Source organism: Pseudarthrobacter sp. S3, assembly GCF_050156905.1.
Lineage (GTDB): Bacteria > Actinomycetota > Actinomycetes > Actinomycetales > Micrococcaceae > Arthrobacter.
Genome location: NZ_CP189583.1, coordinates 1,302,446 through 1,359,982 on the forward strand (window position 1 = coordinate 1,302,446; position 57,537 = coordinate 1,359,982).

Consider the following 57,537-nt stretch of genomic DNA (forward strand, 5'->3'; position numbering starts at 1 on the left):
GGTCAACCTGCACAACACGATAAACTGGGCCTATCCCCACCAACCGCGGTACTGTTCCGCGAGATCAGACGGAGACTTTTTGTGAGCGTCACGCAGCCTGACCGTGTATCCATCGACCGTATTCCCATCCGCCGGGCACTGATCTCGGTGTACGACAAGACCGGTCTGGAGGAGCTCGCCAAGGGCCTGCACGCAGCCGGCGTGAAGATCGTCTCCACCGGTTCCACGGCCAAGAAGATCGCCGCGGCCGGAATTCCGGTCCAGGAAGTCGAAGAAGTCACCGGGTCCCCGGAAATGCTGGATGGCCGCGTCAAGACCCTGCATCCGCGCGTCCACGGCGGCATCCTGGCCGACCGCCGCGTCCCGGCCCACATGGACACGTTGACCAAAATGGAGATCGAAACCTTCGACCTGGTGGTGGTGAACCTCTACCCGTTCGTTGAGACCGTGAAGTCCGGCGCCGCGCAGGACGATGTCGTTGAGCAGATCGACATCGGCGGCCCCGCGATGGTGCGATCGGCAGCCAAGAACCACGCCGCCGTCGCCATTGTTGTTGACCCCACGTTCTACAGCTCCGTGGTCACCGCCGCCGCTGAGGGCGGCTTTGACCTGAAGACCCGACGCCGGCTGGCCGCCAAGGCGTTCGCCCACACCGCCTCCTACGACAACGCCGTGGCCACCTGGACTGCCAGCCAGTTCCTGGATGAAGACGGCGACGGCATTATCGACTGGCCTGCCTACGCCGGCTTGTCGCTGGAGCGCTCCGAGGTCCTCCGCTACGGCGAAAACCCGCACCAGCAGGCTGCGCTGTACGTGGACAAGGCAGCCCCGGCCGGCATCGCGCAGGCCGACCAACTGCATGGCAAGGCCATGAGCTACAACAACTTCGTGGACGCCGATGCCGCACTCCGGTCCGCGTTCGACTTCGCCGTGCCCGCCGTGGCGATCATCAAGCACGCCAACCCGTGCGGTGTCGCCGTTGGTTCCGCGGGTGCTGCAGACCCGATCGCCGATGCCCATGCCAAGGCCCACGCCTGCGACCCCGTTTCGGCCTTCGGCGGTGTCATCGCTGCCAACCGGACGGTCACCGCCGCCATGGCACAGACCGTTGCCGGCATTTTCACCGAGGTTGTCATCGCCCCGGACTTCGAGCCGGAGGCCGTTGAGATCCTTGCCAAGAAGAAGAACATCCGCCTGCTGGCCCTACCCGACGGCTACGGCCGCTACCCGGCAGAAATGCGCCAGGTTTCCGGCGGCGTCCTGGTACAGATGAGCGACAGGGTGGACGCCGACGGCGACAACCCCGCCAACTGGACCCTCGCCGCCGGCGAAGCCGCTGACGAAAAGACCCTCGCGGACCTCGCCTTCGCCTGGACCGCCTGCCGCGCCGCAAAGTCCAACGCTATTCTGCTCGCGAACCACGGTGCCGCAGTTGGCATCGGCATGGGCCAGGTCAACCGCCTGGATTCCTGCAAGTTGGCCGTAGAGCGGGCCAACACGCTGGGCGTTTCGGTGGAGTCCGACGTCGAAGGTGCTGGCGGTGCGTCAAACGCCAACGCCAGCGGCGCACCGCAGCGCGCCCTCGGTGCCGTCGCTGCTTCCGACGCATTCTTCCCGTTCGCTGACGGCCTGCAGATCCTGATCGACGCGGGAGTCCGCGCCGTGGTGCAGCCGGGCGGTTCCGTGCGGGATGAGGAAGTCGTGGCCGCAGCCAACGCGGCCGGCATCACCATGTACTTCACGGGTGCACGCCACTTCTTCCACTAGTCCCCACCGGCTCCCTAACCTCGCAAGCTCGGTCAAGGAACCCTGCCGGCGTGGGCCCAACGTCGACGGCGGCTGTCCCCTGGGTGGGCACAGCCGCCGTCGGGCTTTAAGGGCCTCTTAGGACTCGCTTGTTGAGGATCCGCGCCCCGCTGCTTGAGGCGCGGACCCCTCCTCCGGAAGCCGAAGATCCCGGGGCTTGGCATCCGCCAGCCGCGCCGGCGTCCAGTACTCGAGGATGTCCTCGTGCGACTGGGGGGGGGCTCGCTGTGGCTGACGGATTCGCCGCCGGGCGAGGATTCCTTAGGAAGCGGCCGCACGGGCGTAGGTCTGCTGGATGACAGTGCCCCAATACGGGCCATACATCACCGGTGATCCGCTGTAGCCGTAGCTGTTGATCGAGTTCTGCAGGCCGGCCGCACCGCTGCCGATGAACCACGGGCCGCCGGATGAACCGCCGGTCATGTCGCAGGGGATGCCCTGGGTATAGAACTGGGGGTTGTTGGTGTCATTGGTGGCCGTACCCGTGCAACTCCAGAGGGAGGCGCCGTTGAAGGGCGATGCCTGGGGGTATCCGTAGGACTTGTAGGTCAGGCCCCGCGGCTGGTTGAAGGTAACACCGGAACCCCCTATGACGTTCGTTAGGAGCTGCCGGCCGAGCGGATTCATGACGGCGAAGCCAGTGTCGTAGGTCATGTCACCGTTGGCGGTCCACTGGGTGGGGGCGTACAGGGCCTTGGCCGTCCACCTGCCGTATGGAGCGTTGCCGTTGTCGTAGGCCGGGACGAACGCGAAGTTGGAGACGAACGCGCCGGGCCCTTCGTTGACGCAGTGTCCAGCGGTGGCCACCGTGCTCTGGTTGGCAGAGGAGACGGCGTTGCCGGAGCAGACGTAGTTAGTGGTCCCGATGCTGAAGAAGACCTTGCCGATGTGGTTCACCGGCGCCTCAAGCTTGGCGATGGTCGGTTTGCCCTTGGTAGCTTTGACCTTGGTGGAGGCTCCCTTTTCCACCGAAATGGCGCTGGAGGTGTTGCCTCGTTCCACTGCTTTGTCGGCCAGGACGTCGCCGGGAATGGCGGCGCGCATCCTGTCTGCAGTCCAGTAATCGGCAACCCCGGTACTGTCCACCGCAGTGCTGGTAACGGATGGTGCAGACTTGTCGCCCGACGCCGAAGGGGCGGCTGTTGCACCCGCGGCGCCAACCAGCGCTAGGACGGCAGCCGCCGAAAGGCTCAGGAGGGTGGCAGCCAAGGACCTGGTACGCGTCATTATTGTCCTGTCTAAAACGTGTGAAGGCGTGCCCTGGAGAGACCGCCGCGTGACCTACCGAATTTATCCGGCTATGACAACTTTGTAAATAGTAGTGACGTCTCATGTATGTTCAGGCCCTGACCTGCACGAAAGCCGCAGCTTGACCACAAAAATCCCGCAGACCGCCTTAAGAGCGGGCGCCGGTTCTGGCGGGGACTGACGTTCAGGACTAATTTTGAAGCACAGCAATGATTGTCCGACTGGGCTCCGGACACGTTAGAGATTTGGGGTCCTCGCCATGTTTTCCTTCCGTAGACCAGTCAAGAAGTCCGCCGCCCGTGGCCGTCACTTCTCCGCCGCCGACCCGCAGGAGGCTGCCAACGACCTGGCAGCCCAGGCTGAAGCCTTACGTCTGCGCGACGTTGACCCGGTTCACACCTTCACCGCAACCTCGGAGCTTCGCCGCCGCGATCCCAAGTATGCGCAGATCTGGCCCAGTGATGTTCCCCACAGGCGGCGTTGACTGAACTGGCGCCCTGGAGGGCTACGTCCGAAACTCCTGGACACCGCGCGACGGCGGATTGCCGCCCGGTGTGCGCCGCGCCATCGCGTGATTTCCAACGCTGTATTCCGGCAGTGACGGACCGGCGCCTACGGCTGCGGGTAGGGTTCAAAACCCTGTCCTCGGGTAAGTTAAGGGAGGTGAAATAGAACAAATTTCCAAAAATCAGCCGACCTCCAGGGAGACGCCCGCGCATGTCCAAGATTATCTATACCCACACCGACGAAGCGCCGATGCTGGCTACTTATTCGTTCTTGCCGATCATCGAGGCATTTGCTTCGACCGCAGGTGTGGAGGTGGAGACCCGTGACATTTCGCTCGCAGGCCGCATCATCTCCGTGTTCGGTGACTACCTCACCCCGGACCAGCAGATCGGCGACGCCCTTGCTGAACTCGGTGAACTGGCAAAGTCACCGGATGCCAACATCATCAAACTGCCCAACATCAGCGCTTCCATCCCGCAGCTGAAGGCCGCCATCGCCGAGCTCCAGGGCCAGGGCTACAGCCTGCCCGACTACCCGGACAACCCCTCCTCCGACGAAGAAACGGCCGTCCGCTCCCGCTACGACAAGATCAAGGGCTCCGCTGTGAACCCGGTCCTGCGCGAGGGAAACTCGGACCGCCGTGCGCCGCTGTCCGTGAAAAACTACGCCCGCCAGAACCCGCACTCCATGGGTGCCTGGTCCGCGGATTCCAAGACCAACGTCGCCACCATGACCGCTGACGACTTCCGCGCGAACGAGAAATCTGTGGTCATCGGGTCCGACGGAACCATCGCCATCCAGCTGGTCCGCGAAGATGGCTCGGTCAAGGTCCTGAAGAAGGACTTCCCCGTGCTGGCCGGCGAAGTCATCGACGGCACAGTCATGCGCGCCGCGGCGCTGGACGAGTTCCTGGCAGCCCAGGTAGCCCGTGCCAAGGAAGAGGGCGTCCTGTTCTCCGCGCACCTGAAGGCCACCATGATGAAGGTCTCGGACCCCATCATCTTCGGCCACGTCGTGAAGGCCTATTTCTCCGAACTGTTCGAGACCTACGGCAAGCAGCTCACCGCTGCCGGCCTGAGCGCCAACAACGGCCTGGCCGCCATCCTGAGCGGCCTCGAGGAGCTGCCGGAGGACGTCCGTGCAGGTGTGAATGCGCTCATTAAGAAGGGCCTCGACGACGGTCCCGCCCTGGCCATGGTGGACTCGGACAAGGGCATCACCAGCCTGAACGTTCCCTCCGACATCATCGTGGATGCTTCCATGCCCGCCATGATCCGCTCCTCCGGCCACATGTGGGGCCCGGAAGGCCAGGAAGCCGACACCCTGGCGGTCCTTCCGGACAGCTCCTACGCCGGCATCTACCAGGTTGTTCTGGACGACTGCCGCGCCCACGGCGCCTTTGACCCCACCACCATGGGCACCGTCCCGAACGTGGGCCTGATGGCCCAGGCCGCCGAAGAATACGGCAGCCATGACAAGACGTTCGAGATCCAGGAAGCCGGGACGGTGCAGATCGTGGACGGCTCCGGTGCTGTGCTGATCGAACACGAGGTTGCCCCTAGTGACATCTGGCGCGCCTGCCAGACCAAGGATGCCCCCATCCGCGACTGGGTCAAGCTTGCCGTCACCCGCGCCCGCGCCTCCAAGACGCCCGCAGTGTTCTGGCTGGACGAGACCCGCGCGCACGACAGCAACCTCATCGCCAAGGTTAACGAATACCTCAAGGACCATGGCACCGAGGGTTTGCAGATCGAAATCATGTCTCCGGTGAAGGCAACGGCCTCCACCCTGGAACGCATTCGCAAGGGCGAGGACACCATCTCCGTCTCCGGCAACGTACTGCGCGACTACCTCACGGACCTGTTCCCCATCCTGGAACTGGGCACCAGTGCCAAGATGCTCTCGGTTGTTCCGCTGATGAACGGTGGCGGACTCTTCGAGACCGGGGCCGGCGGATCGGCCCCCAAGCACGTCCAGCAGCTACTCAAGGAAAACCACCTGCGCTGGGACAGCCTGGGTGAATTCCTGGCTCTGGCCGTAAGCTTCGAACACCTGGCCACTACCACGGACAACGCCCGCGCGCAGGTCCTGGCAGACACCTTGGACAAGGCGACAGGAACCTTCCTGCTGGAAAACAAGTCCCCGAGCCGCCGCGCCGGCGAACTGGACAACCGTGGCAGCCACTACTTCCTCGCACGCTACTGGGCCGAGGAACTGGCCAAGCAGACCGAGGACACGGAACTGGCGGCATCGTTCGCGGCTGTGGCCAAGGAGCTTGCGTCCAGCGAGGAGACTATCGTCGGCGAACTGGCCGCGGTGCAGGGCTCCACGGTGGACGTAGGCGGTTACTACCGTCCGGATGAGGCCAAGGCCTCAGCCGTGATGCGTCCGTCTGCGACTCTGAACAAGGTTATTGCGACTCTGGGCTAATCGGAACCGAACCCAAAGAGGCGGCGCCCCAGGGAACCTGGGCGCCGCTTTTTTGTCTTTTTGTTCGTACGGGATGAAGCATGGATGGGTTAATAACCGTCCACGCAGTCTGACCTTAGTTGTCCTTGCCCTTGCCTTTATTTCCCTTGCCTTCATCGGATGACGGAGATGCCGGTGCCGTGGCCACCTTAGCGGCCTCAGCCGCAGCGGCATCCGCTTCTGCCTTCTTTTGTGCCGCGGCCGCGTCCGCGTCCGCTGCAGCCTTCGCTGCTGCTGCGGCGTCGGCTTCGGCCTTGGCCGCTGTCAGGTCTGCGCGGACAGCGGCAGCGGCCGTGGTGATGCTGCGCCGGCGTTCCTCCGTAACCCCTCCGCTCCCTACAGCGGACGCGAGATCGGCCTCGAGGCTCTCCAGGGCCGCCAGCCCACCGGAAAGGTCGTTGGCGGCGGCAGCCTGGCTGACGCGGAGGACCCGTTCCTGGAGTTGGCGGGCGGAATCACGTTCCAGGCCGGTCTCAGCCGGGCCGCACGCTGCCAACGAAACGGCCAGCAGAACGGCTGTGGCAACAGTGAGGCCCTGGGCTGCCGCAGAAGGCCAGCAGTGATTCTGGGCACTGCTCATGGTTTCACGCTCTCCTGAAGTTCCTTGAGGTGGTCGCCCAAAGTGCCGGTGACGGCGGGGTAAGGAACGACGTCGGGCGTTGGCTCAGGTGCCAGACTGAAGGTCAGCGCCGTTACGGCTGCTCCAGCGGAGAGAACGCCCAACGCGATGACTGTCCAGAACCGCCTTCCGTTGTGGCGAAGACGGGACAAATCCGGGACCCGGCTGTGCGGGTTGGAACGGCGGGTGACGTCCCTTTGTGTGCTGCTTGCCAGGACCACCGGCAGGTCGGATTCAGCGGTGATGGCGATGGACGGTGGCCTGAACGGCATTGCCGGGAGTACCCGGGTTGTCTCCGGTTCAAGCTCGCCCGGTGCTGACACGGGTGACACCAGGGCCTGACGCAGAACGGATTCAACGTCGGCCGCGACGGGACGTTCCATCGGTTCGATGGCGGTCATGGAACGGATCAGATCAGCCCACTCCGCCGGAAGGTCAGCAGGGATCTCCGGCGTCCGGTGCAACCTGGCCACTGCGGATTCAACGGCACTGCCCGGGAACTCAACGGTCTGCTTGACGCATTCCAGGAGAACCAGACCCAGCGAGTAGATGTCAGTGGCGGGCGACAACGGGGACCCCATGGCCTGCTCCGGACTGAGGTAGGCGGCCGTGCCCACCATAGTTCCCGTGGCGGTCAGCCGGGCTGAATCCGCCATCCTGGCGATGCCAAAATCCGTGAGTTTGGGCCGCAAAGGTTCGCCCGGGCGGATCTGCACCAGCAGGATGTTCCCGGGCTTGATGTCACGGTGGATGATCCCCATGCTGTGCACGTAGGTCAGTGCGTCAGCAACGCCTGCCCCGATGACTGCAAGCTCGTCCAAGGGAACTGCACTATGCCTGATCCGGCTGCGGAGGTCCTGCCCCTCCACAAGTTCCATGGTCAGGAACGGGCGAGGTTCGTCCAGGACGCGCGTATCGATCCCTGCGTCGAACAGCGTGACCAGGCTGGGATGGTTGAGCGTTGCCAGCAGTTGGATTTCGGCTTCCTGGCGCTTGAGCTCATTGTCATCAGGCGCCTGTGGGGCAAAGAGCTTCAGGGCGACATCCCGGCCCAGGTTCTCGTCCCGGGCGCGGTAGACGGTGGACATGCCGCCGCGGCCGACAATGTCCGCCAGCCGATAGCGTCCGCCGAGCACTTCATTCTTAATGGAGCTAGGCGAATCCGCCACCATGACCAGTTCCTCCCGGTGCGCTGCGGCACTATTCTTCCCCAATAATACCGGCCGGTAGGGCATCCGTTAAGCCGTCTGTCGGCACGCCGACGGCCCGGCTGAGGAGTGATTGGGACTTTCAGCCGGGCCTTCGGGCCACAAGGACTACTGCTGGTAGTTGAGTTCTCCGGTGGCCACCTCCTATTGGAAAGCTGGCTATGCCGCGAACGGCGGAGCCGGTGTGTATACGGTCTTAGGCGTCACAGTCCGCTGAGTGCGGAGCCCGCTTAGGCCTTCCGGCGCCGCTTGCGCATCAGCAGTCCGGCAAGCAGCAGGATAAGGGCGAGCGGGATCAGGGAAGCATCCATGCCCGTCTTGGCCAGCATGGTGGCGCCGCCCTGGCCCGGGGTGCTGCCCGTGGTGTTCACCGCGGCAGATACCGAACCCGTGGTGTTGCCGGCGGGAAGAACGGTGATGCCAGTCGTGTCAGATCCCGTAGTGCCGGAGGTTCCGGTGCCCGGGTCCCTAGCGTCCGTGCCACCCGTTGTGCCGGTTCCCGGGTCCGTAATGTCCGTGCCACCTGTTATGCCGGTTCCCTGGTCTGTGGTGTCATTGCCGGGCGTTTCCGTACCGGGGGTTTCAGTACCCGGGGTTCCACAGCCGTCGGTTCCACCGCCGATGATGACGCATGCATCAAGACCAACATTCACATCATCAAGGACACCGGACGTGTCCAGGCCCAGACCTACGTCAACGGCGGTGGTTTCGCTGCCGTTGGTGCCGCCGAGGTTGGCGTCGACCACTGCAGCTACGTCGGCGGTGGTTTCGCTGCCGTTGGTGCCGCCGAGGAGGGTGTCTCCGAGATTTACGTCGGCTGCCGCGGCTACGTCAGCGGTAGTCGTGTCGGTTCCGCTGCCGTCAGTGCTGCCAAGAAGGCCGTCGCTGAGTCCAAAATTGGCGTCGACTGCAGCAGCGACATCCGCTGTACCCGATTGCGTTGGGCCGCCCAGCAGACCCAACGACGTCGTGTCAACGGAGGCCGCCGCTGAGACCAGGGCGGATGCGGAAAGGTCCGGTCCGTTCGTTGTGTCCGCGGCGCTGGCTGCGGTGGCGCCGAAGGCCAGTAGCCCGCCGGCAAAGAGGGTGCTGAGCAGCCCCCTGCGAAGGTTGCAATTCATGATGTTCTCTCCTGAGAAGTTGATTTGGGGCGCTGGTTAGCGCCTTGAGGCCGTGTTCTGCCCATGAAGAAGGGCAGGAGGGCTCAACTAGTCAGGAGAGGAACCGGGGTCGAATGACACCGCTGACGGGGCATGGTCTGGTGATCCGCTGATGGGGAAGACCCCTAAGAGCGGCACGTTGAAACTGGACTCGTCCAGGGAGGCAGCAGAGCCTGAGGCGCCGGAGGGCGAGGCGCCGCTCCCTGCGCCCGAAACAGGTCCTGCCGGGGCCGGAGTCGCAGGCGTGGAAGGATCCGTGGTCCAAGGGCTTTCCGCTGGGACTGAGTGCATGTCTGCGCGGGCGGGAACCGGCAGCGACGACGTTCCCGTGACGGCGAGCAAGTTGTCGGCAGAGCCGGGGGAGTTCGTGACGGCATCAGGTGTGACGTGCCCTGCTGCAGCGGCGTCCGTAACCGCCAAGATCTCGCCGGCAACGGCAATCTCTTCAAGGGGCACCAGCCCGGGCAGTGTGACCGGTGCGGACAGAACGGTCACCTTTACCAGGTCCACTACGGGTTTCAGAACCGGCTCAAGAACCGGTGCCGCGTCGGTGAGGGGGAGGGCGACTGTGTCAATCAGGTCATCTGCAGCGGTATCCACCACTGCAGCAACCGGGACGGCCACGGCCGTGACGGTGCCCGCCGGAACCACGATATTGATCACAGGGACCGCGGCAATAAGCTGATCCGCTGTGCCCGCCACAATGCCCACTCCGGGTTGCAGGAGTCCGGTGGGTGAAGGAGCAGGCGGAGCGGCTTCAAGAATGGTAGGGACGGCACCGGTCAACGGCGCGGTCAGGGACGAAACCGATGAATTCACGCTGCCCTGAAGGGACCCGGAATCCCTCGAAGTGTCTGCCGTTGCGGCGGACGCGGAAAGTGTCAGCCAGGTAGCGGTTACCGCACCTGCGAGGAGCAGCGGCCGGAGCGCACGCCACGGCGATCGAACTTTAGCCATGCGTACCACCCCCAGTACCGTTGAGACCTACGATTTCATGAGCGTAAGACTCCGGCGTGGAGCAAGTCTAGGGGAACGGAAAATAAATCCAGCATACTTACTAATTGTCACTCATCCATCGATAACCGAATGGCGAGTGTCAATCCTGTTTACAAAAAAGTCACGGCCCCGAAACGGGACGATTCCGGTAATTCAGTGGGCATCATTCGGGTAGCTGACGCCCAGCTGCCTGCGCACGCTGTCAAAGAGCCGCATGGTCTTGATGGAATCCTCCAGCAGCATGACCGGGCTCTCGGCCAGACCCTGTTGGATGCAGCGGGTCACTTCGCGCAGTTCGTAGGTATAGCCGATGCCAACCACGTCGAACGTTTCCGTGCGCAGCCCTTCCCGGCCGATGCCGATCACGAGTTCCCGCGGATTGTTGATTGAACTGACGCTCTGGAGGTAGCCCAGGCTGCCCGCCACGGTGGCCGTCCGCGGACCGTAGGCCAGGAGCGAGGACGTCAGCTGGGCCTGGGCCCCATGGTTGTAGCCGAGCGTCAGAGCATTCTGGGCGTCCACGCCGTCGTCATTAATGCAGCCGGTGGCACTGACCGTCTGCGGGAAACCCAGCGTACCCAGCGCCCACAGCAGCGGGTAGACCGAGATGTCCAGGAGGGCGCCGCCACCATCCTGCCTGGCCCACAGCCTGGACGTCGAGGAATAGGGCGCGGGAAAGCCCAGGTCAGCGGTCACCCAGTGCACGTCCCCGAGCTCCCCGGACGCGGCAATCTCGAACGCCCGCTGCATGCCCGGGAGGAAGCGGGACCACACAGCCTCCATCAGGAAGAGTTTCCGCTCCCGGGCAAGCGCGACGAGCTCACTCGCTTCCCTGCCGTTGATGGTGAATGCCTTTTCGCACAGGACGTGCTTGCCCGCATTGAGCGCAGCGAGCACAATCTGGTGGTGCTGGGCGTGCGGCGTGGCGACGTAGACAACGTCCACCGAGCCATCGGCGAGCAGCCGCTGGTAACCGGGCACGCCGTCGTCGTCCCCGTAGGCCTTGGCGAAACCGTAATCGGCCGCGAAACTCTCCGCAGTTCCCTGTGAGCGGGAACTGACGGCATAGAGCTCGGCGTCTGGGAGCAGTGCCAGGTCCTGCGATACTGACCGCGCGATCCCGCCGGTGGCTACGACGCCCCACCGCAGGCGTTTTCCGGTGGCAGACCGGGGATCCGGATCGGACTGGCTGGACAGCCACGGTGTGGCAATGGGCGCACTCATGGTGCCCATCCTCTCATTCAGACCAGTCCGGGCGTCAGACCAAGGCGCGCGCCGGTTCTTCCGTCAGCCTGCCCTTCTTGAGCCTGAAGCGGCGGTCCGTCTTGTATGCCAACGCCTTGTCGTGCGTGACCCCGAGGATGGTGGTGTTGTGGTCACGGCTGAGCGAGCTGAGAAGTTCGACGATGTGGTCACCCGTCTGCTCATCGAGGTTGCCGGTGGGTTCGTCAGCCAGGATCAGCTTGGGTTCGTTCGCCAGCGCCCGCGCAATGGCCACGCGCTGCTGCTCGCCGCCGGACAGCCGATTGATGCGCCGCACCTGCTTCTCCGTATCCAGCTGCACCTGCTCCAGGAGGTCCCTGGCCCGCTGCCGCCGTTCCGCTTTGCGCACACCCGCGAACTCCATGGGCAGCATGACGTTGTCCATAGCGGAAAGATTCGGGATCAGGTTGAACTGCTGGAAGAGGAACCCGATATCCCGGCGCCGGTACTCCGTCAGCTTGCCGTCCGGCATGCCCGCCAGGCTCACGCCGTTGACCACGACGTCTCCGCTGGTGGGTTTGTCCAGCGCACCCAGGAGGGACAACAGTGTGCTCTTGCCGCTGCCGCTTTTGCCGACGATGGAGGCCGTAGTGCCCTGCTCCAGAAAAAACTGACATCCTTGACCGGCTTGATGGTGATGACGGCCACGCCGAACACCGCCGCAATGCCGGCCGCGATGACACCGGGGGAGGCGCTGGCGGTGACGGACGTCACTAGCGGGGAAGCGCAGGCGAAGGGGCCCCCGGAGGGAAGACCAGCGCCGCCCGGGAAACCCGCGCCGCCGGAAGCCAGCCGCGCCAGTACGTGCGGCGCGCCTGGTGGTGGCTGCCGCCGTCGTCGTGTTGGAGCTGATCAGCGCGGACGCGATGCCGCCGCTGGCAAGGAGGCGACGCCGGCGCCTACTGCGCTGCCCATGGCCACGAGCACCAGGGCCTCCAAGACGAACTGCAGGCCGATGGTGCGGTTGGGGGCGCCGATGGCTTTGAGGACACCAATTTCGCGCCGGCGCTCGCGGACCAGCATGACCATGATCAGGCCGGCGGTTGCCAGGGCAGCTACGAAGGCGATAAAGGAGATGTTCTTGACGCTGTCCAGCGAGCTGACAGCTGTGGTCAGGCTTTGGCCCTGGGTTACGTCGGCCTTGTCCGTACCGAGCGCATTCTGCAGGGCGGTCTTGGCGGAGTCCACGTTGTCCATGCTGTTGACCGTGACGATCATGGAGGACAGCTCATCCGGAAGCGCCGCCAGGGTCTGCGCCGTAGGGAGGGTCAGGTACAGTGCGTTATTTCCGATCGCTGTGCCCGAGTCAAAAAGTCCGGCCACCGTGAAGGTCTGGTCCTTGACAGTGAGGTTGAGCCCACGGTGAAATTGTTCTTTTCCGCCAGGCTGGTTCCCAGCAGGGCGTTGGTGGACGCGGCGGTCAGGCTGGTGGTCACGGCCGTTGTGTTCTGCCCGCCGGGTCCGCCCTGGCCTCCGCCTGGTCCGCCCTGGGTGCCAGCGGCAGCCTGCGCCGTAGCATCTGTCGCGTGAGTGAGCCGGAGCGCTTTGGTTCCGACGACGGCCGCTACGTTCGGTACCGCCGCCGCGGTTGCGGCCTGCGCTGATGTCAGTGGTTCGCCGCCGCCGTCGAACCCCTGTCCGCCAGCGGGGTTGACGGTCAGGACCGTGCCCACGGAAGCATTCAGCTCCTGGACTTTTGCGCCGACGGCCTGGTTGGCCACCAGCATGGCCAGGGCAAGCCCGATGGCGACCGCCAGAACTGCTACCACCGCAGCTGTTCGGACTTTGTTTCTGAAGGCATTGCCAACACTCCGGGCAGGGACGCTCACTGTACTCCCTAGGATCGGGGCCGGAGAGGGGCCGGCAACTGGTCCTGCTCTGCCGCCGGGGCCTGTGCGGACATCCGGCCGAAGCTGTGGTTGGGCTGTGAGGCTGGAAATGCGAAAGGCGGCCACCCCCTCGTGGGGATGGCCGCCTTTCGGTGGTGCGGCAGTGCCTACTTGGTCAGCGGGCCAAGTACCGGATCGTCCACGTAGGCCGTCTTCACGTTGGCGGCGGTCACGATGACCGGCGGCAGCAGGAAGGCAGGGACGGTCTTCACCGTGTTGTTGTAGGACTTGGTGTCGTTGACCTCAGGCGTCTTGCCTGCCTGCAGGTCCTTAACCATGGTGATCGCGTGCTCAACGAGCTTGCGGGTGTCCTTGTTGATAGTGGAGTACTGCTCGCCGGCAAGGATGGACTTGACGGATTCAACTTCCGAGTCCTGGCCGGTGATGATCGGCAACGGCTTGCCGGCGGCCTTGACTGAGGTCAGGACTGCGCGGGCCAGGGTGTCGTTCGGGGACAGGACGCCGTCAAGGCTTGCGGTGGTGTAGCTGCCCGTCAGCAGGGTGTCAGCGCGGCGCTGGGCGTTCTCTGCCTTCCAGCCCTGGGTGACGGCCTGTTCGAAGGTTGTCTGGCCCGAAACCACTTTGAGGGTGCCGTCGTCGATCTTGGGCTTGAGGATGCTCATGGCGCCGTCGAAGAAGACCTTCGCGTTGGCATCATCCGGGGATCCGGCGAAGAGCTCGATGTTGTACGGGCCCGTGGGCTTTTTAGCCTTCATTCCGTCCAGCAGCGCCTGGCCCTGCAGTACACCCACCTTGAAGTTGTCGTAGGCCACGTAGTAGTCCACGTTCGCGGTGTTGAGCAAGAGCCGGTCATAGGCAATGATCGTGGCGCCGGAGTCCTTGGCCTGCTGCAGCTGGGTACCCAGCTGGGCGCCGTCGATGGCACCGACAATGATGACCTTGGCGCCCTTGGTGATCATGGCACTGATCTGGTTCTGCTGTTCAGAGACGCCACCGTTGGCGAACTGCACGTCCGCCTTGAAGCCGGCACTGGAGAGTCCGTCATTGAACAGTTTTTCCGCCAGGACCCAGTTTTCGCTGGTCTTCTGGGGAAGTGCGACGCCGATGGAGGAGCTCTGGTCGAAGCCGCCGCTGCCGCTGCTGCTGCTGCTGGTGCCGGTGTCGGCGCGGCCGCAGGCTGTCAGTGCCAGTGCCGCTATTGCAGCGACAGCTGCAGCCTTTCCTGCTTTACCAATCATTCGCATTGCTGATTCTCTTTCTTTTGGTGGTGTGAATCGAAAGGCTAACGCTCAGACTTCCCTGGCGATCGCTTCCTTGGTGGAGGTGGTTTCGTCGGGCTGGAGGGGGTTGGAAGGACCAGCGTTGCGAGTGAAGTTCTTGGTCATCATGCCTATAAGGGACCTCTTTCCCTGGGTCTTGTTGTAGACGTCGAACGCGACGGCGATGAGCAGGACCAGGCCCTTGATGATCTGGGTGAGGTCAGCGCCGACGCCGAGGAGCTGCAGGCCGTTGTTCAGCACAGCCATCACCAGGCCACCGATGATGGAGCCGATCACCGTGCCCACGCCGCCAGTCACGGCGGCGCCGCCGATGAAGACTGCAGCGATGGCGTCCAGTTCCCAGCCGACGCCGTCGAACGGGCCCGAAGCGGTGGACCGGCCTACGAAGATCATGCCGGCCAGGCCGGCCAGGATGGACATGTTCATCATGACCAGGAAGTTAACCTTCTTGGACTGGACGCCGGACAGCTCGGCTGCGTGGCGGTTACCGCCTACGGCGTAGACATGCCGACCCACCACCGTTTTGGCGGAGACGAACCCGTAGATCACCACCAGCACGGCGAGGATCAGTCCGGGGATGGGGAACGAGGTGCCGGGACGGCCCGTTGCGAAGAGGTATGTGGCGTACAGGATGGCGGCGCAGACCAGGACCAGCTTCAGGACAACCACCCAGGTTTCGGGCACTTCCGCGCCGAGGGCCTTGGCGGTACGGCGGCGGCGGATTTCGCTGACGATCACGAAGGCGGCGCCCGCGAGGCCGATCAGGAGCGTCAGGTTGTTGTAGCCGGTTTTTGGTCCGACTTCCGGAAGATAGCCGGAGCCGAGGAACTGGAAGTCTGTTGGTACCGGGATGGTGTTGGACTTGCCTACGAACTGGTTGAAGCCGCGGAACAGCAGCATGCCTGCCAGCGTGACGATGAACGCCGGGATGCCAACATACGCCGTCCATATCCCTTGCCAGGCACCGATGAGTGCTCCCAGCAGCAGGCCCAGCAGCACGCCGGCGTACCAGGGGATGCCCCAGTCGCGCATGGCCAAGGCCACTGAAACGCCGACGAACGCGGCGACGGATCCGACTGAGAGGTCAATGTGCCCGGCAATGATGACCAGGACCATGCCGATCGCGAGGATCAGGATGTAGGAGTTTCCATTGAAGAGGTTGATGACATTGCCCGACGTGAGCGTGCGGCCCTCTGTGGTGATCTGGAAAAAGATGATCAGTGCGACCAGGGCGAAGATCATCCCGAATTGGCGGGTGTTTCCGCCGAAGAGCTTCTTGAGCGCGTTCATTGTTTCAGTCCTTGTTTCTGGAAGGATCTGGAGGATTCCAGAGGGTCAGGCGGATTTACGGGCAGACGTCATGAGTTTCATCAGGCTTTCCTGGCTTGCGTCGTCTTTGTTCAGGACTCCGGTGATGGCACCTTCGAAGATGGTGTAGATACGGTCGGAAAGTCCCAGCAGCTCGGGCAGTTCGGAAGAGATGACGATGACGCCCTTGCCCTGGTTGGCGAGCTGCTGGATGATGCCGTAGATCTCGTATTTGGCACCCACATCGATCCCGCGTGTCGGTTCATCCAGGATCAGCAGGTCCGGGTCCGTGAACATCCATTTGGCGAGGACCACCTTCTGCTGATTGCCGCCGGAGAGCTTGGCCACCCCTTCCTCCACGGACGGAGTCTTGGTCCGCAGCGACTTGCGGTACTGCTCCGCCACCGTGAACTCCGCATTCGTGTCCACCACGGTGTGGTGGCTGATTTTCTTCAGGTTGGCCGAGACGGTAGTGGTCTTGATGTCATCGAGAAGGTTCAGCCCCAGGGACTTACGGTCCTCAGTCACGTAGCCGAGTCCGGCGTCGATGGCCTGGCGAACGCTCTTGAGGCTGACTTCCTTGCCGTCTTTGTAGGTGTGCCCGTCGATGAACCGCCCGTAGGACCGGCCGAAAACGGAACGGGCGAGCTCGGTGCGGCCGGCACCCATCAGCCCGGCAAAGCCAACGATCTCGCCGCGGCGGACGAAGAAGTTGGAACCCTTGCAGACGAGCCTGTCCTGGATGGCGGGGTGGCCCACGGTCCAGTCCTTGACCTCGAAGAACACCTCGCCGATCTGAGGTGTGTGGTCGGGAAAGCGGGACTCCAAGGCGCGGCCCACCATGCCCTTGATGATGCGGTCCTCGTCGACGCCGTCGGCCTTGACATCGAGGGTTTCGATCGCCTTGCCATCCCGGATGATGGTGATGGAATCGGCGATCTGTTCGATCTCGTTGAGCTTGTGGGAAATGATGATCGAGGTGATGCCCTTGCCCTTGAGGCCCAGCATCAGGTCCAGGAGGTGCTGGGAATCGGATTCGTTCAGTGCAGCGGTTGGCTCGTCCAGAATGAGGATCTTGACCGACTTGTTCAGCGACTTGGCGATCTCCACCAGCTGCTGCTTGCCGACGCCGATCTCCTTGATGGGGGTGTCCGGGTTTTCGCGCAGGCCTACTCGGGCCAGAAGTTCGGTGGAACGGAGGCGCGCCTCCGTCCAGTTGATCACGCCGCGCTTGGTGGGTTCGTTGCCCAGGAAGATGTTCTCCATGATGGAGAGCTCCGGGATCAGGGCCAGCTCCTGGTGGATGATCACGATGCCGGACGCCTCACTGGCCCGGATGTCCTTGAACTGCTGGACTTCGTTCTGGTACACGATGTCGCCGTCGTAGCTGCCGTACGGGTAGACGCCCGAAAGCACCTTCATCAGCGTGGATTTGCCGGCGCCATTTTCGCCGCAGATAGCGTGAATCTCGCCGGCTTTGACCCGGAGGCTCACTTCCGACAATGCCTTGACACCGGGAAATTCCTTGGTGATGGAACGCATCTCCAGGATGACCGGGTGACTGTGCGTGGTCTGGGACGTCATTTGCCCTTACGCCTCCAATGCATGACTTCTTTGTCCGCCCCGCAAAGCGCAGGGGCGTCTGATGAAAAAGTAAACTGGATCACACCCGTTATCGTCAAGTCTTTAACGCAATTATGCGGATAACGAAACGGCTACATTCGCCGGATGCCGGCGTACTGGAACACCAGCGCGGCTGCTCCCAAAGCCTCCGCGCGGTCCCCGAGTGAGGACATCGTCAGTGTGGTGGTCTCGCCGATCACCGGTACTGCATGCCGGATCAGCCCCCGTCGAATGGGGGCGAGCAGCAGCTCACCCAGGCCCGCGAGCGGGCCTCCCACCACGATGACTTCAGGGTTGATCAGGTTCGCTACGTTGCCCAGGGCGCGCCCAACTGCCAGGCCTGCATCGTCCACCACGCGCAGTGTCGCGGAGTCGCGTGCCAGGGCCTTCCGGACGATGTCCGCAGGCGTGAGGGGCGGATCTTCCCCGCGGCCGAGGAGCTCGATCATGGTGGTGGTGGAGGCGATGGTTTCCAGGCAGCCGCGGTTGCCGCAACGGCACACGAGACCGTGTTCATGGATGGTGGCATGGCCGATTTCCCCGGTGATGCCCACTGTGCCGTAGTAAGGGGCCCCGTTGAGGATCAGGCCGGCTCCGATGCCGGAACCGATCTTGAGGAACATCAGGTTGCTGACCCCCGTATGCGGCCCCCACGTGACCTCCGACCAGGCGCCGAGATTGGCGTCGTTGTCGACAAAGATGGGGATTTTGAGGGTGTCCTCCAGGTGTTGAAGGATGTTAATGCCCACCCATTCCGGGAGGATGGCGCCCTGTGCGACGGTGCCGGTCCGGCGGTCGATGGGTCCCGGGATTCCGACGCCGGCACCCACCACCAGGGTCCGGTCCACGCCGCTTTGCTCCAGCAGTTTATCCAGCAGTGCAACAGCCGCCTGGATGCCTTCCTCGGCCTGGTGGCCCAAGGGGAGCAGGACGGATTCTTCGGCGATCACGTGGTAGCTCAGGGACGCCAGGACCACTCGGAGATGCCGCCTGCCGAAGTCAATACCCACAGCGACCGCGCCGTTGCTGTTGAGTCTCACGTTGAGCGCCCGGCGCCCGGAGCTGGTGATCGGTTCGGTTGACGCCAGGCCCGCATCCTGCATGATTTTGACGATGTTGGACACAGTTGCAGTGGACAGTCCGGTCTGGCGCGCAAGCTCGGCCTGCGTGGACGGGCCGCTCATGAGGGTCTCGATGATCCGTTGCTGGTTCAGTTGCCGGAGGGCTGACTGGGATCCCGGATTCTTTGGCTTGCTCCTCGTCGAGCGCGGTGTGGCGGACATGAAGAGAAGATTGCCCTACTTCACCCTTGTAGTCAAGAAGTTAACGCAATATGCCTGCCGGATGAGACGAAATGATGGGATGATCCGTCCATTTGGAGGCTTGGCCAGTGCAGTCTGCCCCGGAACCGATCACGGCCGGTGGTTAGGCTGAACAAAGCGGCCGCATACTTCCTTCGGCCGTCCCGATCATGTGAGGTGGAAACGGTGCTGCTGGCCCTGATGCAGGCGAACGCCCGAGTGCTGGACGTGGATGCAAACTGCGCTGCCCTGGATGCGGCTGCCCAGGCTGCCGCTGCTGAAGGCGCAGCGGTGCTGGTCACCCCGGAACTGTTTGCGGTGGGCTACGCGCCGCTGCGGCTACGTGCGGAGCTAGACCCCTCCGGGATTCCCGCCATCAGGGAAACGCTGTCAGGGATCGCCCGCCGCCACGGAATCGGACTGGCCTACAGCCTGCCGTCAGTCGCGGGCGGGGGCAGCTGGCACATCACCTCTACGCTGGTGGACACCACCGGCACTGAGCTTCTCACCTACGCCAAGGTGCACCTCTTCGGTCATGGCGAACGCGCGGCGTTCAGCCCCGCCGAGGAGCCTCCCGCCGTCGTCGATTTCAACGGCTTCCGGACGTCGATGGTGATCTGCTACGACGTGGAATTTCCGGAAACGGTCAGGGCGGCGGCACTGGCTGGAGCAGAGCTGCTCCTGGTGCCCACCGCGCTGGCGCACGGATTCGAGACCGTCCCCCAGGTCCTGCTCCGGGCCCGCGCGCTGGAGAGCCAACTGACCATCGCCTATGCCAACCACTCCGGAATCGAGGAGGGCTGCGAATTCCTGGGCGGTAGCGTCATCGCTGGGCCGGACGGTTCGCTGCTGGCCGCGGCGGGACCGGGAGCCGAACTCCTGTATGCCGAGGTGGATCCGGACGCTGCCCGAAATGCCCGTGACGTGGTGCCCTATCTCCGTGAACGCCGCCCGGAGCTCTACCGGTCCTGGGGCATCTGAGGCCCGCCGTCCTCCAGGCCGTCCACGTACTGCAGGGCAATCCACAGTTCAGCTCGCACTTGGGCGGAGCCCAGGTCCATGGCCAGCAGCTCGGCCAGTGCATTGATCTGGCGCCGCACGCTGTTCCGGTGCATCCCGAGGGCTTTGGCACTGGCATCCCAATTGCCGTTTTCGCCCAGCCATGACTTCAGGACGAACAGCTGGGAGCTGATTCGGTCAGGCTCCTGCGCCAGGACCGGTTCCAGCAGCCGGGCGGCAAGCATGGTGCCGGCGCTGCGGCCCAACAGTCCCGCGACTGACCACGTGACGTCATCCACGCGCACGCTTTCTCCGCTTGCCTGGACGCGGGATCGCAGCGACGCCGCACGCTGATAGGCGGCAGGAAGGCCGGCCATTTCGGTGGGATCGCCCACCACCAGGCGCCAGCCCAGGTCCTCCACCTCGTGCAGCAGCGTGTCGTCCACTTTGAACCGCGTGACGGCGGCAAACCCGTATTCCGTCAGTTCCACCATCTTCGTGTCGAACAGCCTGCGCCACTGCAGCAGTTCCCGGACCGGACCGTCCGCCGACGCGGTCGGCGCAACATCCGCGCGGACGCCCTGAATCACCCGCAGGGCACCGGACCGGGTTCCGGAAACGCTTTGGGCCAGGAGGTCCCTAAGGACGTTCAGCCGCCGGCTTGATCCGGAGGCCAGGCTCTCGGGACGCAGCAGGAGTGCCGTTGCCAGCTGGCTGGGGGCGAGCGAGCCGCTGGTGCGTTGTCGCACCAGCAGTTCCAGCAGCCCCACCACAGAGGACACCACGCTGTTCTGCGCCGGGGTCAGCGGCTTGTCCGTGCCCAGGATAAGAGCCCCGAGGGTGGCGTCCCTGGTGCTCCGGAGGGGATGGCCGAAGACGAAGGCCGAACCGTCCGTCGGAAACGAGTCTGTCTCCACCCGCGGGCCGTTGCCTGCCAGCAGCCGCTTGAGTATCGGGTGCAGGGCAGAAGGCTCGACGGCGGCGGCAGCGCCGGTCCCGGCCGCTGCCGCACGGGCCCGCACGCGTCCGTCCGCCCCGAAAAGCTGGGCCCACACCGGAACCTGCTGTGCCAACGCGGACAGGAGCTCGTGCTCGGGCCTGGCCGACAGCACAGCCCGCATCAGTCGCCGATTGGTCTCCGCCAGCTGGCGGAAGACCCGGGCATTTCCGGATTCCAGGAGCTGGGAGAACTCCAAGCCGATGGCGGCGAAGGGGACGCTGCTGGGGATCTGCACCAGGGTGAGCTGATGGGTTTGGCAGGCTGACATCACGTGGTCCGGGACGTCGTCGAAGTAGGGCTCGAGGCCAAATCCCAAGGCGGCGACGCCTGCGCCGACCAGCCGCCGGACGTACGCTTCCGCCCGCTCCTTCGTGCCGCCTGCGTCCAGGAACGGCAGTCCCGCCGTGAGGACGAACTCCCCGTCCAGGAGGTAGGGCGTGGGATCCTCCAGTTCGCTGGGTTCCACCCAGCGCAACGGAGCGCTGGAGTTACCAGCATCGTGCAGGACCCTGAGGTCCCGGGGGAGTGCTGCCAAAAACTGGCCCAGGGTCACCGCATCCAGGTGGTCCGCGGCATCAGGCTGCACGGAAGGAGTCCTGGCCGACGTGTCCGGCGCTGGCTAAGATTGGTGCATTACGTCTCATGATTGAAAACTATAGGTCACTTTGCACATCCCTGAGATCCGGCTCACACCCCTACGCTGGATGAGGGAAACCGACAACTACTCACGAACGGACGTCAACGATGACTGTGCCAACACTCTCCGGACCTGCCACAGGCCGTCCAGCCGGCCGTCCCGGGCTGGGCGCGCAACTGCTACGCCGGAAGCCCATCGGACAGATGGTCAGCGAAGCGGAAAGCGGCCATGGCGGACCGAAGCTGGTCCGCAGCTTCGGGGTCCTGCAGCTGACCATGATCAGCGTCGGCGCCACCCTGGGGACCGGCATCCTGGTGATCCTCGGCGAATCTGTTCCGCTGGCCGGGCCCGCCATTTGGATCTCGTTCGCCATCGCCGGGTTCGCCGCGCTGCTTTCAGCCGTCTCTTATGCAGAAATGGCGGGCATGGTCCCCGTGTCCGGTTCCAGTTATTCGTACACCTACGCCACGATGGGCGAAGGCATGGCCTGGATCTGCGGCTGGTGCCTGGTCCTCGAGTACGCCGTCTCCGTCGCGGCTGTTGCCGTGGGCGCGGGCCAGTACGTGAACGAGGCTCTGGCAGTGTTCGGGCAGGTCCTGCCTGACGCCGTGTCCCAGCCCCCGGGCGGCGGCGGCCTGGTCAATGTCCCTGCCATGGTCATCGTGGTGCTGGCAACCATCCTGCTGGTCCGCGGAGCTAGGGAAAGCGCCTGGATCAACACGTCCATCGTTGTGGTGAAGGTGGGCATCCTCCTCTTCTTCTGCGTCGTGGCCTTCACCGCTTTCAATGCGGGCAACTTCGAACCGCTCCTGCCGATGGGCGCCGCCGGAGTCTCCGCGGCCGCATCCCGGGTCTTCTTCTCCTACATCGGCTTCGACGCAGCCTCCACCGCCGGCGAGGAAGCCCGCAACCCCAAGCGCGACCTGCCCCGCGCCATCATGCTCTCCATGGTCATCGTCACCACCATCTACGTCCTGGTGGCCGTCGCAGCCATTGGCGCCCGCCCCTGGGGTTGGTTCGACGGCACCGAAGCGGCCCTCGTGAAGATCCTGGAGGAAACTACCGGCCAGCCCTGGATCGCCCTTGTCTTCGCTGTCGGCGCCGTCCTGGCGATCGCGAGCATCGTCCTGACTGTCCTGTACGGCCAGACCCGCATCCTGCTCTCCATGTCCCGCGACGGGCTCATTCCGAAGGTCTTCGGCCGCGTCTCCCGCCGTACCGGCACCCCCGCGGCGGGCACGCTCCTGGTGGGCACCGCCGTCGCCCTCACCGCCGGGCTCGTCCCGCTTGGCGCCCTGGCCGACGCCACGAGCATCGGAACCCTGTTCGCCTTCGCCCTGGTCAACGTGGCCGTGATCTACCTGCGCCGCACCCGGCCCGAGCTGGAGCGTACGTTCCGCGTGCCGTTTTTCCCCCTGACCCCGATCCTCGGCGCCCTGATGTGCGCGTACCTCATGGCCAACCTCGGGGCCGAGACCTGGGTGACCTTCGGAATCTGGATGCTGGTGGGCCTGGCGGCCTACTTCGGCTATGGCCGCCGGAACTCCAGGGTGGCGGCGCTGAGCCTGGAGGAATACCGTGAGCTGAGCAGGCCGGAATCTTCAACACAGTCCACCCCCGAACGAACGAAGGCAGAGCTTTAATGACCGTCGCCACCGAACTCCCGGCTTCCGACCCGGCCAGCACCCAGGCTGGCCCCATCACTATGCTGAACCCTGATTTTCCGTTCAGCTACGACCACTACCTGGCCCACCCGGCAGGGCTCGGCGCGGTTCCGCCGGAGCTTTACGGCACCGAAGTCGCCGTTGTCGGGGCAGGCCTGTCTGGCCTCGTCACGGCGTACGAATTGATGAAGATGGGCCTGCGTCCTGTTGTCTACGAAGCGGACCAGATCGGCGGCCGCCTGCGGACTGCCAGTTTCACGTCCGCTCCCGGCGTGGTGGCCGATCTTGGCGGGATGCGGTTCCCTGTGTCCGGCAGGGCCTTCTACCACTACGTTGACCTGCTGGGACTGGACACCCAGGATTTCCCCAACCCGCTGGCACCCGTCACCTCCAGTACCGTGATCGAACTGGCCGGCCAGAAATACTACGCCGAGACCGCCCAGGACCTGCCGCCGTTCTTCCGCGAGGTGGCCGATGCCTGGAAGGCCGCGGTGAACGACGGAGCGAAGTTCGTCGAAATGCAGGAGGCCATCCGGGCCCGGGACACGGGCCGGATCAAGAAACTCTGGAACGAGCTGCTGCCGCTGATGGACGAGCAGACCTTCTATGGGTTCATCGCCGGGAGCGAGTCCTTCAAGGAAGCCGGCTTTGCGCACCGTGAGGCCTTTGGCCAGGTGGGCTTCGGCACCGGCGGCTGGGACACCGACTTCCCCAATTCCATCCTTGAAATTCTCCGCGTGGTCTATACCGACGCCGATGACCAGCACCGGCTCATCAGCGGGGGAGCCCAACGGCTCCCCGAGGCACTGTGGCAGCACGCGCCGTCGGGCATGGCCAACTGGCCGGACGGAACGTCCCTGGCGTCGCTCCACTCCGGCTCGCCCCGCGGGGCTGTGGGCAAGATCAGCCGCGATGCCGACGGCGACCTCCGGATCCGGGAGCGCTGGGGCCGCGAGGCAAGCTACCCTGCCGTGGTGACCACGTGCCAGTCGTGGCTGCTGTCCACACGAATCCACACCGAGGAGGCACTGTTCCCGGCCGAACTGTGGACCGCGATCGAGCGCTCTCACTACATGCAGTCGTCCAAGACGTTTGTGATGGTGGACCGGCCGTTCTGGAAGGACACCGATCCGGACACCGGCCGTGAGGTCCTGTCCATGACCCTGACGGACCGGCTGAACAGGGCCACGTACCTCCTGGATGACGGCCCGGACAAGCCCGCCGTGATCCTGCTGTCCTACACGTGGAATGATGACGCGCTCAAATGGCTGTCGCTGGATGCTGACGAGCGGGTTGAGCTGATGCTGCACTCGCTGGAGCAGATTTACCCGAACGTGGATATTGCCAGCCACATCGTGGGCCAGCCAATTACCGTTTCCTGGGAAGCGGACCCCAACTTCATGGGGGCCTTCAAAGCGAACCTGCCGGGGCATTACCGCTACCAGCAGCGGCTCTTCACGCACTTCAAGCAGGACAAACTGCCCGAATCCCAGCGTGGGATCTTCCTCGCCGGTGACGACGTGTCCTTCACCGCGGGCTGGGCCGAAGGCGCCGTAACCACCGGCCTGAACGCCGTGTGGGGTGTGGTGAACCATTTGGGCGGGTCCTCGGCGCCGGGCAATCCGGGCCCCGGCGAACTCCTGGACGCCATCGGGCCTATTCCGCTGGATTAAGGGTGGGGACTAGCCGTGCAGCTCCCGGTGCGCCCGCGCCAGTTCGACGTACCGGACGGCGTTCTGCCGCACGCCGTCGAACTCCTCGTCGGTGAGTTCCCGCCGTACCTTGGCGGGGACCCCGGCCACGAGTGACCGGGGCGGCACAACCGTCCCTTCCAGGACCACCGCGCCCGCTGCTACGAGTGAGCCTGTGCCAATCACCGCTCCGTTGAGGACCGTGGCCCCCATGCCGATCAGGCAGTTGTCCTCCACCGTGCAGCCATGGACCACCGCGGCGTGCCCCACGCTGACCCCGGCCCCGACTGTGCAGGGGAAGCCAGGATCTGCGTGGAGGACCACGTTGTCCTGCAGGTTACTGCCGGCGCCGACGCTGATGGCGGCCGTGTCCGCCCGGACCGAAACACCATAAAAGGCGCTCGAATCCAAAGCGAGCGTGGCCTTGCCGATGATCGACGCCGTCGGGGCGATGAAGGCGGATGCATGAACGGCCGGTGATTCGCCGGCGAAATCGTATAGGGGAGCCATGGGCCAAGCCTAGGACATCAGCGCAGGGGTGCGGAGTATCAGGAACTGGTAGTGCTGCGTCCAGTTCCCGGCGCCCGGGCCGGATTCTTCGCCCGTGCCCTCCGGCCAGGTGACAAAATCCTCGATCGTGCCGTGCCGTCCGAAAACCCGCCGCACTGTTTCGTCGCGGCGCCGGCTGAAGAAGCGCCGGGGTTCGAGGTCGTCCTCCGGGTTCAGACCTTCTTCGTCGTCACCGGACCAGAGGCCGACGGCGATGGGCGCGTTGGGTGCCGCGACGCGCACCAGTTCACGCAGGACGCCGTCGATATCGGCGGCGGGGATGTGCAGCAGCGTGCTCATTGACCAAACCGCGGGAAACGTGCCATCGGCGAACGGCAGGCTCCGGGCGCTTGCCACCGAGACGTCGAGGCCTTTGGACCGGGCCTGCCGGACGTGGCCCTCGGCGAGGTCAACGCCGGTGTAATGGATCCCGGCCTGGACAAACGTCAGCCCGTCCAGTCCCGTGCCCGTGCCTATTTCCAGGACGCCGTGGCGGGCTTCGGATTTCAGCAGGCTGATGAACAGTCCGCGCTGTTCCACCCGCCGGGGCGACAGGGGATGATCCCAGCCGGACGCGGCGCGGCGGTTGTAGAACTCGGCGAGACGCTGTTCGCTGCCGTGTTCCTTCATCGCCGCCTCAGCTGGCTCCATGGCCCAGTCCTTTGGTGAAAGTCCTCTTAATTAAAGACGACTGTCCGGTTGCCGTCCAGCAGCACACGGTGTTCGGCATGCCATTGGACGGCCTGAGTCAGAGTGCGGCCTTCAACGGCCCGGCCCATCTGCACGAACTGCTCCGGGGTGCGGGCGTGATCCACGCGGATAACTTCCTGCTCGATGATTGGTCCCTCGTCCAGGGCGGCGGTGACGTAATGGGCGGTAGCGCCGATCAGCTTGACGCCGCGGGCATGGGCCTGGTGGTAGGGTTTAGCGCCCTTGAAGGACGGCAGGAATGAGTGGTGGATGTTGATGGCCTTGCCGGTAAGGTCCGCGCACAGCTCATCCGAAATGATCTGCATGTAGCGGGCCAGGACGGTCAGTTCGATATCGTGCTCGGCCATAAGGGCGCGGAGCTTGTCCTCGGCCTGGGCCTTGGTGTGCGGAGTGACCTGGATGTGGTGGAACGGGATGCCGTAGAACTCGGCCAGCCCGGCCAGGTCACGGTGGTTGGAGACAATGGCGGGGATCTCGATGGGCAGGCTACCGGAACGCTGCTGGAACAGGATGTCGTTGAGGCAGTGCGCGGACGTGCTGGCCATCAGCAGCGTGCGCACCTTCTGGCCCACGGGGTTGAGGCTCCACTGCATGCCGAAGGAGTGGGCCACCGGCCCAAGGGCTGCCTGGACTTCGGCCCGGGAAGCCGTCGTGGTTGCTTCCACCCGCATAAAGAAGTTGCCGGTTGCGGGGCTGCCGTACTGCTGCGAGTCCAAAATATTACAGCCCGCCACCAGCAGCGCTCCGGCCACGGCGTGGACAATTCCGGGGCGGTCCGGGCAGGACAATGTCAATACGTAAGCTCGGTTCAGCTGCTCTTCAGTCACGACTACAAGCCTACCCGCGCGGCGCGTCCGCGTTTGGTAGTCTGGTGGGGTCGCAACTGGCGTTGGGTGGCTAACCACCAGGGAGTGGCAATCACGAAGACCACGGATCGTACGCCTGGGCCGAGGGTCATGTCTTACCGGAGCTGCACCCTTTAAGGATGCAGCTCACTTTCATGCCCTGTCATCAAGGGGCGGTGTGGTGCGCCAGCCGGTAGCCTGACCTTAGCAGTGCCCGTATCCCTAGCCAGGAGTTTTTCGTGACTACTACCGCCACCACATCAGCCGCCGTCAGCAACCAGTCGCTGGCCGATCTCGATCCCGAAATCGCCGCAGTACTCAACCAGGAACTTGGCCGCCAGCGCGGCACCCTGGAAATGATCGCCTCCGAAAACTTCGCCCCGCGCGCCGTGATGGAAGCCCAGGGCTCGGTCCTGACCAACAAGTATGCCGAGGGTTACCCGGGCCGCCGATACTACGGCGGCTGCGAATATGTGGACATCGCCGAGCAGCTGGCCATCGACCGCGTCAAGGCACTGTTCGGTGCCGAGTACGCCAACGTCCAGCCGCACTCCGGTGCGCAGGCCAACGCCGCAGCACTGTCCGCCATGATCACCCCCGGTGACAAAATCCTGGGCCTCTCCCTGGCTCACGGCGGCCACCTGACCCACGGCATGAAGCTCAACTTCTCCGGCAAGCTCTACAACGTCGCTGCCTACCAGGTGGAGCCGGACAATTTTCGCGTTGACATGGACAAGCTGCGCGAGCAGGCCATCGCCGAGAAGCCCCAGGTCATCATTGCCGGCTGGTCCGCTTACCCGCGCCACCTGGACTTCGCAGCCTTCCGCTCCATCGCCGATGAAGTGGGTGCGCTGCTCTGGACCGACATGGCCCACTTCGCCGGACTGGTGGCAGCCGGCCTGCACCCGAGCCCGGTGCCTTACTCCGACGTCGTCACCTCCACCGTGCACAAGACCCTCGCCGGCCCCCGCTCCGGTGTGATCCTGGCCAAGCAGGAGTGGGCAAAGAAGATCAACTCCAATGTCTTCCCGGGCCAGCAGGGCGGCCCGCTCATGCACGTCATCGCGGCCAAGGCCGTGGCCTTCAAGATCGCCGGCACCGAGGAATTCAAGGAGCGCCAGGAGCGTGTCCTCGAAGGCGCCAAGATCCTTGCCGAGCGCCTCAACCAAGCCGACGTCGCCGAAGCAGGCGTCTCCGTCCTGACCGGCGGCACGGACGTGCACCTGGTCCTGGTGGACCTGCGCAACTCCCAGCTGGACGGACAGCAGGCCGAGGACCTCCTGCACTCCGTGGGCATCACCGTGAACCGCAACGCGGTCCCGTTCGACCCGCGCCCGCCGATGGTCACCTCCGGCCTGCGCATCGGCACCCCGGCCCTGGCCACCCGCGGCTTCGGCGCCGAGGAGTTCACCGAGGTGGCCGAGATCATCGCCACCGCCCTGAAGGCTGGCTCCGCCACGGACGTGGAGGCCCTGCAGTCCCGCGTGGACAAGCTCGCCGCCGATTTCCCGCTGTACCCGCAGCACGAGCAGTGGTAATCCATGACCACTGCGACTGGAACTGCACAGATTCTTGACGGCAAGGCTGCCGCCGCTGCCATCAAGGCCGAACTGACCGAACGTGTGGCCGCGCTCAAGGCCAAGGGTGTTACCCCCGGACTGGGCACCATTTTGGTGGGCTCCGACCCCGGGAGCACTTGGTATGTGGGCGGCAAGCATAAGGATTGCGCCGAGGTGGGCATCACGTCCATCCGTCGCGACCTCCCCGAGGAAACCACGCAGGACGAACTCCTGGCGGTGGTCCGTGAGCTGAACGGGAACCCGGAGTGCACCGGCTACATCGTGCAGCTTCCCTTGCCCAAGCACATCAACCAGGACGTCATCCTGGAGGCCATGGATCCGGACAAGGACGCCGACGGCCTGCACCCGATGAATCTTGGCCGCCTGGTGGCCAACGTCGGCGGACCCATGACGTCGCCGCTGCCGTGCACGCCCAAGGGCTGCGTGGAGCTGCTCACCCGGCACGGTATCAGCCTCAAGGGCAAGCGCGTCCTGGTGGTGGGCCGCGGTGTGACCATCGGCCGGCCCGTCGGGCTGCTGCTGACCCGCAAGGATGTCAACGCCACGGTCATCCTGGCGCACACCGGGACCGTGGACCTGGCCGCCGAACTCCGCCAGGCCGACGTCGTGATCGCTGCTGCGGGCGTCCCGCACATAATCAAGGCGGCAGACCTGAAACCGGGCGCCATAGTGCTCGACGTCGGCGTGAGCCGAGTGGAGGACGGCAACGGCAAGGCGGTGGTTACCGGAGACGTGGACCCCGCGGCTGCTGACGTCGCCGCATGGATCTCCCCGAACCCGGGCGGCGTGGGGCCGATGACCCGCGCCATGCTGCTGGCCAACGTGGTGGAAACCGCGGAACGCCAGGCAGGGCTCGCCTAACCGCAAGAACAGTACGACGGCGGTCCCGCACCTTCTCGCGAAGGGCGCGGGCCGCCGTCGGGCTTTAACCGCAGGGATGTGGTGTTCGCCGGGGGTGGAAGGGGCCGTGGGGCGCTGCGGCGTTTGAGACAATGGACCCATGCGATCTCTGGGTAACCCTCAAACTCCGTCCGGCCGGTCCAAGGGCGGCTTCTCCATGCTCAGGATCAGTGGCCCGGGAATGATGGTTTTTGTCATCGCTTTCCTCGTTGCCGTGATCTTTGCGGCCAATCAGAACGATGTCGTGGGCTGGGTTGTCGCCGTCATCGCCGCTTTCTGGCTGGCCCTGGCAGCCTTTGTCGTGTTCAGCATCCAGAAGGCCGCCAAAAAAGCCGGCGCCAAGCTGACCGAGGCCCAGAACGCCTTCAACACTGCAGCCGGCCGGGCGCCGTCGTCGTCCTCGGCCGACCATGGCGGCACCCGGGTGGTGTACGAACGCACCGACGCGGACGCGGTCCGCGACCTCAAGCTGGACCACTCGTTCAAGATCGTCCAGGTGCAGATCCAGGTGGTGGAGAAGGAGCGCGCCAAAGGTGAAGCCGCGGACCAGGACACGATCCGCCGCGCGCTGGAGACCATCGAGATCACCGCCACCAACGCCCGCGACATGATCCGCGCCGGCGGCGGCACCGGCGACCCGGTCAGCGGAACCATCATCGACTAGAGTGGTGCGGGTGATCTCGGCATTGAAGAAGGACCACCTTCGCATCGCATCAGTCAACGTCAACGGCCTCCGGGCTGCCTACAAGAACGGTATGGCGGCATGGCTGGAGCCCCGCGAGGTGGACATTCTCTGCCTCCAAGAAGTCCGGGCGCCTGACGCGATCGTGCGCCAGCTGCTCGGTGATGGTTGGCACATCCTGCACGCCGAAGCCGAGGCCAAAGGCCGCGCCGGTGTCGCCATTGCGTCCCGTGAAGAGCCGCTGGAAACCCGCAACGGCATCGGCGACGACTACTTCGCAACCGCCGGCCGCTGGGTTGAGGCTGATTTCAGGGTGGCTGACGCCGCGGGGAACCCCGCGCAGCTGACCGTCGCCAGCGCCTACGTGCACTCCGGCGGCGTGGGAACCCCGAAGCAGGTGGATAAGTACCGTTTCCTGGACGTCATGACCACCAGATTGCCGGAGCTGACCAAGCACAGCGACCACGCCCTCGTGGTTGGCGACCTGAACGTGGGCCACACCGAACGGGACATCAGGAACTGGAAGGGCAACGTCAAGAAGGCCGGCTTCCTGCCTGACGAGCGCGCTTACTTTGACCGCTTCTTCGGCGAGGACATCGGCTGGAAGGATGTCCACCGGGGCCTTGCTGGAGACGTCGACGGCCCCTACACTTGGTGGTCGCAGCGTGGCCAGGCGTTCGACAACGACACCGGATGGCGCATCGACTACCACATGGCAACCCCGGCACTCGCCGCCGCCGCGTTTTCGGCAGTGGTTGACCGGGCGCCCTCGTGGGACACCCGCTTCTCTGACCATGCTCCGCTGGTAGTGGACTACCGGCTCTAAGCCCCGAAGGTTCTTCCCCATGACTAGCCCGACTTCACCGGTGACCAAAAAACGCATCCTCTCAGGTGCCAAGCCCACGGCCGACTCCCTGCACCTGGGCAACTACATTGGCGCTGTCCGCAACTGGGTGGACATGCAAGCCGAATATGATGCCGTCTTCTTCATCCCGGACCTTCACGCCATCACAGTGGACTTCGATCCCGCCGAACTGGCCAAGCGCACCCGTGTGGTTGCCGCGCAGTACATCGCCGCCGGCATCGACCCGGACAAGAGCATCTTCTTTGTGCAGTCCCATGTCCCCGAGCACGCCCAGCTGGCCTGGGCCTTGAACTGCATCACCGGTTTCGGCGAGGCTTCCCGGATGACCCAGTTCAAGGACAAGACGCAGAAGTCGGGCGCGGACGCCGCGACGCTTGGCCTGTTCGCATACCCCACGCTCATGGCAGCCGACATCCTGCTGTACCAGACGGACCTCGTGCCGGTGGGCGAAGACCAGCGGCAGCATCTGGAGCTTACCCGGAACCTGGCCCAGCGCTTCAACACACGCTACGGCCCCACGTTCACTGTGCCGGAGGCCACCATCCTCAAGGCCAGCGCCAAGATCTACGACCTGCAGAACCCCAGCGCCAAGATGTCCAAGACGGGGGAGTCGCCCAACGGTTCCATCCAACTGCTGGAGGATCCCAAGCTCGCGGCCAAGCGCATCAAGTCCGCGGTCACCGACACCGGATCCGAGGTCCGGTTCGATGCCGAAGCCAAGCCCGGGATCTCCAACCTCCTCACCATCTACTCCACCCTCACCGGGAAGTCCGTGGCCGAGCTGGAGGCTGTGTACGGGGGCAAGATGTACGGCCACCTGAAAGTGGACCTCGCGGAGGTCATGGTGGACTTCATCACGCCGCTGCGGAACCGCACCAATGAACTGATGGCCGACCCCGCCGAGCTGGACCGGCTCCTGGCCCAGGGTGCTGAGCGGGCCAGGGAGATCGCCGCAGTTACCCTAGGTCAGGTCTATGAGCGTATGGGCTTCCTTCCGTCCCTGAGCCTTGCAGGAGTCCGCTAGCTCGATGTCCGCCGCCAGCAATGTCAGTGAAGGAATGAGCGTAGGCGTCATTTTGGGATTCCCCCCTGCCATCGCGGAAGAACTTCAACGGTGGCGCGCCTCGTTTGGCGATCCCATGGCCGGGGTGATCCCAGCCCACATCACCCTGGTCACCACCACCCCCGCCAAGGACTGGGAGGCAACGCGGGAGCACGTCCGTGAGGTCGCCAGGGCCCAGGCCCCGTTTATGGTCACGATCGCAGGAACGGGAACCTTCCGGCCGGTGTCCCCGGTGGTCTACATCAACGTTGAGGAGGGTTTCGACGCCTGCGTGGACCTCCACGAAAAGCTCCAGACAGGCCCGCTCCAGCGGGATCTGCCGTTCTCCTATCACCCGCACGTGACGATCGCCCACGATGTTGCGCCCGAAAGCCTCGACGAAGCCGAAACGGTGCTGAAGGACTATAGGGCGACGTTCCCTGTGGTTAGCATGGGACTTTACGAGCACGATGCTGACGGCATCTGGCAGCTACGGGAAGAGTTGGACTTTGGGACCGAAACTGACAACGACGCCGGGACCTGGGCCGCGGACGCGGCCGCCAACTCCGGGGGATCCGCCTCTTCCCACTGAACGCGCGCGGCTGAGGCTGGCCGTCATCCAAAAGCGGATGGAATGGGGCAAAACCAAGAGGTCCGACGGCGGCCCGGTGGCCGGCATGATGGCAATGTTCCAGTGGCTCCTCGCGCGGCTGAATGCCTTCCGGCCGATGCGGGCCTGGCAACACTACAACCTCCAGCACGGTCCGCTGATGAGCGCCGGTATCGGTTTCCGGATGTTCTTCTCCATCACCGGCCTGCTGGCCACTGGCTTTTCCATCGCCGGGTTGGTGCTGCGGGGCCAGCCCGCCCTCCTGGACACCATTATCTCGAGCGTGGCGCAGAGTGCTCCCGGGCTGTTGAAGCTGAATGGCGGCGAGGGCCTGGTGGATCCGCAGGACCTGCTGAACCCTGAGGGTCTAGGCTGGACGGCGGTGATCGCGGCAGTGGTCACGATCGTGACGTCGCTGGGCTGGATCGCTGCGTTGCGGGACGGCGTTCGTGGCGTGATGGAGCACCCGCCCCTGAAGATTAACCCGGTTGTCCTGAAACTGCGCGACGCCGGCACGCTGCTCCTCCTGGGCATGGCCCTGGTAGTCAGCGCCGGAGCTTCCCTCGTATTTGGAACCGCCGCAGGCTGGGTCACGGATTTCCTGCAACTAGACGACGCCGTGGCGGGTCCGCTGACCACGCTGATCAAGATAGGCGTTCCGCTGACGCTTAACTGGATCACCGCGGTGATCATGTTCCGCCTTGTCGGCGGCCTGGAGCTTTCCAGGCGGGCGCTGCTGGAAGGTACCATCCTGGCCGGCGTCGGGACGGCTGCGCTGCAGGTCTTCAGTGCCGAACTGCTTGCCGGCGCCGGCCGGAATCCCATCCTGGCGCCGTTCGCCATTATCATCGGCCTGCTGATCTGGTTCAACCTGGTCAGCCAGGTCTACCTCGTGTGCGCCAGCTGGTCCGCCATCCGGGAAGTGGACCTGCGCAGCGTTTCCGCGGAGCACGAGAAGGCCGGGTGGGGCTCACGGCACGTCCAGCCGGGCAAAGTGCCGGTGGAGGGGCGCACCGACAACGACCGTGCCGGCGCGGCGGCTACTTCCCGGCGTCGAGGTACTGGTCGGCCCAGGCAGCGATGATCCTGGCCGCCCGCGCTGCCTGGCCCTTGCCGGTCAGGAGGTGGTCGCTTCCCTCGAGGGACACGAAGTTCCGGGGGTGGCGGGCGGTCTGGAAGATGGAGCTGGCGTTCTCGATGCCCACGGTGTTGTCCGTGGGGGAGTGGAGCACCATCAGCGGCTTGTGCAGCTGCCGGATGCAGTCCGTGAGGTCCGCGTTCTCAAGGTCTTCCACAAAGTGTTTCCGGATCTCCACGCGTTTCCCGCCGAGGTCCACCTCGGCGCTGCCTTCGCTGAGGATCTTGTCCAGGGCGGCGTCGAAGACGTGCGCCACGTGCTTGGGTGAGAAGGGGGCACCGACTGTCGCGACGGCGTCGAGCTCCGGGATCTGGCGGGCGGCGGAAAGCACGGCGGCACCGCCGAACGAGTGGCCCACCAGCAGGGAGATGGCCTTGCCCTGGGCGCGCATGAACTCGGCGGCCTTCACAGTGTCGGCCACTTTGTGGCTGAAGGAGCCCTCCGACCAATAGCCTGCGGACTCGCCCAACCCCAGGTTGTCGAACCGGAGCATCCCAATGCCGGTGTCAGCCAGGGTTTTGCACATCCGGGACGCCGCCGGGCTGTCCTTGCCAAGGGTGAAACCGTGGGAGAACACACCCCAGCCCCGCACCGGCCCCTCCGGGATATCGATGATGCCGGACAGGAGCTCGCCGGTGGATCCTTCGAAGCTGACTTTTTCGGAGCGGGACATCGCGAGCTGCTTTCGTTGGTGGCGTCAGGTGTTAAACAACGACGGCGCCCATCCCACCTAAGGTGGGTGACGCCGTCGTAAGCAAGAACCTGAATTAGATCTTACGGGAGAGAATTGCCTGCTTGACCTCGGCAATTGCCTGGGTCACCTGGATGCCACGTGGGCATGCTTCGGAGCAGTTGAAGGTGGTGCGGCAACGCCACACGCCTTCCTTGTCGTTCAGGATTTCCAGACGCATGTCGCCGGCATCATCACGGGAATCGAAGATGAAGCGGTGGGCGTTGACGATCGCGGCCGGGCCGAAGTACTGGCCATCGGTCCAGAACACCGGGCAGGAGGACGTGCACGCCGCGCAGAGGATGCACTTGGTGGTGTCGTCGAAGCGTTCACGGTCCTCGGCAGACTGCAGGCGTTCCTTGGTGGGTTCGTGGCCCTTGTTGATCAGGAACGGCATGACTTCGCGGAACGACTGGAAGAACGGCTCCATGTCCACGATCAGGTCCTTCTCCACCGGCAGGCCCTTGATGGGCTCAACGGTGATGGGCTTGGTGGTGTCCAGGTCCTTCAGGAGCGTCTTGCAGGCAAGGCGGTTGCGGCCGTTGATGCGCATGGCATCGGAACCGCAGACACCGTGGGCACAGGAACGGCGGAATGAAACGCTGCCGTCAATTTCCCACTTGACCTTGTGCAGGGCATCCAGCACGCGGTCGGTGCCGTACATGGTCACCTTGAAGTCTTCCCACGTGGCGTCCTCGGACACCTCAGGGTTGTAACGGCGTACGCGCAGGGTGACGTCGAACGTGGGGATCTCTCCGCCGCCTCCGATGTGTGCGGGCAGTTCGATCTTGGAGGCTGGCTCAGCAAGTTCAGCGGTCATCTTAGTACTTCCTCACCATCGGCTCGTAACGGGTAAAGACGACCGGTTTGGTGCCCAGACGGATGCCGGCTGTTGTTTCCGCGGTCCCCGCGGTGCCGTCGGCCGGGGCGCGGTCATCCTTGTACGCCATGGAGTGCTTCATGAATTTATCGTCATCGCGTTCCGGGAAGTCCTCGCGGAAGTGTCCGCCGCGGGATTCCTCCCGGTGCAGGGCCGCCACGGTCATGACCTTGGCCAGTTCCAGCAGGAAGCCCAGCTCGACGGCTTCGAGCAGGTCCAGGTTGAAGCGCTTGCCCTTGTCCTGGACGCTGATCTTCTTGTACCGCGCCTCGAAGGACTCGATGTCCGTGAGGACCTGGTTCAGCGTGTCAGCCGTACGGAACACCTGCATGTTGGCGTCCATGGTGTCCTGGAGTTCCTTGCGGATCACCGCCACCTTCTCGTCGCCGGTGCCGTTGCGGGCAATGTCCAGCAGCTCGATGGTGTAGGCCTCCGGATCCTCCGGGAGGTCCACGAAGTCAGCAGTCTTGGCGTACTCCGCGGCGGCGATGCCGGCGCGCTTGCCGAACACGTTGATGTCCAGCAGTGAGTTGGTGCCGAGGCGGTTGGAGCCGTGGACCGAAACGCAGGCAACCTCACCGGCGGCGTAAAGGCCCGGGATGACGGTGTCGTTGTCCTGCAGGACCTCGGTGGTGATGTTGGTGGGGATGCCGCCCATGGCGTAGTGCGCCGTGGGGAACACCGGAACCGGCTCCGTGTACGGTTCCACACCCAGGTAAGTGCGGGCGAACTCGGTGATGTCCGGGAGTTTGGCATCGATGTGTGCCGGCTCCAGGTGGGTCAGGTCAAGGAGGACGTAGTCCTTGTTCGGGCCGCAGCCGCGGCCTTCGCGGACTTCGTTGGCCATGGAGCGGGCCACGATGTCACGCGGTGCCAGGTCCTTGATGGTGGGGGCGTAGCGTTCCATAAATCGCTCACCCTCGGAGTTACGCAGGATGGCGCCCTCGCCGCGTGCGGCTTCGGAAAGCAGGATGCCCAGGCCGGCGAGGCCTGTCGGGTGGAACTGGAAGAACTCCATGTCCTCCAGCGGAATGCCCTTGCGGAACGCGATGCCCATGCCGTCGCCGGTCAGGGTGTGGGCGTTCGAGGTGGTCTTGAAGACCTTGCCGGCGCCGCCGGTAGCGAAGATCACGGACTTGGCCTGGAACACGTGCAGCTCACCGGAGGCGAGGTCATAGGACACGACGCCAGCAACGCGCTTCTGCTTGTACGGCGTGCCGTCCTCGCGGACGGCGTCTTCCTCGACCGTCAGGAGGTCAAGGACGTAGTACTCGTTGTAGAACTCCACGTTGTGCTTGACGCAGTTTTGGTACAGCGTCTGCAGGATCATGTGGCCGGTGCGGTCAGCTGCGTAGCAGGCGCGGCGGACGGGCGCCTTGCCGTGGTCGCGGGTGTGGCCGCCGAAGCGGCGCTGGTCGATCCGGCCTTCGGGCGTGCGGTTGAACGGCAGGCCCATCTTTTCCAGGTCCAGCACGGCGTCAATGGCTTCCTTCGCCATGACCTCGGCGGCGTCCTGGTCAACCAGGTAGTCGCCGCCCTTGATGGTGTCAAAGGTGTGCCATTCCCAGTTGTCTTCTTCGACATTGGCAAGGGCCGCACACATGCCACCCTGCGCAGCACCGGTGTGCGAGCGGGTGGGGTAGAGCTTGGTCAGTACTGCTGTTCGCGCGCGCTGACCGGACTCGATCGCGGCGCGCATGCCAGCGCCACCGGCACCGACGATGACGACGTCGTACTTATGGACCTGCATACTTGGGCGCTCTTTCTCTCAAAATTCGCTATAAAACAACGGGCGGGCGCTGCCTGCACCGCAAAACACAGCCTGCGGCTCACCGCGGGCAGCGGCTGAACTGGCTACGAGGGGCAGAAGCCGCCGGGCAGCGGAACACCGTCAACCACGGGGCACGGGTTGAACGTGAAGATCACCAGCGTGCCAAGGACGATGATCACGGTGGTGGCCGCGTAGAGGACGATCTTGAGCCAGAGACGGGTGGAATCCTTCTCGGCGTAGTCGTTGATGATGGTGCGTACGCCGTTGGTGCCGTGCAGCATGGCCAGCCACAGCATGGCGAGGTCCCAGACCTGCCAGAACGGGTCAGCCCACTTGCCGGCGACGAAGCCGAAGTCGATGGCGTGGATGCCCTCACCCACCAGGAGGTTCACGAAGAGGTGCCCGAAGATGAGCACCACCAGCACTAAGCCAGACAGGCGCATGAACAGCCACGCGAACATTTCGAAGTTGCCCCGGCTGGCGCCCGTGCGGCGGTACTGGGGGGAGATTTTGCCGCTGCTGTTTTTCCCGCTGCGTGGGCTGTCGATAGTTGCAGTCATGGCTTAGTGACCTCCGAGGGCGAGGGAAAGGTGGCGGATGGAGAAGCCGACCATAACAACTACCCACAGGGCCAGGACGGTCCACAGCATCTGGCGCTGGTACTTGGCGCCCTTCTGCCAGAAATCGACGGCGATGATCCGCAGGCCGTTAAAGGCGTGGAAGACGATCGCGGCAACCAGGCCCGTTTCACCCAGGGCCATAAGGGGGTTCTTGTAGGAACCGATAACAGCCGTGTAGGCCTCCGGGGACACACGCACCAATGAGGTGTCCAGCACATGGACCAACAAGAAGAAAAAGATCACTACACCGGTAATCCGGTGTCCTACCCAGGACCACATGCCTTCACGGCCGCGGTACAAGGTGCCAGCTGGTTTTGTCGGCACTGATAAACCTCCCTGCAACACAGCGGCGCTGGCATGAGATCCACGCGGGGGGAACGCCTGCTGCGAGAGCAACTCGTAGCTCAGGCCTAAATCTAGGCTTCGCTTACAGCTTATTCAATTTAGGAACTCCTTGGTGACCCGCAATGCCTGCGTTTTGCCTGCATATGAGACGAACACCACACCATGGTGGGTCCGCGGGAGGTGGCGGAGGGTTCTGAACGGGCAGTTCACGGCTCGTCAGCTAAAGTAGGCCGTGATGAGTACAGACACAGTGACAAGCCCGGATTCACCCCTGAACCGCTTTATTGCGGTGATTCCGGCAGGCGGAGTGGGGACCCGCCTCTGGCCCCTGTCGCGAGCAGCCGCTCCCAAATTCCTGCACGACCTCACGGGGTCCGGCAGCACTTTGCTGCGCGCTACCTACGACCGGCTGGAGCCGCTCGCAGGCAGGCGCGTCCTGGTGGTGACGGGCACTGCGCACCGGGCCGCCGTTTGCCGGCAGCTGCCCGAGGTCCAGGAGTCGGACCTGGTCCTGGAGAGCGAGCCCAAGGATTCCGGCGCCGCCATCGGACTGGCTGCCGCCATCCTGTATGAGCGAGACCCGGACACCATCATGGGTTCCTTCGCCGCGGACCAGGTCATCAGTCCTGACCACCTCTTCCAGGAAGCCGTCCGCGAGGCCATCCACACGGCCGCCGCCGGCAAGATCGTGACCATCGGCATCAAGCCGACTCACCCGTCCACGGGCTTCGGCTACATCCGCGCCGGCGAGGCGCTCCACATCAATGGTGCGCCCAGCGCCCAGGCCGTAGTGGAGTTCGTGGAAAAGCCGGACGAGGAAGTTGCCCAGCAGTATGTGGACAGCGGTGAGTATGTCTGGAACGCAGGAATGTTCGTGGCTCCCGTTGCCTTAATGTTGAGGCACCTTGAGGCCAACCAGCCGGAGCTGTTCAAGGGCCTTCAGGAGATCGCCCAGGCCTGGGACACTCCCGAACGTGATGCCGTCACCGCCCGTGTTTGGCCCACACTGCCCAAGATCGCCATCGACTATGCGGTGGCCGAGCCTGCCGCCGCCGCCGGCGATGTGGCCGTTGTGCCCGGCACTTTCGGATGGGACGACGTCGGGGACTTCGCTTCGGTGGGGCGGCTCAACAGTGCGCGGGAAGTCGATGACGTCACCGTTATCGGTGAAGGCGCCCGGGTTTTCACCGAAAACGCCAGCGGTGTGGTGGTTTCGGACACGAAGCGCGTGATCGCCCTGATCGGCATCAAGGATGTGGTCATCGTTGACACGGGCGATGCCCTCCTGGTGACCACCAAGCAGCACGCGCAGCGGGTCAAGGGAGCCGTTGACGCGCTCAAGGCCAGTGGCGACACCGACGTTTTGTAACCCGGTCGGGAGTGTCCAGCCGCGGCACAATCTGTAACGCGCCCGCCCTGATGACGCTATTCCGTGGACGCTCGCTAGAGTAAATGAGTGCGTAATTACACTACTGAAGCCGAGCCCACCGCATTAGTGCGGCCATGGTTGGAACCCCTCCTGCCGGAGCTGATCGACTTCCGCAGGGATTTGCATGCGCACCCCGAGCTTTCCTTCAAGGAATTCCGCACCACGGACAAGCTGGTGGATCGGCTCGAAGCAGCCGGACTGTCCCCGCGGCGGCTTGAAGGTACCGGCCTGACTGTCGACATCGGCGAGGGCCCGATCGCCGCTGCGCTCCGCGGCGATATTGACGCCCTGCCAATCATCGAGGAAACGGGCCTCCCGTTTGCCTCCAAGAACCATGGCGTGACCCATGCCTGCGGCCACGATGTCCACACTGCCACCATGCTCGGCGTTGCCCTGGTCCTCCAGAGCATGCACCAGGAGTCGCCGCTGGGCGGCTCCGTCCGGATCATCTTCCAGCCGGCTGAGGAAACCATGCCGGGCGGCGCGCTTTCCTGCATCGACCAGGGCGTCCTTGATGGTGTGCCGCGCATCTTTGCGCTGCACTGCGACCCGAGGATCGACGTCGGACGAATCGGGACGCGCATCGGCGCAATCACGTCCGCTTCGGACACCATCAAGATCGAACTGAGAGGCCGCGGCGGCCACACGTCCCGCCCGCACCTCACCGAGGACCTGGTTTTTGCGTTGGCGCAGATCGCCGTCAACGTCCCTGCCGTGCTGTCCCGCCGGGTGGATGTCCGCAGCGGAGTGTCCGTGGTGTGGGGCCAGATCAGCGCCGGATCGGCACCCAACGCCATTCCGGGCACGGGTTACATGGCGGGCACCATGCGCTGCCTGGACCGCGACGCCTGGCATGACGCCGGCGAGCTCCTGGACGAGGTGGTGCAGCAGGTGGCCGCTCCTTATGGTGTGGATGTCCATCTGGAACACACCAGGGGAGTGCCGCCGGTGGTCAACTCGGAGCACGAGACTGCGCTCATTGAGGCCGCAGCCCGCGCCGAAATTGGTGAGGGCGCCGTTGTGTTGACACCGCAGTCCATGGGGGGCGAGGACTTCGCCTGGTTCCTGGCCGAGCGTCCCGGCGCGATGATGCGCCTGGGCACCAAAACCCCGGGCGGCGAAGAGTATGACCTGCACCGCGGTGACTACATCCTGGACGAACGTGCCCTTGGCCTGGGTATCCAGGTCCTCACGGCGGCAGCCCTCCGGACCATCCGCGACCTTTAGCCCCCGCGCCACACCTCACCCCCTCCCGCGCGAACGAACACTTAAGCCCCCACACAAGCGCGAACGTACACTTGGGGCCCACTCGGAGGGCCCCAAGTGTACGTTCGCGCTTCTTTCAACGAAATGAGTTGTGCACAATTGAATTGTAGGCTACCGTATTAGATATGACTGAAGCCCCCCGCCTCGACCGCCAGGTGTGTTTTGCCCTGTATTCCGCGTCCCGCGCGGCCACAGCGGTCTATCGCCCCGTCCTGGAAGACCTGGGCCTGACGTACCCGCAGTATCTGGTGATGCTGGTCCTATGGGAATCGGAGCCGAAGGGCGTCAAAGCGCTCGGCGAGGAGCTGGGTCTTGACTCCGGCACGCTGTCACCGCTGCTCAAGCGACTCGAGGCAATGGGGCTCGTGGAGCGCCGCCGGTCCGGGGAGGATGAGCGCCGCGTGGCAGTACACCTGACCCCGGCCGGACGCTCGCTCAGCAGCAAAGCCAACGCGATTCCACGGCACCTGGCGGACGCCGCCGGTTTGTCGGCCGATGAGCTGGAACAGCTTCGCACCACTCTGGAAAGGCTCACCGAAGCCCTTCACCGCGCGCACTGAGCCCGCAAGATTTCCGTGATCCACATCCAACAGGACGGACCGTACATGAAGACTCTCTACACTGCCGAGGCCCTGGCTTCAGGCGAAGGCCGCGAGGGCAGCGCACGCACCAACGATGGGAAGCTGGAAGTCAGTCTTGCCAGTCCCGTGGAGCTCGGCGGTGATGGCCAGGGCACCAACCCGGAGCAGCTGTTTGCCGCCGGTTACGCGGCCTGCTTCCACTCAGCACTCCGCCTCGTGGGGCGCAAGGAGCGCGCAGACCTGACCGACTCGGCCGTGGCGGCCAAGATCCACTTCGGCGCGCTCACCGATGGCGTGGGCTACGGCCTCGCCGCTGAACTGGAGATCGCGGTTCCGGCCCTGGACCTCGCCACGGCCGAGTCCCTGGTGGCCCAAGCGCATCAGATCTGCCCCTATTCCAACGCCACCCGCGGAAACATCACCGTGGACATCAAGATCCTGGAGTTCGCAGCATGAACCTGACAACGGCACTTCCAACATCCACCCGGGAAATCCGCCTGGCCTCACGTCCCGTAGGTCGTCCCGTCAGCGAAAACTTCCTACTGGCGGAGTCACTGCTGCCGGAGCTTCAGGACGGCCAGATCCTGGTCCGCAACCTCTACATCTCCGTGGACCCCTACATGCGAGGCCGCATGAACGACGTCAAGTCGTACTCGGCGCCCTTCGCGCTGGATGCAGCGCTCGACGGCGGCGCCATCGGTGAGGTCATCGCGTCCAGGGCCGAGGGGCGAAAGGTGGGGGACGCCGTCGTACATCAACTGGGCTGGCGGGAATTCGCGGTCCTGGAAGCAGGCGCAACCTCGGTTGCCCGCACGGACCTTGCGCCGGCGTCGGCGTACCTTGGCGCGCTGGGCATGACCGGGCTGACGGCCTACACGGGGCTGCTCAAAGTGGCGGAGTTCAAACCAGGCGATGCCGTGTTCGTGTCCGGAGCAGCTGGCGCCGTGGGCTCGCTTGTGGGCCAGATCGCCAAGGCGATGGGCGCTTCCAGGGTCATAGGGAGCGCCGGAACCGCGGAGAAGGCGGCCCGGCTCCTGGAACTGGGTTTCGACGCCGCGTTCAACTACAACGACGGGCCGGTGCGCGAACAGCTTGCCCAGGCGGCAGGACCCGCAGGGATTGATGTGTATTTCGATAACGTGGGCGGCGGTCACCTCGAGGCTGCCCTGGCGGTTCTGAATGTGGGCGGCCGCGTGGCCATGTGCGGTGCGATAGCCCAGTACAACTCCACCGAACCCACTCCCGCGCCGCGGAACCTCGCGCTTGCCATTGGCAAGCAGCTCACCCTGCGGGGGTTCCTGGTCAGCGAACAGCGCCAGCACAGTGCTGAATTCTTCGGGAAGATGTCAGCCTGGCTTGCGGACGGTTCAGTCCAGTATGACGAGACCGTGGTGGATGGACTGGAGAATGCCCCCCAGGCCTTCATTGACCTGCTCGACGGCGCGAACACCGGCAAGATGCTGGTGCGCCTCTAAGCTCCCCACCAGCGCGAACGGACATTTGAGGCCCCTCCCGGCGGGCCCCAAATGTCCGTTCGCGCTTAAAGTGAGGGGAACGCCAGGCCGACTTCTACTGGTTAGTAACAAATTCTCAACAATCTTCAGGATCCGGCTCCAATGTGGTACCGGATGTGTTGCAGCCCACTAGTGTGGCTTGTATCAGTGCGCTACGGCGCCGTGCTGCGAACCCCTCAGTGAAACAGAATTTCAGTGTAGAAACGGACACCCATTGAATCCGAGTCGTAGCGCCACCCCGGTGTCCAGCCAATTCATGGCCATGGTGCCCTACTTGGTGACCGTGCTGGTGGGCAGGTCCAGGCCGCCGGCGGCCAGCGGCATCCCGTACGTCAAGGGATGACGGCCATGGAACAGAACGCCGTGGACTGGCAGGCCCTGGAGGCCGCAGCCGTCGACGCCATGAAAAACGCCTATGCCCCATATTCAAAGTTCCCGGTGGGTGCCGCGGCCTTCACCGAGGACGGGCGGCTGGTCAGCGGCTGCAACGTGGAGAACGCCAGCTACGGGCTAACCCTGTGTGCTGAATGCGCCCTGGTGGGAAACCTGCAGATGACCGGCGGCGGGTTGCTGCGCGCGTTCTACTGCGTGGACTCCGCCGGCAACGTGCTGATGCCGTGCGGCCGCTGCCGGCAGCTCCTCTATGAATTCCGCGCGCCTGGCATGGAACTCATGACCACCCAAGGAATCAAAACCATGGACCAGGTGCTGCCCGACGCGTTCGGTCCCCAAAACCTGGAGGATCCACGGTGACACAGGCAACGGAGGCATTCGACGCCGTCGACATTATCCGCACCAAGCGGGACCGGGGCGTCCTGAGCCCGGAGCAGATCGACTGGACCATTGACGCCTACACCCGCGGGGTCATCGCGGACGAACAGATGGCCGCGTTGAACATGGCCATCCTGCTCAACGGAATGGACCGTGCCGAAATTTCGCGCTGGACGGCCGCCATGATCGCCTCGGGTGAACGGATGCATTTCGGCGGCCTCCGGCGGCCCGACGGCGGCGTGAAGGCTACCAGCGACAAGCATTCCACCGGGGGAGTGGGGGACAAAATCACACTGCCGCTGGCACCCCTGGTGGCAGTGTTCGGCGTGGCCGTGCCCCAGTTGTCCGGCCGGGGACTTGGCCACACCGGCGGCACCCTGGACAAGCTGGAATCGATCCCCGGCTGGCGGGCCGCCCTGAGCAACGACGAAATGATGGCGCAGCTTCAGGACGTCGGCGCCGTGATCTGCGCTGCCGGGGCGGGGCTGGCGCCGGCGGACAAGAAGCTGTACGCACTGCGTGATGTTACCGGCACGGTGGAGGCAATTCCGCTGATCGCCTCCTCGATCATGAGCAAGAAGATCGCCGAAGGCACAGGGTCCCTGGTCCTGGACGTCAAGGTGGGCAGCGGCGCGTTTATGAAGGACGAGGCCCGGGCCCGCGAACTGGCCGAAACCATGGTGGCCCTCGGCAAGGACGCGGGCGTCAACACTGTGGCGCTGCTGACCAATATGAGCACCCCGCTCGGCCTCACCGCGGGCAACGCGATCGAAGTGGCGGAATCCGTGGAGGTCCTGGCAGGCGGCGGCCCGGAGGACGTCGTCGAACTCACCGTCCGGCTGGCCGAAGAGATGCTGGCCTGCGCGGGCCTCCACGACGCAGATGTGCGCGCCGCCTTGAAGGACGGCCGGGCCATGGACGTCTGGAACCGGATGATCAAAGCCCAGGGCGGAGATCCGCGCGCCAAGCTGCCGGTCGCCAAGGAATCCGAGGTCATTTACGCCCCGGCCGACGGTGTCCTGGTAGGGCTCGATGCCTTGGCAGTGGGTGTTGCGGCGTGGCGCCTTGGGGCAGGTCGTGCCCGCAAGGAAGACGCCGTCCAGGCCGGCGCCGGGATCCGCATGCACGCTAAGCCCGGTGCCATGGTCCGCGCCGGTGAGCCGCTGATGACGCTGCTCACGGACACACCGGAAAAGTTCGCGCGCGCCAAGGAAGCCCTTGAACACGCCGTCACGGTGGCCCCCGACGGGTCGCGCCCGGCCCAGCGGCTCATCATCGACCGAATAGCATAGGGACAATGCAGGCCATCAATGAATTCATCCTCGCTGCCGCCGCGCAGCCATGGGTGCTCCTCCTTGTGCTGGCCTGCTGCCTGATCGACGGCTTTTTCCCGCCGATCCCCAGCGAATCCGTGGTGGTGGGGCTGGCCGCAGTGGCCGCCACCGCGGAAGTCCCCAATCCCTGGCTGCTGATGGCGGTCGCGGGCCTGGGCGCTTTCTCAGGCGACAACATGGCCTACTTCATTGGACGACGGGTGGGCACCCGGCGCTGGCACTGGATGCGCGGACCGCGGATGCAAAGCGCCTTCCGCTGGGCAGGGGACGAGCTGAGGAAGCGGCCGGCGTCGCTCATCCTGGTGGCGCGGTTCATTCCCATCGGCAGGGTTGCCGTCAACCTCACCGCGGGCGTGACCCACTATTCGCACGTGCGGTTCGTCGGCCTGACGGTGCTCTCCGCCACGCTCTGGGCCTCCTACTCCGTGGGTATCGGGCTGTTCTTCGGCCAGTGGTTCGAAAACAACCATCTGCTCGGCGCGGCCATCGCAATCGTCTGCGCCGTGGGCCTTGGAATCGTGGTGGATCTGATCATTAACCGCATCCGGGGAAAGGTTCCTGTGGTGGTGCGGCTGAAGGATCCAGAAGCCTAGGGTTTGCGCCGTCCGTGCGTAGCGGGCGGGGTCCCGGGCATGGGACACTGAAGAGCGACTTACGTCACTTCCGGCTGCATCATTTCGTCTAGGAGCAAGACCCGCGTGGAGTTTATTAATGAGGCCGTGCTCCATGCAGCCGGCCAATGGTGGATCTACCCGGTCCTTCTTGTGTTCTTCTTCATCGACGGCTTCGCCATGGTGGTCCCCAGCGAGACACTGATTGTGGCGCTGGCCGCGTTTTCCCGGCACAGCGGTGAACCGAATCTCTGGATCCTGGGCGCGACTGCGCTGATCGGTGCCATGGCCGGTGACAACATGGCCTTTATGCTTGGCCGCAGGATCGGCCTTGACCGCTGGAAGTGGATGCGCCGACCCAAGGTGCAGAAGGCCTTTGGCTGGGCACGGTATGAACTCGAAAAGCGCGGCGCCGTCCTGATTTTCACGGCGCGCTATATTCCCTGGGGCCGGGTGGCGGTTAACTATGTGGCCGGCAGTACCGGTTTTGCGCACCGCCGGTTCTTCCTGTTGGACGCTTTCGCCTGTTTCACCTGGGTGGGGTATTCCATCGGCATCGGGCTGCTGGCCAGTTCCTTCCCGTGGCTTCACGACAACCCGCTGCTCAGCGCAGGCATTGCCGTGGTGTTCGCTATAGTCTTCGGCGTCCTGATCGACCACCTCCTGCGTTGGTGGCACAAGCACTTGGCCCGCAACGACGCCGAAACCGTAGATGAATGGCTCGACGGCGGCCCGGAAGGTTCCGTGCCCGCGCACACCGCGGTTTCGCAACTGCATACGCCCGCCCCGGCCGAGGCGGAGCAGCCCGGAAAGAACCGGCTGGCATAAGCCTCCTGCCGACCCTAAGGTTGGAAGGTGACTGAGCCTATTGTTGACGCCGCCCCTGCCATCGATTTCGACCTGACGAGCCTGCCTAAGGTTTCGCTCCACGACCACCTGGATGGTGGTCTCCGTCCAGCCACCATCATCGAACTGGCCGAGGCCGTTGGCCACACGTTGCCCTCCACCGACCCGGTGGCCCTGGGCGAGTGGTTCCGTGAGTCCGCGGACTCCGGCTCGCTGGTCCGCTACCTGGAGACGTTCGACCACACAGTCGCCGTGATGCAGACCAAGGAAGGCCTCATCCGCGTCGCCAAGGAATTCGTCGAGGACCTCGCGGACGACGGCGTGGTGTACGGCGAAGTGCGCTGGGCGCCGGAGCAGCACCTCCAGAAGGGCCTGTCCCTGGACGACGTTGTTGAAGCGGTGCAGGAAGGCCTCGAAGCCGGCGTGGACGCCGTGACCGAGAGCGGCCGCGAAATCCAGGTGGGTCAGCTGATCACCGCCATGCGCCACGCAGACCGTGGCCAGGAGATCGCCGAACTCGCTGTCCGCCACCGCAACAAGGGCGCTGTGGGCTTTGACATCGCCGGAGCCGAGGACGGCTTCCTCCCGTCCAGGTTCAAGGACGCCTTCACCTACCTCGCCCAGCATAATTTCCCCGCGACCGTGCACGCCGGCGAAGCTGCCGGGCTCGAAAGCATCCAGTCCGCCCTCGTTGACGGCAGGGCACTGCGCCTGGGCCACGGCGTCCGCATCGCCGAGGACATCATGGTGGAGTTCGACGACGAAGACGACGACGCCGCGAGCGACGAGGACAACATCGGCCTGGTCACCCTGGGTGACCTGTCCAGCTGGATCCGCGACCGCGGCATCGCCCTGGAAATCTGCCCGTCGTCGAACCTCCAGACCGGAGCGATCGCCGGCTTCGGCGAGGGCATCGAGAGCCACCCGCTGGACATGCTGTACCAGCTGGGCTTCAACGTCACCATCAACACCGACAACCGGCTGATGAGCGGCGTCACCCTCACGGACGAGTTCGAACTCCTCGTGGAAACCTTCGACTACGACCTCGACGATCTGCTGGAGCTCACGCTTAACGCTGCCGAAGCGTCCTTCCTGCCGCTTGAAGAGAAGGAAGCGTTGGTGGAATACATCAACGACGCCTACGACAACCTTGGCTGAGCAGGCTCCCATCGATCGGCTGCTGGATGGGCCCACGGCGGCAGGGGTTCCCGGGCGAGCTTGCGAGCTGGGGGAGCTGCTGGGGATCGTAGCCCAGTTGCGCGAGCACTGCCCGTGGATGGCCGCCCTCACGCATGCCTCGCTGGTGGAGTACCTCCTCGAGGAGGCCTTCGAGGTTGCCGAGACCATCGAGACCGGCGCGGGTGACGCCGAGCTCCGCGGCGAACTGGGCGATGTGCTGCTTCAGGTGGTGCTGCACGCCCGTCTAGCCGAGGAGCGCGGCACGTTCACGTTCGACGACGTCGCACGCGGGCTGAGTGCCAAAATGGTCCGCCGCAATCCGCATGTCTTCCGGCCCGACGGCACGCTCCGGGACAGCTTCCCGGCCTCGGTGGCGGAGATCGTCCGGAAATGGGACGCCGTGAAGACCGCGGAACGTCCGGAGCGTACGGGGCCCTTTGAGGGGATCCCGGACGCACTGCCGGCCCTGGCGAAGGCGCAGAAGTTCCTTGACCGGGCCGAGCGGGCCGGATTTCGACGGGCTCAATCACCGGTGGTTGAGCCTGTCGAAACCCCGGAGCCATTCGAAACAGAGGAGGAACTCGGCGACCTGCTGCTCGCTGTCGTCGGCTCCGCACGCGCCAGCGGATTCGACGCCGAACGTGCCCTTCGTGGCGCCATCCGGCGGCAGTTCTTGGCACCATCATGACGTCCGGGTGATGGATAGAGTTCCGTAACCTGCACCACTCTCGACTAGGCTTGGTCCTGACGAGGACGTCCCAGATTTAACGCATTTTTCCAGCTGTTCGTTCCCCCAAAATCGCCCATAAGGAGCACATCCATGGCGCTTATCGATGCCATCCACGCCCGCGAAATCCTCGATTCCCGCGGAAACCCGACCGTAGAAGTTGAAGTACTGCTTTCCGACGGCCAGATCGGCCGCGCGGCAGTACCCTCCGGTGCCTCCACCGGTGAGCACGAGGCTGTTGAGCTCCGTGACGGCGATAAGGGACGTTACCTCGGCAAGGGTGTCCAGAAGGCCGTTGACGCTGTCATTGACCAGATCGCTCCGGCGCTGACCGGCTTCGACGCCACGGACCAGCGCAGCATTGACCAGGCCATGATTGACTTGGACGGCACGCCCAACAAGGCCAAGCTCGGCGCCAACGCCATCCTGGGCGTTTCGCTGGCCGTTGCCAATGCAGCAGCCGCCTCCGCAGACCTGCCGCTGTACAAGTACCTGGGCGGCCCCAACGCGCACGTCCTGCCGGTTCCGCTGATGAACATCCTCAACGGTGGCTCCCACGCCGATTCCGACGTAGACATCCAGGAATTCATGATTGTCCCGATCGGCGCAGAGACCTTCTCCGAGGGCCTCCGCTGGGGCGTTGAGGTCTACCACAACCTCAAGTCCGTCCTGCAGGCAAAGGGCCTGTCCACCGGCCTCGGTGACGAAGGCGGCTTCGCACCGAACCTGCCGTCCAACCGTGCAGCCCTGGACCTGATCCAGGAAGCCATCACCAACGCCGGCTACACCCCGGGCAAGGACATCGCCCTGGCCCTGGACGTCGCCTCCTCCGAGTTCTTCAAGGACGGCGCCTACCAGTTCGAAGGCAAGGCGCTGTCCGCCACCGAGATGAGCGCCTACTACGCCGAGCTCGTGGCAGATTACCCGCTGGTTTCCATCGAGGATCCCCTGGATGAGAACGACTGGGAGGGCTGGAAGACCCTCACCGACAGCATCGGTGACAAGGTCCAGCTCGTGGGCGATGACCTCTTCGTCACCAACCCGGCCATCCTGCAGCGCGGTATCGACACCAGGACCGCCAACTCGCTGCTGGTCAAGGTCAACCAGATCGGTTCACTGACCGAAACGCTGGACGCCGTCAGCCTGGCCCAGCGCGCCGGTTACACCACCATCACCTCGCACCGCTCCGGCGAGACCGAGGACACCACCATCGCCGACATCTCGGTGGCCACCAACGCCGGCCAGATCAAGACCGGCGCACCGGCACGCTCCGAGCGCGTTGCCAAGTACAACCAGCTGCTGCGCATCGAAGAGGAACTCGACGACGCCGCACGCTACGCCGGCCGCAGCGCCTTCCCGCGTTTCAAGGGCTAGTAGCCGCGTAAACCTCTGACCGGTGGCTATGGTTGAAAGACCATAGCCACCGGTTTTTGTTTTAGCAGGCATTGATTGAGCCGGCATCAATCGCAGAGATGCGGCCTGAGGCCGGCCGCACGTTTCAGGAGTGTCATGGTTACCCGCCGTCCCAAAGTTCCCAAGGCCGCTTCGAGGCATCAGGCCACCACGGACCCGGCCGCGGAAGCCGCCGGCGTCATCCGCGCCGATTTTGGCGTTGCAGCCGGCAGTGCAAAGGGCGGGACCAAGGGAAAAACCGGCACGGCATTGAACGCCGGAACGTCCACAACGAACACCCGGCGCCCGGCCGGCAAGGGGAACGGCCACGGCGGTAACGCCACAGGCAAGACACCGAAGCCTGACAGCACTCGGGACGACACCCAGCCCGTCCCTGCCAAGGCGTTCTCCGGGCGCATGCTGGCACTGGCCGTGGTCATGATTGCCATCACGATCATGCTGGCACCCACCGTGAAGATCTTCTTCGACAAACGCGCCGAACTCGCCGCCCTCAGCGCCGATATCGCCGCTCGCCAGGCCGAGCAGGACGGCCTGCGCCAGCAGATTTCACGTTGGCAGGATCCGAACTACGTGAAACAGCAGGCCCGCGACCGCATTAACATGGTTATGCCGGGTGAATCCGGCTACTGGGTCTTCGGCAGCGATCTGCCGGCCGGATCAAGAAGTAGCCTGACCGCCACAGCGGCACAAGACCCCGCAGATCTGCCGTGGGTGGATTCCCTGTGGGAGTCCATCAGGCGTGCGGCCACAGACTGAACAGCTAGAGGAAGGATGGCCCGCGCCAGTGGAAAAAAACACGGCGACTGCGCCGGAGCAATCCCGCCAGCCATCAGCACATGATCTTGAAGTACTCAGCAGGCAGCTGGGACGGCCCGTACGCGATGTGGTGGAAATCCCGGCGCGCTGCGTCTGCGGCAACCCCCTCGTCGCCGCCACGGCGCCGCGGCTGAGCAACGGGACCCCGTTTCCCACCACGTTTTATCTGACCCACCCCGTCATCACTTCGGCGGTTTCCCGGCTGGAAGCTGCCGGGCTGATGAACGACATGAACGAACGCCTCAGCGCCGATGAGCCGCTCGCGGCTGCCTACCGTGCAGCGCACGAAGACTACCTCGGAGCCCGCACAGCCATTGGCCAACGTTCCGGCATCGGCGCTGTCCCGGAGATTAACGGCATCTCCGCTGGCGGCATGCCCACCCGGGTCAAATGCCTCCACGTCCTGGTGGGCCACTCCCTCGCGGCAGGGCCCGGCGTAAACCCGCTGGGGGATGAGGCCATTGCCGGAATCAGCGAATGGTGGACCGCGGACCGCTGCCATTGCGACGGCGCGTGGGACACGGCAGGGGAGGCCCCGTCGAAGGACCTCAGCCGGCACGGACCCCAGGGGCTGCCGGAGATCGTGGGCCGGCCCGCTCCGGACCGCAAGCCCGCAGCCACTGACGGGGCTGGGGCATGACCCGCGTCGCCGCCATCGACTGCGGCACGAACTCGCTCCGCCTGCTCATCGCCGACATCGACCGCAGCAACGGCACAACGACGCTCACCGACGTTGTCCGGGAAATGCGGGTGGTCCGGCTGGGCCAGGGCGTGGACGCCACCGGCGAACTCGCCCCTGAAGCGCTGGAGCGCACCTTCGCGGCCACCGCGGATTACGCCGCAATGATCCGCGAACACGGCGCCGAGTCCATCCGCTTTGTGGCAACGTCAGCCAGCCGGGACGCGCGCAATCGCCAGGTCTTTGTCGACGGGATCCGGGACCTGCTGGGCGTTGAGCCTGAAGTCATCTCTGGCGATGAAGAAGCAGCCCTGTCCTTCGCCGGCGCCAGCAGCGTCCTGCCCATCCTCGACGGCGAGCACGTGCTGGTAGTTGACCTCGGCGGCGGAAGCACCGAGTTTGTCCTCGGCACCGCTGGCGGTGTCACGGCCGCGAAGTCCGTAGATGTCGGCTGCGTCCGGCTGACCGAACGGCACCTGCAGGACGATCCGCCCACGGCAGAACAGATCGCCGCCGCGGAAGCCGACGTCGACGCCGCCATCACCCTTGCTGGGCTGGACGTTCCGCTGGAACGCGCCACCGCCGTCGTCGGGGTGGCCGGCTCGATCACCACCATCACCGCCCACGCCCTGCGGCTTCCGGCGTATTCGCCGGCGGCCATCCACGGGACGGAACTGTCCATCGGCACTATTACCGAAGCCGCCACCGACCTCCTGCACATGACCAGGGGAGAACGTGCCGACCTGGCGTACATGCACCCCGGCCGGGTTGACGTTATGGGTGCCGGCGGACTGGTGTGGCGGCGCATCCTCGAGCGGCTGAATGAACTCACCGCCGGCCGGATCGTGACTGCCACGGCCAGCGAACACGATATTCTTGACGGAATTGCCCTGAGCCTCCGCTAACCAGGCCATCAGCCAACCAAGCATCGGAAACCCATATGACCAGAGCAACTGCACGGTTCCGCCGGGCCGCGTCAGCTCTCCTGGCGATAACCCTTGCCGGCGTCAGCCTGGCCGCCGGACTGACTTTTGCGCCTGCGGCCAGGGCCGACGCTGAACGGGACAGGGAGTACTGGCTTGGCGAATCCGGAATTACGAAGGCCTGGGAGGTTTCCAAGGGCGCCGGTGTGAAAATCGCGGTGATCGACAGCGGCGTGGATGCCCAGCACCCGGACCTGAAGGGCGCCGTCACCGGAGGCTTCGACGTGTCCGGGGCAGGCAGCCCTAACGGCCAGAAAAGCCTGGGCGTAAAGCCGGAACACGGGACGCTGGTCGCCACCATACTGGCCGGCCGCGGACACCAGCCGGCAGGCGCCACCTCCTCGCCCAGTCCCGGCCCGGCTGCCACCACCGGGCCGGACGGCATGATTGGGGTGGCTCCTGAAGCTGAGATCCTGTCCGTCTCAACGTGGCTCGGATCGGCCAACCCCGCGGGCAAGAGCGATCAGGACCAGATCCCGGAAGCGGTCCGTTGGGCCGTGGACAACGGGGCCAAAGTCATCAACATTTCGCTGGGCAGCACCACGCCGCAGTGGCCCCAGAGCTGGGATGCTGCCTTCCTCTATGCCGAACAGAAGGATGTTGTCATCGTGGCCGCCGCCGGAAACCGGATAGGCGGCAACCTTCAGGTGGGGGCGCCCGCCACCATCCCCGGCGTCCTCACGGTTGCCGGCCTGGACCGCAAGGGCATGGCGAGCGTCGACTCATCTTCCCAAGGGATCAGCATCGGCGTGGCGGCCCCGGCCGAGAACCTGCTGGGCGGGCTGCCCGGCGGTGGTTATGCGGAATGGGCGGGAACGTCCGGTGCTGCCCCGATCGTTGCCGGCGTGGCCGCACTCATCCGTTCCAAGTGGCCCGAGATGAGCGCCAAACAGGTCATCAATCGGATCGTCAGCACGGCCAAGGATGCCGGTCCTGCCGGAAAAGACCCGCTATACGGGTTTGGCGTGCTGAACGCCGAGGCCGCCCTAAAAGACTCCGTACCGGAAGCCGCCACCAACCCGCTCGGCTCCATCTCGGACTGGATCAGGGTACACCGGCGCGGCAACCTGGGTGCGCCGGCGCCGGTGCCCACAGGCGAAGTGGCCAGTGCCGTTCCCACACTGCCCGAGCCCACTGTGCCCGCTCCAAAGGCGCCTTCACAGCGTGACAGTGCCGTTGGCGCCGCCGTCGTGATCGGCTCAGTGGCACTATTTCTGGCGATCATCGCTGCGGCCCTCATCCAGCTGCGCCGGGCGGCCCGAAACCCAGGAACGGCGCGCGACGAACCGGATACCGGAGCCTTCCAAACCGTGGATTCAGGCGGCAAAACATAGTTAGTGAAGATTTTCACAAACTGCGGTATCCTTAAATCATGGCAACCACCCCAGAGCTCCAGGACCGTCCCAGGGTACTCGTCGTCGGCGGCGGATACGTCGGCCTGTACGTAGCACTCAAACTGCAGAAGAAGATCGCGAATGCCGGTGGCATCGTTACCCTCGTGGATCCACTGCCCTACATGACTTACCAGCCTTTCCTGCCCGAAGTGGCTGGCGGCAACATCGAGGCCCGCCACGCAGTGGTCTCGCACCGCCAGCACCTGAAGCAGACTGAACTCATCCAGGGCAGCGTCACCTCGATCGACCACGCCAACCGCACCGCCATCGTGGCGCCCGCGGACGGCGGAGAGCACATCGAGATCCCCTACTTCGACATCGTGGTGGCCGCAGGCGCCATCACCCGCACCTTCCCCATCAAGGGCCTGGCGGATAAGGGCATTGGCCTGAAGACCATCGAAGAAGCTGTGGCCCTTCGTAACAAGGTGTTGGAACGCATCGAGGCCGCGTCCACCATCGCGGATCCGGCTGCCCGCGCCAAGGCCTTGACCTTCGTGGTTGTTGGTGGCGGCTTCGCCGGCATCGAGTGCATCACCGAAATGGAAGACCTGGCCCGCGCCGCGGTTAAGAACAACCCCCGCATCCGTCAGGAAGAAGTGCGCTTCGTCCTGGTTGAAGCCATGGGCCGGATCATGCCCGAGGTCACTGCACCGCAGGCCGAATGGGTTGTGGAGCACCTCCGCAGCCGCGGCATCGAGGTCCTGCTGAACACCTCCCTGGACAGCGCTGAGGGCTCCCTGAAGCTCATCAACCTCCCGGACAAGTCCCTGGCCCAGGAATTCGAAGCCGACACACTCGTCTGGACTGCCGGCGTGCAGGCCAACCCGATGATCCGCTCCTCCGACTTCCCGCTGGAACCGCGCGGCCGCGTCCGTGTCCTGCCGGACCTCCGCATCGCTGGCGATGAAGGCATCATCGACAACGCCTGGGCCGCCGGAGACATCGCCGCAGTGCCGGACCTCACGGGTAGCGGCCTGCCGGACGGCACCTGCGTCCCGAACGCCCAGCACGCACTTCGCCAGGCCAAGCGCCTCGCCAAGAACCTGTGGGCTTCGCGCTGGGACAAGCCACTGAAAGACTACAAGCACAAGAACCTGGGTGCTGTGGCCGGCTTTGGCGAGTGGAAGGGTGTTGCCAACATCAACATCCTGGGCCGCATCGGCCTCAAGGGCCCGCTCGCCTGGCTGGCACACCGCGGCTACCACGGTATGGCCATGCCCACCATGGAGCGCAAGGTCCGCGTCATCATGGGTTGGATCCTCGCATTCTTTATGGGCCGTGACACCACCCAGCTGATCGACCTCGACAACCCGCGCGGTGCCTTCGTGGCCGCCGCCACACCGGCTCCCAAGCCGGCTGCGGCTGCTCCTGCCCCGGCGGCCAGCGCGCCGGAGGCATCCGCCGGAGCGGCCCACCCGGGCTCAGCGGCAGCCACCGGCGTGGACACCAAGCAGTCGGTCACCGCGGACGCCAAGTAGCACTGGCTTCCTGAGGAAGCATTAGCAGTATCGCCCGACGGCGGCTGTCCCCTTGATGGGGATGGCCGCCGTTTTGCGTATCCCGCTGGGTGTCCCTTCTAGACTGGCACTATGACTGGCGAAAAGAACCTCCAGACCCTGCTGGCAACACTGAAGCCGGTGCTGCGCGAGGGTGAGTACGTCTATGTCCTGTGGCCGCATGGCAGGCAGCTCGAGCCTGGCATCGAAGCTGCCGTGCGTGAGGCTGAGGGCCTCACGGTCGTCCTGCCGCGGGAAAGGGCGGACAGCCTGGGGCTGCACTACGACTTTGTGGCGGCTTGGATCACCCTGGAAGTGCACTCTGCGCTGGAGGCTGTTGGCCTGACCGCCGCCGTCGGGAAGGCCCTGACCGACGCCAGGATCAGCTGCAACGTGCTGGCCGGCTTCCACCACGACCACCTGCTGGTGCCGGTGGCCGACGCACCACGCGCCGTCGAAGCCCTAGCTGAGCTGTCAGCGGTCAGCCGGGACGTGCCGCGGCCCGAGCTGCTGCTCAGGAACGAGACGGCTGCGGACAGGGACAAGATCCTCACGTTGACGGGCGAGGCGTCCGCGGTCTCCCCGGTCACGGGCCTGCCGGTGGACGGGGAGCCCGAGGAGGTGGACGTGCTCCGCCGGCTCTTCGAGTGCGAGGACTACCTGCCCGAGTTCAGCGTGGTGGCGGTGCTCGACGACGAGATAGTCGGCCATGTGATCAGCACACGGGGCTGGGTGGGCGACTACGGGTTGCTGGGGCTCGGGCCCATCGGTGTGACACCCAGGCTGCAGCGCCATGGGATCGGCACTGCCCTCATGAACGACACCATCGCTCGGGCCAACGCAGCGGGGGAGGGCGGGATTGCGTTGCTGGGCAGCACCGAATACTACCCGCGCTTCGGCTTTGTCCCGGCTGCCTCCTTCGGCGTCCTCCCGCCGGACGCAGCCTGGGGGGACCACTTCCAACTGCTCCCGCTAGCCGTCTGGCCCGGCGGGGTCCACGGGACGTTCCGGTACGCCGGACCGCTTGCAGGCGAATGACGGGATACCATGGACCGGGCGCCCCAGTAGCCCAATTGGCAGAGGCAGCGGACTTAAAATCCGCGTGTTGTGGGTTCGAGTCCCACCTGGGGTACACATTCTCCCTAGGGAGTTCCTCCTGACGCGCCCTTCCGCGCCTCCTGCGTGACCTCAACAGACCTCTCCCGTTCATTGATTTCGCATATGCAACGACTGTTATAAGGATGTGACCTCAGTCACTTATATCCTCCGCAGATTTGCATTAGCTTGAAGTTAAATCAGGAACACCTGATCCAACGCGCACATCCCGGAATGGCCACGCCGGACCGTATGTGTTCTGCGACACACATTTAGTAGTAGTCTCAGGAAACAAATTTCGAAAAGTACGTGTAACTGCCTCGGTCATCCGCAGCAGCTGTCGAGATATTCCGGCTCGGAAGGTTAATAAATGTACCGAAAGAAAGTCATCACCTCGTGGGCGGCGGCGGCCACCCTTACCCTCGCACTCTCGGCCTGTGCCAATCAGGCGGGGCCAACCACGACTGACAGCTCTGGAGCTTCCAACAAGGTCAACATCCCTTCGATCTCCAAGGTGGACGTGCCCAGTGGTGCTGTCCTGCCCAAGGGCGACGGCAAGGCCACCTGCGCTGCAACCACCACGCTGGCTTATGCCGGTGCACAGACAGGGCCAAATGCCCAGCTGGGTATCAACATCTTCAACGGCATCCAGTTGGCCATCAACCAGCACAACACCGCGAATCCCGGCTGCCAGGTCCAGTTCAAGAAGTTCGACACGGAAGGCGACCCGAACAAGGCCACTGGTCCTGTGACCCAGATGGTCAGCGAGGCTGAAATTGTTGGCGTCATCGGCCTCCCGTTCTCGGGTGAGTCGAAGGCTACCGGCAACATTTTCGAGCAAAAGGGTCTTGTCCACATCACGCCTTCGGCGACCAACCCCACCCTGACCGGGAACGGTTGGACAACGTTCTTCCGGGGACTGGGTAACGATGCCGTTCAGGGGCCGGCCGCAGCCAAGTTCCTGACCGGCAAGCTCGGCGCGAAGAAGGTCTACCTCGTCCAGGACGATTCCGATTACGGCATCGGACTGGGTACCTCGACATCAGAGGGACTGGGCACTGCACTGGTAGGGACCGAGAAGGTAACCACCGGGCAAAAGGACTTCTCGGCCGTGATTTCCAAGATCATTAACGCCAAGGCCGATGCCGTGTTCTACTCGGGGTACTACGCTGAGGGCGCACCTTTCGACCAGCAGCTTTCGGCCAAGGGATTCACCGGGACGTTCGTGGCACCTGACGGCGTCAAGGACGATCAGTTCATCAAGCAGGCCGGCGACGCGTCCAACAACGCGTACTTCACGTGCCCGTGTATCCCAGGTGAGCTGATCCCGGACTTCGCTACCGCGTACAAGGCTCTCGCCAACGGCGCAGAGCCCGGAACATATTCAATCGAGGGTTATGACGCGGCAACCGTGCTGCTGTCCGGCATCGATGCGGGCAAGCAAGCGCGTCCGGACCTGCTGTCGTGGGTCAAGTCGTACGACAAGGACGGCCTGAGCAAGCACTA

The 57,537-nt window shown here is 64.6% G+C and carries 51 protein-coding genes, 1 tRNA gene and 2 pseudogenes (1 of these 54 running past the window's edge); 33 read left to right on the plus strand and 21 right to left on the minus strand.

The features are described 5' to 3' along the window. Positions 1-81: 81 nt before the first annotated feature. Complete coding sequence (purH, locus tag ACQCSV_RS06305; RefSeq protein ID WP_426939353.1) at positions 82-1,767, plus strand: bifunctional phosphoribosylaminoimidazolecarboxamide formyltransferase/IMP cyclohydrolase; 1,686 nt, start codon at positions 82-84, stop codon at positions 1,765-1,767. A gap of 300 nt (positions 1,768-2,067) precedes the next feature. Here purH and ACQCSV_RS06310 read toward each other — a convergent pair whose 3' ends face one another. Then, positions 2,068-3,033, minus strand: coding sequence for a trypsin-like serine peptidase (locus tag ACQCSV_RS06310; protein WP_426939354.1), 966 nt, complete (start codon positions 3,031-3,033; stop codon positions 2,068-2,070). 280 nt (positions 3,034-3,313) lie between these two features. On the opposite strand from ACQCSV_RS06310, the gene ACQCSV_RS06315 reads away from it, so the two are divergent. Further along, positions 3,314-3,538: a hypothetical protein gene (locus ACQCSV_RS06315; protein ID WP_354153981.1), complete on the plus strand. Its 225-nt coding sequence runs from the start codon at positions 3,314-3,316 to the stop codon at positions 3,536-3,538. Positions 3,539-3,771: 233 nt separating this feature from the next. Next, positions 3,772-5,991: an NADP-dependent isocitrate dehydrogenase gene (locus ACQCSV_RS06320; RefSeq protein WP_426939355.1), complete on the plus strand. Its 2,220-nt coding sequence runs from the start codon at positions 3,772-3,774 to the stop codon at positions 5,989-5,991. Positions 5,992-6,106: 115 nt separating this feature from the next. Here the strand turns inward: ACQCSV_RS06320 and ACQCSV_RS06325 are convergent, their stop codons facing one another. The 11 genes and pseudogenes from ACQCSV_RS06325 to ACQCSV_RS06375 all read right to left on the minus strand — a co-directional run bounded on the left by ACQCSV_RS06325 (position 6,107) and on the right by ACQCSV_RS06375 (position 18,620). Continuing rightward, positions 6,107-6,610, minus strand: coding sequence for a hypothetical protein (locus tag ACQCSV_RS06325; RefSeq protein ID WP_354153979.1), 504 nt, complete (start codon positions 6,608-6,610; stop codon positions 6,107-6,109). Next, positions 6,607-7,821, minus strand: a complete 1,215-nt coding sequence (locus tag ACQCSV_RS06330) for a serine/threonine-protein kinase (protein WP_426939356.1) — start codon at positions 7,819-7,821, stop codon at positions 6,607-6,609. Before ACQCSV_RS06330 ends, ACQCSV_RS06325 begins: the two co-directional genes overlap by 4 nt. Positions 7,822-8,087: 266 nt before the next feature. Beyond that, positions 8,088-8,978 carry a hypothetical protein gene (locus ACQCSV_RS06335; protein WP_354153977.1) on the minus strand — a complete coding sequence of 297 codons (891 nt, stop codon included), beginning with the start codon at positions 8,976-8,978 and terminating at the stop codon, positions 8,088-8,090. Positions 8,979-9,065: 87 nt separating this feature from the next. Further along, complete coding sequence (locus ACQCSV_RS06340; protein WP_354153976.1) at positions 9,066-9,974, minus strand: hypothetical protein; 909 nt, start codon at positions 9,972-9,974, stop codon at positions 9,066-9,068. Positions 9,975-10,166: 192 nt separating this feature from the next. Beyond that, complete coding sequence (locus ACQCSV_RS06345; RefSeq protein ID WP_354153975.1) at positions 10,167-11,237, minus strand: Gfo/Idh/MocA family oxidoreductase; 1,071 nt, start codon at positions 11,235-11,237, stop codon at positions 10,167-10,169. A 34-nt stretch (positions 11,238-11,271) separates the two neighbouring features. Then, positions 11,272-11,933, minus strand: a pseudogene (locus ACQCSV_RS06350) (ABC transporter ATP-binding protein). Continuing rightward, a pseudogene (locus ACQCSV_RS06355) lies at positions 11,913-13,105 on the minus strand (ABC transporter permease); the annotation flags it as partial. The pseudogenes ACQCSV_RS06355 and ACQCSV_RS06350, both read right to left, overlap by 21 nt. Positions 13,106-13,272: 167 nt before the next feature. Further along, positions 13,273-14,370: a sugar-binding protein gene (locus ACQCSV_RS06360; RefSeq protein ID WP_354222340.1), complete on the minus strand. Its 1,098-nt coding sequence runs from the start codon at positions 14,368-14,370 to the stop codon at positions 13,273-13,275. Positions 14,371-14,415: 45 nt separating this feature from the next. After that, positions 14,416-15,696, minus strand: coding sequence for a multiple monosaccharide ABC transporter permease (gene mmsB / locus ACQCSV_RS06365; protein WP_354153973.1), 1,281 nt, complete (start codon positions 15,694-15,696; stop codon positions 14,416-14,418). 45 nt (positions 15,697-15,741) lie between these two features. Continuing rightward, the gene (gene mmsA / locus ACQCSV_RS06370) at positions 15,742-17,298 is read right to left on the minus strand and encodes a multiple monosaccharide ABC transporter ATP-binding protein (RefSeq protein WP_354153972.1); all 1,557 of its coding nucleotides are present in this window, start codon (positions 17,296-17,298) and stop codon (positions 15,742-15,744) included. A 131-nt stretch (positions 17,299-17,429) separates the two neighbouring features. Continuing rightward, positions 17,430-18,620, minus strand: coding sequence for an ROK family transcriptional regulator (locus ACQCSV_RS06375; RefSeq protein ID WP_354222338.1), 1,191 nt, complete (start codon positions 18,618-18,620; stop codon positions 17,430-17,432). 204 nt (positions 18,621-18,824) lie between these two features. Between ACQCSV_RS06375 and ACQCSV_RS06380 the strand changes: the two genes are divergently transcribed. After that, positions 18,825-19,619: a nitrilase-related carbon-nitrogen hydrolase gene (locus ACQCSV_RS06380; RefSeq protein WP_354154214.1), complete on the plus strand. Its 795-nt coding sequence runs from the start codon at positions 18,825-18,827 to the stop codon at positions 19,617-19,619. Here the strand turns inward: ACQCSV_RS06380 and ACQCSV_RS06385 are convergent. Next, positions 19,598-21,223: a PucR family transcriptional regulator ligand-binding domain-containing protein gene (locus ACQCSV_RS06385; protein ID WP_426939357.1), complete on the minus strand. Its 1,626-nt coding sequence runs from the start codon at positions 21,221-21,223 to the stop codon at positions 19,598-19,600. The genes ACQCSV_RS06380 and ACQCSV_RS06385 overlap by 22 nt on opposite strands. Positions 21,224-21,381: 158 nt before the next feature. Between ACQCSV_RS06385 and ACQCSV_RS06390 the strand changes: the two genes are divergently transcribed. Together ACQCSV_RS06390 and ACQCSV_RS06395 are read left to right on the plus strand one after the other, a co-directional pair. Continuing rightward, the gene (locus tag ACQCSV_RS06390; RefSeq protein WP_354153969.1) at positions 21,382-22,917 is read left to right on the plus strand and encodes an amino acid permease; all 1,536 of its coding nucleotides are present in this window, start codon (positions 21,382-21,384) and stop codon (positions 22,915-22,917) included. Beyond that, positions 22,917-24,611: an NAD(P)/FAD-dependent oxidoreductase gene (locus tag ACQCSV_RS06395; protein ID WP_354153968.1), complete on the plus strand. Its 1,695-nt coding sequence runs from the start codon at positions 22,917-22,919 to the stop codon at positions 24,609-24,611. The genes ACQCSV_RS06390 and ACQCSV_RS06395 overlap by 1 nt, the downstream gene beginning before the upstream one ends. A gap of 9 nt (positions 24,612-24,620) precedes the next feature. Here the strand turns inward: ACQCSV_RS06395 and ACQCSV_RS06400 are convergent, their stop codons facing one another. Genes ACQCSV_RS06400 through purU form a run of 3 tightly spaced genes read right to left on the minus strand, consistent with a single transcriptional unit; the run spans position 24,621 to position 26,716 of the window. Next, entirely contained in the window at positions 24,621-25,139 is a 519-nt protein-coding gene (locus tag ACQCSV_RS06400) for a gamma carbonic anhydrase family protein (protein WP_282329315.1), read from the minus strand. Between the two features lie 9 nt (positions 25,140-25,148). Next, a complete protein-coding gene (locus tag ACQCSV_RS06405) occupies positions 25,149-25,829 on the minus strand; it encodes a class I SAM-dependent methyltransferase (RefSeq protein ID WP_354153967.1) in 681 nt (226 codons plus the stop codon). Between the two features lie 26 nt (positions 25,830-25,855). Next, entirely contained in the window at positions 25,856-26,716 is an 861-nt protein-coding gene (gene purU, locus ACQCSV_RS06410) for a formyltetrahydrofolate deformylase (RefSeq protein ID WP_354153966.1), read from the minus strand. Between the two features lie 257 nt (positions 26,717-26,973). Between purU and glyA the strand changes: the two genes are divergently transcribed. The 7 genes from glyA (at position 26,974) to ACQCSV_RS06445 (ending at position 33,497) form a co-directional block, all read left to right on the plus strand. Then, positions 26,974-28,272, plus strand: a complete 1,299-nt coding sequence (gene glyA / locus ACQCSV_RS06415) for a serine hydroxymethyltransferase (protein WP_354153965.1) — start codon at positions 26,974-26,976, stop codon at positions 28,270-28,272. 3 nt (positions 28,273-28,275) lie between these two features. Next, entirely contained in the window at positions 28,276-29,175 is a 900-nt protein-coding gene (locus tag ACQCSV_RS06420) for a bifunctional methylenetetrahydrofolate dehydrogenase/methenyltetrahydrofolate cyclohydrolase (RefSeq protein ID WP_426939358.1), read from the plus strand. Positions 29,176-29,314: 139 nt separating this feature from the next. Then, positions 29,315-29,878, plus strand: a complete 564-nt coding sequence (locus tag ACQCSV_RS06425; RefSeq protein WP_426939359.1) for a hypothetical protein — start codon at positions 29,315-29,317, stop codon at positions 29,876-29,878. 10 nt (positions 29,879-29,888) lie between these two features. Beyond that, positions 29,889-30,722 (plus strand): exodeoxyribonuclease III, encoded by an 834-nt coding sequence (locus ACQCSV_RS06430; RefSeq protein WP_426939360.1) that lies wholly within the window; start codon positions 29,889-29,891, stop codon positions 30,720-30,722. Between the two features lie 19 nt (positions 30,723-30,741). Further along, positions 30,742-31,785, plus strand: coding sequence for a tryptophan--tRNA ligase (gene trpS, locus ACQCSV_RS06435; RefSeq protein ID WP_426939361.1), 1,044 nt, complete (start codon positions 30,742-30,744; stop codon positions 31,783-31,785). Between the two features lie 4 nt (positions 31,786-31,789). After that, positions 31,790-32,395, plus strand: coding sequence for a 2'-5' RNA ligase family protein (locus tag ACQCSV_RS06440; RefSeq protein ID WP_426939362.1), 606 nt, complete (start codon positions 31,790-31,792; stop codon positions 32,393-32,395). Between the two features lie 37 nt (positions 32,396-32,432). Continuing rightward, positions 32,433-33,497, plus strand: coding sequence for a YihY/virulence factor BrkB family protein (locus tag ACQCSV_RS06445; protein ID WP_426939363.1), 1,065 nt, complete (start codon positions 32,433-32,435; stop codon positions 33,495-33,497). Here ACQCSV_RS06445 and ACQCSV_RS06450 read toward each other — a convergent pair. The 5 genes from ACQCSV_RS06450 to sdhC form a co-directional block, all read right to left on the minus strand. Further along, positions 33,454-34,224: an alpha/beta fold hydrolase gene (locus ACQCSV_RS06450; protein ID WP_354153958.1), complete on the minus strand. Its 771-nt coding sequence runs from the start codon at positions 34,222-34,224 to the stop codon at positions 33,454-33,456. The genes ACQCSV_RS06445 and ACQCSV_RS06450 overlap by 44 nt on opposite strands. A 94-nt stretch (positions 34,225-34,318) precedes the next feature. Further along, positions 34,319-35,101 (minus strand): succinate dehydrogenase iron-sulfur subunit, encoded by a 783-nt coding sequence (locus ACQCSV_RS06455; RefSeq protein ID WP_056347269.1) that lies wholly within the window; start codon positions 35,099-35,101, stop codon positions 34,319-34,321. 1 nt (position 35,102) lies between these two features. Then, positions 35,103-36,911 carry a succinate dehydrogenase flavoprotein subunit gene (sdhA, locus tag ACQCSV_RS06460; RefSeq protein WP_354153957.1) on the minus strand — a complete coding sequence of 603 codons (1,809 nt, stop codon included), beginning with the start codon at positions 36,909-36,911 and terminating at the stop codon, positions 35,103-35,105. Positions 36,912-37,015: 104 nt separating this feature from the next. Continuing rightward, entirely contained in the window at positions 37,016-37,492 is a 477-nt protein-coding gene (locus ACQCSV_RS06465; RefSeq protein ID WP_426939364.1) for a succinate dehydrogenase hydrophobic membrane anchor subunit, read from the minus strand. A gap of 3 nt (positions 37,493-37,495) precedes the next feature. Next, entirely contained in the window at positions 37,496-37,876 is a 381-nt protein-coding gene (gene sdhC / locus ACQCSV_RS06470) for a succinate dehydrogenase, cytochrome b556 subunit (RefSeq protein ID WP_426939365.1), read from the minus strand. Positions 37,877-38,132: 256 nt separating this feature from the next. Here sdhC and ACQCSV_RS06475 point away from each other — a divergent pair, with 256 nt between their 5' ends. The 20 genes from ACQCSV_RS06475 to ACQCSV_RS06570 form a co-directional block, all read left to right on the plus strand. Then, entirely contained in the window at positions 38,133-39,266 is a 1,134-nt protein-coding gene (locus ACQCSV_RS06475; RefSeq protein WP_354153955.1) for a mannose-1-phosphate guanylyltransferase, read from the plus strand. 87 nt (positions 39,267-39,353) lie between these two features. Beyond that, a complete protein-coding gene (locus tag ACQCSV_RS06480) occupies positions 39,354-40,553 on the plus strand; it encodes an amidohydrolase (protein ID WP_354222322.1) in 1,200 nt (399 codons plus the stop codon). Between the two features lie 164 nt (positions 40,554-40,717). Beyond that, positions 40,718-41,152 carry a MarR family transcriptional regulator gene (locus tag ACQCSV_RS06485; RefSeq protein ID WP_354153953.1) on the plus strand — a complete coding sequence of 145 codons (435 nt, stop codon included), beginning with the start codon at positions 40,718-40,720 and terminating at the stop codon, positions 41,150-41,152. Positions 41,153-41,197: 45 nt separating this feature from the next. Beyond that, the gene (locus tag ACQCSV_RS06490) at positions 41,198-41,629 is read left to right on the plus strand and encodes an organic hydroperoxide resistance protein (protein WP_282329299.1); all 432 of its coding nucleotides are present in this window, start codon (positions 41,198-41,200) and stop codon (positions 41,627-41,629) included. Then, positions 41,626-42,648 (plus strand): NADP-dependent oxidoreductase, encoded by a 1,023-nt coding sequence (locus ACQCSV_RS06495; protein ID WP_354153952.1) that lies wholly within the window; start codon positions 41,626-41,628, stop codon positions 42,646-42,648. The genes ACQCSV_RS06490 and ACQCSV_RS06495 overlap by 4 nt, the downstream gene beginning before the upstream one ends. Before the next feature lie 387 nt (positions 42,649-43,035). Then, the gene (locus ACQCSV_RS06500) at positions 43,036-43,440 is read left to right on the plus strand and encodes a cytidine deaminase (protein WP_354153951.1); all 405 of its coding nucleotides are present in this window, start codon (positions 43,036-43,038) and stop codon (positions 43,438-43,440) included. Further along, entirely contained in the window at positions 43,437-44,750 is a 1,314-nt protein-coding gene (locus ACQCSV_RS06505; protein WP_354153950.1) for a thymidine phosphorylase, read from the plus strand. Before ACQCSV_RS06500 ends, ACQCSV_RS06505 begins: the two co-directional genes overlap by 4 nt. Before the next feature lie 5 nt (positions 44,751-44,755). After that, entirely contained in the window at positions 44,756-45,385 is a 630-nt protein-coding gene (locus ACQCSV_RS06510) for a DedA family protein (RefSeq protein WP_354153949.1), read from the plus strand. Between the two features lie 105 nt (positions 45,386-45,490). Beyond that, positions 45,491-46,231, plus strand: a complete 741-nt coding sequence (locus ACQCSV_RS06515) for a DedA family protein (RefSeq protein ID WP_354222320.1) — start codon at positions 45,491-45,493, stop codon at positions 46,229-46,231. Between the two features lie 27 nt (positions 46,232-46,258). Further along, positions 46,259-47,407 carry an adenosine deaminase gene (locus tag ACQCSV_RS06520; protein WP_354153947.1) on the plus strand — a complete coding sequence of 383 codons (1,149 nt, stop codon included), beginning with the start codon at positions 46,259-46,261 and terminating at the stop codon, positions 47,405-47,407. Positions 47,408-47,525: 118 nt separating this feature from the next. Continuing rightward, positions 47,526-48,116, plus strand: coding sequence for a MazG nucleotide pyrophosphohydrolase domain-containing protein (locus ACQCSV_RS06525; protein ID WP_354222353.1), 591 nt, complete (start codon positions 47,526-47,528; stop codon positions 48,114-48,116). A 132-nt stretch (positions 48,117-48,248) separates the two neighbouring features. Beyond that, on the plus strand, positions 48,249-49,529 hold the full coding sequence (eno, locus tag ACQCSV_RS06530) for a phosphopyruvate hydratase (protein WP_354153946.1): 1,281 nt from the start codon (positions 48,249-48,251) through the stop codon (positions 49,527-49,529). A gap of 135 nt (positions 49,530-49,664) precedes the next feature. After that, entirely contained in the window at positions 49,665-50,324 is a 660-nt protein-coding gene (locus tag ACQCSV_RS06535) for a septum formation initiator family protein (RefSeq protein ID WP_354153945.1), read from the plus strand. Positions 50,325-50,352: 28 nt separating this feature from the next. Continuing rightward, positions 50,353-51,024: a DUF501 domain-containing protein gene (locus ACQCSV_RS06540; RefSeq protein ID WP_354153944.1), complete on the plus strand. Its 672-nt coding sequence runs from the start codon at positions 50,353-50,355 to the stop codon at positions 51,022-51,024. Then, the gene (locus ACQCSV_RS06545; RefSeq protein ID WP_354153943.1) at positions 51,021-51,968 is read left to right on the plus strand and encodes a Ppx/GppA phosphatase family protein; all 948 of its coding nucleotides are present in this window, start codon (positions 51,021-51,023) and stop codon (positions 51,966-51,968) included. Before ACQCSV_RS06540 ends, ACQCSV_RS06545 begins: the two co-directional genes overlap by 4 nt. 35 nt (positions 51,969-52,003) lie before the next feature. Beyond that, positions 52,004-53,380 (plus strand): S8 family serine peptidase, encoded by a 1,377-nt coding sequence (locus ACQCSV_RS06550; RefSeq protein ID WP_354153942.1) that lies wholly within the window; start codon positions 52,004-52,006, stop codon positions 53,378-53,380. Between the two features lie 38 nt (positions 53,381-53,418). Then, positions 53,419-54,918 carry an FAD-dependent oxidoreductase gene (locus tag ACQCSV_RS06555; RefSeq protein ID WP_354153941.1) on the plus strand — a complete coding sequence of 500 codons (1,500 nt, stop codon included), beginning with the start codon at positions 53,419-53,421 and terminating at the stop codon, positions 54,916-54,918. A 111-nt stretch (positions 54,919-55,029) separates the two neighbouring features. Continuing rightward, positions 55,030-55,974 carry an N-acetyltransferase gene (locus ACQCSV_RS06560; protein ID WP_354222317.1) on the plus strand — a complete coding sequence of 315 codons (945 nt, stop codon included), beginning with the start codon at positions 55,030-55,032 and terminating at the stop codon, positions 55,972-55,974. 20 nt (positions 55,975-55,994) lie between these two features. Next, positions 55,995-56,068, plus strand: a tRNA-Leu gene (locus ACQCSV_RS06565). 333 nt (positions 56,069-56,401) lie between these two features. After that, on the plus strand, positions 56,402-57,537 hold the 5' portion of the coding sequence (locus ACQCSV_RS06570) for a branched-chain amino acid ABC transporter substrate-binding protein (protein WP_354153939.1). The gene runs 97 nt beyond the window's last position; 1,136 of the gene's 1,233 nt are visible here — the first part of the coding sequence; it begins with the start codon at positions 56,402-56,404; its stop codon lies off the right edge, out of view.

Coding starts and splice junctions, on each gene's coding strand:
- mmsB (WP_354153973.1), bottom strand. CDS start 15,696: ATGAACGCGCTCAAGAAGCTCTTCGGCGGAAACACCCGCCAATTCGGG.
- ACQCSV_RS06325 (WP_354153979.1), bottom strand. CDS start 6,610: ATGAGCAGTGCCCAGAATCACTGCTGGCCTTCTGCGGCAGCCCAGGGC.
- ACQCSV_RS06525 (WP_354222353.1), top strand. CDS start 47,526: ATGGCCGCCCTCACGCATGCCTCGCTGGTGGAGTACCTCCTCGAGGAG.
- ACQCSV_RS06330 (WP_426939356.1), bottom strand. CDS start 7,821: ATGGTGGCGGATTCGCCTAGCTCCATTAAGAATGAAGTGCTCGGCGGA.
- ACQCSV_RS06440 (WP_426939362.1), top strand. CDS start 31,790: ATGTCCGCCGCCAGCAATGTCAGTGAAGGAATGAGCGTAGGCGTCATT.
- ACQCSV_RS06375 (WP_354222338.1), bottom strand. CDS start 18,620: ATGTCCGCCACACCGCGCTCGACGAGGAGCAAGCCAAAGAATCCGGGA.
- ACQCSV_RS06560 (WP_354222317.1), top strand. CDS start 55,030: ATGACTGGCGAAAAGAACCTCCAGACCCTGCTGGCAACACTGAAGCCG.
- ACQCSV_RS06465 (WP_426939364.1), bottom strand. CDS start 37,492: ATGACTGCAACTATCGACAGCCCACGCAGCGGGAAAAACAGCAGCGGC.
- ACQCSV_RS06475 (WP_354153955.1), top strand. CDS start 38,133: ATGAGTACAGACACAGTGACAAGCCCGGATTCACCCCTGAACCGCTTT.
- ACQCSV_RS06310 (WP_426939354.1), bottom strand. CDS start 3,033: ATGACGCGTACCAGGTCCTTGGCTGCCACCCTCCTGAGCCTTTCGGCG.
- ACQCSV_RS06320 (WP_426939355.1), top strand. CDS start 3,772: ATGTCCAAGATTATCTATACCCACACCGACGAAGCGCCGATGCTGGCT.
- ACQCSV_RS06535 (WP_354153945.1), top strand. CDS start 49,665: ATGGTTACCCGCCGTCCCAAAGTTCCCAAGGCCGCTTCGAGGCATCAG.
- ACQCSV_RS06445 (WP_426939363.1), top strand. CDS start 32,433: ATGGAATGGGGCAAAACCAAGAGGTCCGACGGCGGCCCGGTGGCCGGC.
- ACQCSV_RS06485 (WP_354153953.1), top strand. CDS start 40,718: ATGACTGAAGCCCCCCGCCTCGACCGCCAGGTGTGTTTTGCCCTGTAT.
- eno (WP_354153946.1), top strand. CDS start 48,249: ATGGCGCTTATCGATGCCATCCACGCCCGCGAAATCCTCGATTCCCGC.
- ACQCSV_RS06510 (WP_354153949.1), top strand. CDS start 44,756: ATGCAGGCCATCAATGAATTCATCCTCGCTGCCGCCGCGCAGCCATGG.
- ACQCSV_RS06395 (WP_354153968.1), top strand. CDS start 22,917: ATGACCGTCGCCACCGAACTCCCGGCTTCCGACCCGGCCAGCACCCAG.
- ACQCSV_RS06545 (WP_354153943.1), top strand. CDS start 51,021: ATGACCCGCGTCGCCGCCATCGACTGCGGCACGAACTCGCTCCGCCTG.
- ACQCSV_RS06405 (WP_354153967.1), bottom strand. CDS start 25,829: ATGGAGCCAGCTGAGGCGGCGATGAAGGAACACGGCAGCGAACAGCGT.
- ACQCSV_RS06550 (WP_354153942.1), top strand. CDS start 52,004: ATGACCAGAGCAACTGCACGGTTCCGCCGGGCCGCGTCAGCTCTCCTG.
- ACQCSV_RS06340 (WP_354153976.1), bottom strand. CDS start 9,974: ATGGCTAAAGTTCGATCGCCGTGGCGTGCGCTCCGGCCGCTGCTCCTC.
- ACQCSV_RS06420 (WP_426939358.1), top strand. CDS start 28,276: ATGACCACTGCGACTGGAACTGCACAGATTCTTGACGGCAAGGCTGCC.
- ACQCSV_RS06455 (WP_056347269.1), bottom strand. CDS start 35,101: ATGACCGCTGAACTTGCTGAGCCAGCCTCCAAGATCGAACTGCCCGCA.
- ACQCSV_RS06360 (WP_354222340.1), bottom strand. CDS start 14,370: ATGCGAATGATTGGTAAAGCAGGAAAGGCTGCAGCTGTCGCTGCAATA.
- ACQCSV_RS06500 (WP_354153951.1), top strand. CDS start 43,036: ATGGAACAGAACGCCGTGGACTGGCAGGCCCTGGAGGCCGCAGCCGTC.
- ACQCSV_RS06450 (WP_354153958.1), bottom strand. CDS start 34,224: ATGTCCCGCTCCGAAAAAGTCAGCTTCGAAGGATCCACCGGCGAGCTC.
- trpS (WP_426939361.1), top strand. CDS start 30,742: ATGACTAGCCCGACTTCACCGGTGACCAAAAAACGCATCCTCTCAGGT.
- ACQCSV_RS06315 (WP_354153981.1), top strand. CDS start 3,314: ATGTTTTCCTTCCGTAGACCAGTCAAGAAGTCCGCCGCCCGTGGCCGT.
- ACQCSV_RS06495 (WP_354153952.1), top strand. CDS start 41,626: ATGAACCTGACAACGGCACTTCCAACATCCACCCGGGAAATCCGCCTG.
- sdhA (WP_354153957.1), bottom strand. CDS start 36,911: ATGCAGGTCCATAAGTACGACGTCGTCATCGTCGGTGCCGGTGGCGCT.
- ACQCSV_RS06400 (WP_282329315.1), bottom strand. CDS start 25,139: ATGGCTCCCCTATACGATTTCGCCGGCGAATCACCGGCCGTTCATGCA.
- mmsA (WP_354153972.1), bottom strand. CDS start 17,298: ATGACGTCCCAGACCACGCACAGTCACCCGGTCATCCTGGAGATGCGT.
- ACQCSV_RS06335 (WP_354153977.1), bottom strand. CDS start 8,978: ATGAATTGCAACCTTCGCAGGGGGCTGCTCAGCACCCTCTTTGCCGGC.
- ACQCSV_RS06390 (WP_354153969.1), top strand. CDS start 21,382: ATGACTGTGCCAACACTCTCCGGACCTGCCACAGGCCGTCCAGCCGGC.
- ACQCSV_RS06555 (WP_354153941.1), top strand. CDS start 53,419: ATGGCAACCACCCCAGAGCTCCAGGACCGTCCCAGGGTACTCGTCGTC.
- ACQCSV_RS06345 (WP_354153975.1), bottom strand. CDS start 11,237: ATGAGTGCGCCCATTGCCACACCGTGGCTGTCCAGCCAGTCCGATCCG.
- ACQCSV_RS06490 (WP_282329299.1), top strand. CDS start 41,198: ATGAAGACTCTCTACACTGCCGAGGCCCTGGCTTCAGGCGAAGGCCGC.
- ACQCSV_RS06425 (WP_426939359.1), top strand. CDS start 29,315: ATGCGATCTCTGGGTAACCCTCAAACTCCGTCCGGCCGGTCCAAGGGC.